At 66.5% G+C, this 57,671-nt stretch carries 49 protein-coding genes (1 of these 49 running past the window's edge); 14 read left to right on the forward strand and 35 right to left on the reverse strand.

Features of this window, described 5'->3' with window-relative positions:
• Positions 1–208: 208 nt before the first annotated feature.
• The 18 genes from tyrS to infC all read right to left on the reverse strand — a co-directional run bounded on the left by tyrS (position 209) and on the right by infC (position 22,135).
• The gene (tyrS, locus tag MKW15_RS01865) at positions 209–1,510 is read right to left on the reverse strand and encodes a tyrosine--tRNA ligase (protein ID WP_240855591.1); all 1,302 of its coding nucleotides are present in this window, start codon (positions 1,508–1,510) and stop codon (positions 209–211) included.
• Between the two features lie 61 nt (positions 1,511–1,571).
• Positions 1,572–1,787: a Trm112 family protein gene (locus tag MKW15_RS01870; protein WP_240855593.1), complete on the reverse strand. Its 216-nt coding sequence runs from the start codon at positions 1,785–1,787 to the stop codon at positions 1,572–1,574.
• A gap of 169 nt (positions 1,788–1,956) precedes the next feature.
• Positions 1,957–4,959, reverse strand: a complete 3,003-nt coding sequence (locus MKW15_RS01875) for an AMP-binding protein (RefSeq protein WP_240855595.1) — start codon at positions 4,957–4,959, stop codon at positions 1,957–1,959.
• 87 nt (positions 4,960–5,046) lie between these two features.
• On the reverse strand, positions 5,047–6,480 hold the full coding sequence (gene argH / locus MKW15_RS01880) for an argininosuccinate lyase (protein ID WP_240855597.1): 1,434 nt from the start codon (positions 6,478–6,480) through the stop codon (positions 5,047–5,049).
• On the reverse strand, positions 6,477–7,676 hold the full coding sequence (locus MKW15_RS01885) for an argininosuccinate synthase (RefSeq protein WP_240855599.1): 1,200 nt from the start codon (positions 7,674–7,676) through the stop codon (positions 6,477–6,479). Before MKW15_RS01885 ends, argH begins: the two co-directional genes overlap by 4 nt.
• 88 nt (positions 7,677–7,764) lie before the next feature.
• Positions 7,765–8,283, reverse strand: a complete 519-nt coding sequence (locus MKW15_RS01890; RefSeq protein WP_240855601.1) for an arginine repressor — start codon at positions 8,281–8,283, stop codon at positions 7,765–7,767.
• Positions 8,280–9,203: an ornithine carbamoyltransferase gene (gene argF, locus MKW15_RS01895; protein ID WP_240855603.1), complete on the reverse strand. Its 924-nt coding sequence runs from the start codon at positions 9,201–9,203 to the stop codon at positions 8,280–8,282. Before argF ends, MKW15_RS01890 begins: the two co-directional genes overlap by 4 nt.
• A complete protein-coding gene (locus tag MKW15_RS01900; RefSeq protein WP_240855605.1) occupies positions 9,200–10,381 on the reverse strand; it encodes an acetylornithine transaminase in 1,182 nt (393 codons plus the stop codon). Before MKW15_RS01900 ends, argF begins: the two co-directional genes overlap by 4 nt.
• Positions 10,378–11,274, reverse strand: a complete 897-nt coding sequence (gene argB / locus MKW15_RS01905) for an acetylglutamate kinase (RefSeq protein WP_240855606.1) — start codon at positions 11,272–11,274, stop codon at positions 10,378–10,380. The genes MKW15_RS01900 and argB overlap by 4 nt, the downstream gene beginning before the upstream one ends.
• Positions 11,271–12,536: a bifunctional glutamate N-acetyltransferase/amino-acid acetyltransferase ArgJ gene (argJ, locus tag MKW15_RS01910; RefSeq protein ID WP_240855609.1), complete on the reverse strand. Its 1,266-nt coding sequence runs from the start codon at positions 12,534–12,536 to the stop codon at positions 11,271–11,273. Before argJ ends, argB begins: the two co-directional genes overlap by 4 nt.
• Positions 12,533–13,570 carry an N-acetyl-gamma-glutamyl-phosphate reductase gene (gene argC, locus MKW15_RS01915; RefSeq protein ID WP_240855611.1) on the reverse strand — a complete coding sequence of 346 codons (1,038 nt, stop codon included), beginning with the start codon at positions 13,568–13,570 and terminating at the stop codon, positions 12,533–12,535. The genes argJ and argC overlap by 4 nt, the downstream gene beginning before the upstream one ends.
• 87 nt (positions 13,571–13,657) lie before the next feature.
• Positions 13,658–16,132 carry a phenylalanine--tRNA ligase subunit beta gene (gene pheT, locus MKW15_RS01920; RefSeq protein ID WP_240855614.1) on the reverse strand — a complete coding sequence of 825 codons (2,475 nt, stop codon included), beginning with the start codon at positions 16,130–16,132 and terminating at the stop codon, positions 13,658–13,660.
• Positions 16,133–16,160: 28 nt separating this feature from the next.
• Positions 16,161–17,213 (reverse strand): phenylalanine--tRNA ligase subunit alpha, encoded by a 1,053-nt coding sequence (gene pheS / locus MKW15_RS01925; protein WP_240855622.1) that lies wholly within the window; start codon positions 17,211–17,213, stop codon positions 16,161–16,163.
• A 119-nt stretch (positions 17,214–17,332) separates the two neighbouring features.
• Positions 17,333–19,822 carry a Tex family protein gene (locus MKW15_RS01930; protein ID WP_240856019.1) on the reverse strand — a complete coding sequence of 830 codons (2,490 nt, stop codon included), beginning with the start codon at positions 19,820–19,822 and terminating at the stop codon, positions 17,333–17,335.
• A 107-nt stretch (positions 19,823–19,929) separates the two neighbouring features.
• Complete coding sequence (locus tag MKW15_RS01935; RefSeq protein ID WP_240855625.1) at positions 19,930–20,730, reverse strand: TrmH family RNA methyltransferase; 801 nt, start codon at positions 20,728–20,730, stop codon at positions 19,930–19,932.
• Positions 20,731–20,782: 52 nt separating this feature from the next.
• Positions 20,783–21,163: a 50S ribosomal protein L20 gene (gene rplT, locus MKW15_RS01940; RefSeq protein WP_005178731.1), complete on the reverse strand. Its 381-nt coding sequence runs from the start codon at positions 21,161–21,163 to the stop codon at positions 20,783–20,785.
• Between the two features lie 67 nt (positions 21,164–21,230).
• A complete protein-coding gene (rpmI, locus tag MKW15_RS01945) occupies positions 21,231–21,425 on the reverse strand; it encodes a 50S ribosomal protein L35 (protein WP_240855627.1) in 195 nt (64 codons plus the stop codon).
• 122 nt (positions 21,426–21,547) lie between these two features.
• Entirely contained in the window at positions 21,548–22,135 is a 588-nt protein-coding gene (gene infC, locus MKW15_RS01950) for a translation initiation factor IF-3 (RefSeq protein ID WP_240856024.1), read from the reverse strand.
• A 306-nt stretch (positions 22,136–22,441) separates the two neighbouring features.
• Here infC and MKW15_RS01955 point away from each other — a divergent pair, with 306 nt between their 5' ends.
• The gene (locus MKW15_RS01955) at positions 22,442–22,882 is read left to right on the forward strand and encodes a DUF1844 domain-containing protein (protein ID WP_240855629.1); all 441 of its coding nucleotides are present in this window, start codon (positions 22,442–22,444) and stop codon (positions 22,880–22,882) included.
• Positions 22,883–22,911: 29 nt separating this feature from the next.
• The gene (locus tag MKW15_RS01960) at positions 22,912–23,232 is read left to right on the forward strand and encodes a PspA domain-containing protein (protein WP_240855631.1); all 321 of its coding nucleotides are present in this window, start codon (positions 22,912–22,914) and stop codon (positions 23,230–23,232) included.
• A gap of 71 nt (positions 23,233–23,303) precedes the next feature.
• Here MKW15_RS01960 and uvrA read toward each other — a convergent pair whose 3' ends face one another.
• Complete coding sequence (gene uvrA / locus MKW15_RS01965) at positions 23,304–26,186, reverse strand: excinuclease ABC subunit UvrA (protein ID WP_240855636.1); 2,883 nt, start codon at positions 26,184–26,186, stop codon at positions 23,304–23,306.
• A 281-nt stretch (positions 26,187–26,467) separates the two neighbouring features.
• Here uvrA and MKW15_RS01970 point away from each other — a divergent pair, with 281 nt between their 5' ends.
• The 5 genes from MKW15_RS01970 to MKW15_RS01990 all read left to right on the forward strand — a co-directional run bounded on the left by MKW15_RS01970 (position 26,468) and on the right by MKW15_RS01990 (position 32,359).
• Positions 26,468–27,148, forward strand: a complete 681-nt coding sequence (locus MKW15_RS01970; protein ID WP_240855637.1) for an MBL fold metallo-hydrolase — start codon at positions 26,468–26,470, stop codon at positions 27,146–27,148.
• Between the two features lie 532 nt (positions 27,149–27,680).
• On the forward strand, positions 27,681–28,016 hold the full coding sequence (locus tag MKW15_RS01975) for a hypothetical protein (RefSeq protein WP_240855638.1): 336 nt from the start codon (positions 27,681–27,683) through the stop codon (positions 28,014–28,016).
• Positions 28,017–28,171: 155 nt separating this feature from the next.
• Positions 28,172–29,323, forward strand: coding sequence for a DoxX family protein (locus MKW15_RS01980; RefSeq protein ID WP_240855639.1), 1,152 nt, complete (start codon positions 28,172–28,174; stop codon positions 29,321–29,323).
• Positions 29,324–29,489: 166 nt separating this feature from the next.
• A complete protein-coding gene (locus tag MKW15_RS01985; RefSeq protein ID WP_240855640.1) occupies positions 29,490–30,008 on the forward strand; it encodes a hypothetical protein in 519 nt (172 codons plus the stop codon).
• Positions 30,005–32,359: a HelD family protein gene (locus MKW15_RS01990; protein WP_240855641.1), complete on the forward strand. Its 2,355-nt coding sequence runs from the start codon at positions 30,005–30,007 to the stop codon at positions 32,357–32,359. The genes MKW15_RS01985 and MKW15_RS01990 overlap by 4 nt, the downstream gene beginning before the upstream one ends.
• 142 nt (positions 32,360–32,501) lie before the next feature.
• Here the strand turns inward: MKW15_RS01990 and MKW15_RS01995 are convergent, their stop codons facing one another.
• From MKW15_RS01995 to MKW15_RS02015, 5 genes are all read right to left on the reverse strand, one after another.
• Positions 32,502–33,131 (reverse strand): isochorismatase family protein, encoded by a 630-nt coding sequence (locus tag MKW15_RS01995; RefSeq protein WP_240855643.1) that lies wholly within the window; start codon positions 33,129–33,131, stop codon positions 32,502–32,504.
• A complete protein-coding gene (locus MKW15_RS02000; protein ID WP_240856025.1) occupies positions 33,128–34,285 on the reverse strand; it encodes a hydantoinase B/oxoprolinase family protein in 1,158 nt (385 codons plus the stop codon). The genes MKW15_RS01995 and MKW15_RS02000 overlap by 4 nt, the downstream gene beginning before the upstream one ends.
• A complete protein-coding gene (locus MKW15_RS02005; protein ID WP_240855645.1) occupies positions 34,216–34,950 on the reverse strand; it encodes a hydantoinase/oxoprolinase N-terminal domain-containing protein in 735 nt (244 codons plus the stop codon). Before MKW15_RS02005 ends, MKW15_RS02000 begins: the two co-directional genes overlap by 70 nt.
• 63 nt (positions 34,951–35,013) lie before the next feature.
• Positions 35,014–36,252: a CaiB/BaiF CoA transferase family protein gene (locus MKW15_RS02010; RefSeq protein WP_240855646.1), complete on the reverse strand. Its 1,239-nt coding sequence runs from the start codon at positions 36,250–36,252 to the stop codon at positions 35,014–35,016.
• Between the two features lie 36 nt (positions 36,253–36,288).
• A complete protein-coding gene (locus tag MKW15_RS02015; RefSeq protein WP_240855648.1) occupies positions 36,289–36,975 on the reverse strand; it encodes a GntR family transcriptional regulator in 687 nt (228 codons plus the stop codon).
• Between the two features lie 140 nt (positions 36,976–37,115).
• Here MKW15_RS02015 and MKW15_RS02020 point away from each other — a divergent pair, with 140 nt between their 5' ends.
• The gene (locus tag MKW15_RS02020; RefSeq protein ID WP_240855650.1) at positions 37,116–38,021 is read left to right on the forward strand and encodes a hydroxymethylglutaryl-CoA lyase; all 906 of its coding nucleotides are present in this window, start codon (positions 37,116–37,118) and stop codon (positions 38,019–38,021) included.
• 12 nt (positions 38,022–38,033) lie between these two features.
• On the opposite strand, the gene MKW15_RS02025 is transcribed toward MKW15_RS02020, so the two are convergent.
• Positions 38,034–38,480, reverse strand: coding sequence for a universal stress protein (locus MKW15_RS02025; protein ID WP_240855651.1), 447 nt, complete (start codon positions 38,478–38,480; stop codon positions 38,034–38,036).
• A gap of 171 nt (positions 38,481–38,651) precedes the next feature.
• Positions 38,652–40,802: an excinuclease ABC subunit UvrB gene (gene uvrB, locus MKW15_RS02030; protein WP_240855653.1), complete on the reverse strand. Its 2,151-nt coding sequence runs from the start codon at positions 40,800–40,802 to the stop codon at positions 38,652–38,654.
• A gap of 74 nt (positions 40,803–40,876) precedes the next feature.
• On the opposite strand from uvrB, the gene MKW15_RS02035 reads away from it, so the two are divergent.
• Both MKW15_RS02035 and MKW15_RS02040 read left to right on the forward strand, forming a co-directional pair.
• The gene (locus tag MKW15_RS02035) at positions 40,877–41,404 is read left to right on the forward strand and encodes a ribonuclease FAU-1 family protein (protein WP_240855655.1); all 528 of its coding nucleotides are present in this window, start codon (positions 40,877–40,879) and stop codon (positions 41,402–41,404) included.
• Entirely contained in the window at positions 41,401–41,877 is a 477-nt protein-coding gene (locus MKW15_RS02040) for a hypothetical protein (RefSeq protein WP_240855656.1), read from the forward strand. Before MKW15_RS02035 ends, MKW15_RS02040 begins: the two co-directional genes overlap by 4 nt.
• A 14-nt stretch (positions 41,878–41,891) precedes the next feature.
• Here MKW15_RS02040 and MKW15_RS02045 read toward each other — a convergent pair whose 3' ends face one another.
• The 3 genes from MKW15_RS02045 to rpsA form a co-directional block, all read right to left on the reverse strand.
• Complete coding sequence (locus tag MKW15_RS02045; protein ID WP_240855658.1) at positions 41,892–42,341, reverse strand: hypothetical protein; 450 nt, start codon at positions 42,339–42,341, stop codon at positions 41,892–41,894.
• 142 nt (positions 42,342–42,483) lie between these two features.
• Positions 42,484–43,386 (reverse strand): dephospho-CoA kinase, encoded by a 903-nt coding sequence (gene coaE / locus MKW15_RS02050; protein WP_240855663.1) that lies wholly within the window; start codon positions 43,384–43,386, stop codon positions 42,484–42,486.
• An 88-nt stretch (positions 43,387–43,474) separates the two neighbouring features.
• On the reverse strand, positions 43,475–44,935 hold the full coding sequence (gene rpsA, locus MKW15_RS02055) for a 30S ribosomal protein S1 (protein WP_240855666.1): 1,461 nt from the start codon (positions 44,933–44,935) through the stop codon (positions 43,475–43,477).
• Between the two features lie 267 nt (positions 44,936–45,202).
• Between rpsA and MKW15_RS02060 the strand changes: the two genes are divergently transcribed.
• The 3 genes from MKW15_RS02060 to MKW15_RS02070 all read left to right on the forward strand — a co-directional run bounded on the left by MKW15_RS02060 (position 45,203) and on the right by MKW15_RS02070 (position 48,227).
• Entirely contained in the window at positions 45,203–46,102 is a 900-nt protein-coding gene (locus MKW15_RS02060) for a DUF4189 domain-containing protein (protein ID WP_240855667.1), read from the forward strand.
• A 51-nt stretch (positions 46,103–46,153) separates the two neighbouring features.
• Positions 46,154–46,690, forward strand: a complete 537-nt coding sequence (locus MKW15_RS02065) for a 2'-5' RNA ligase family protein (RefSeq protein WP_240855669.1) — start codon at positions 46,154–46,156, stop codon at positions 46,688–46,690.
• 439 nt (positions 46,691–47,129) lie between these two features.
• Positions 47,130–48,227, forward strand: coding sequence for an SAM-dependent methyltransferase (locus tag MKW15_RS02070; RefSeq protein ID WP_240855670.1), 1,098 nt, complete (start codon positions 47,130–47,132; stop codon positions 48,225–48,227).
• Here MKW15_RS02070 and MKW15_RS02075 read toward each other — a convergent pair.
• Positions 48,171–51,089 carry a BTAD domain-containing putative transcriptional regulator gene (locus MKW15_RS02075; RefSeq protein WP_240855672.1) on the reverse strand — a complete coding sequence of 973 codons (2,919 nt, stop codon included), beginning with the start codon at positions 51,087–51,089 and terminating at the stop codon, positions 48,171–48,173. The genes MKW15_RS02070 and MKW15_RS02075 overlap by 57 nt on opposite strands.
• 88 nt (positions 51,090–51,177) lie before the next feature.
• Here MKW15_RS02075 and MKW15_RS02080 point away from each other — a divergent pair, with 88 nt between their 5' ends.
• Positions 51,178–52,002, forward strand: a complete 825-nt coding sequence (locus tag MKW15_RS02080) for a class I SAM-dependent methyltransferase (RefSeq protein ID WP_240856026.1) — start codon at positions 51,178–51,180, stop codon at positions 52,000–52,002.
• Positions 52,003–52,008: 6 nt separating this feature from the next.
• On the opposite strand, the gene MKW15_RS02085 is transcribed toward MKW15_RS02080, so the two are convergent.
• The 5 genes from MKW15_RS02085 to polA form a co-directional block, all read right to left on the reverse strand.
• Positions 52,009–52,791, reverse strand: a complete 783-nt coding sequence (locus tag MKW15_RS02085; protein ID WP_276614517.1) for an amino acid ABC transporter ATP-binding protein — start codon at positions 52,789–52,791, stop codon at positions 52,009–52,011.
• Positions 52,778–53,743, reverse strand: coding sequence for an amino acid ABC transporter permease (locus tag MKW15_RS02090; RefSeq protein ID WP_240855674.1), 966 nt, complete (start codon positions 53,741–53,743; stop codon positions 52,778–52,780). The genes MKW15_RS02085 and MKW15_RS02090 overlap by 14 nt, the downstream gene beginning before the upstream one ends.
• A gap of 4 nt (positions 53,744–53,747) precedes the next feature.
• A complete protein-coding gene (locus MKW15_RS02095) occupies positions 53,748–54,683 on the reverse strand; it encodes an ABC transporter substrate-binding protein (protein ID WP_240855676.1) in 936 nt (311 codons plus the stop codon).
• Between the two features lie 183 nt (positions 54,684–54,866).
• Positions 54,867–57,182 (reverse strand): bifunctional serine/threonine-protein kinase/ABC transporter substrate-binding protein, encoded by a 2,316-nt coding sequence (locus MKW15_RS02100; RefSeq protein WP_240855677.1) that lies wholly within the window; start codon positions 57,180–57,182, stop codon positions 54,867–54,869.
• 429 nt (positions 57,183–57,611) lie between these two features.
• A protein-coding gene (gene polA, locus MKW15_RS02105; RefSeq protein WP_240855680.1) for a DNA polymerase I crosses the window boundary here: on the reverse strand, positions 57,612–57,671 show its end. The gene runs 2,712 nt beyond the window's last position; the window shows 60 of its 2,772 coding nt (coding positions 2,713–2,772); its start codon lies off the right edge, out of view — the gene reads right to left on this strand; it ends in the stop codon at positions 57,612–57,614.

The raw sequence follows: 57,671 nt of genomic DNA on the forward strand, positions 1-57,671 counted from the left end.
ATCGTGACCCAGCTGGGCCCGGTTCCGATGAGCTCTCCCCCGAGCGTGACGAATCCCGCTCGTGTTCTTGGGAGTGGCGCCGCATGGGCGGTCCGGACCTTGGCCCGGACACTCTTACTTCCCCGGTCCTTCCTGGCCCCGGGGGAGTTGCTCTCTGCGGTGCATCGATTAAGTTACACAGGCGAGAACAACGCGTCAAATCGCCTGGTCAGAGGGCTAAACGTGCTCCCGCAAAGCTCTTCTTCCCGCGACGCACCACCAACCAGCGGCCGTGGAGCAGGTCAGCGTCGGCCGGCTGCCACTCCGCGTCGGTGATCTTGGTGTTGTTCACGTAGGCGCCGCCCTCACCGATCGCTCGGCGTGCCGCCTTGTTGCTCTCGGACAAACCGGTGTCAACGAGAAGCGAGACGATCGTCGGCCGCTCGGTGTAGTCGACGACCGTCGTTTCGCCGACCGCCGCCGCGAGGGTTGCCTCGTCGAGTTCGCCCAGATCAGCTCGTCCGAACAACGCCTGGCTGGCCAGCTCGACGGCTTTCGTGTGGTCCGCACCATGGATCAGGGTCGTCATCTCGGCAGCGAGTACCCGCTGCGCGCGCCGCAGGTGCGGGGTCTCGGCTGTCGCACGTTCGAGCTCGTCGATCTCAGCTCGACCGAGGAAGGTGAACCATTTCAGGTAGCGCACGACGTCGGCGTCGGCCGTGTTCACGAAGTACTGGTACCAGACGTAAGGACTGGTCAGAGCGGGATCTAGCCACAGGCTCCCGCCGCCGGTGGACTTGCCGAACTTCTTTCCGTCGGCGGTGGTGACGAGTGGAACGGTGAACGCGTGCACCGACGCACCTTCGACGCGTCGCGTCAGATCGACACCGCTGACGATGTTCCCCCACTGATCGGAACCACCGACCTGCAGGACGCATCCGTACCGGCGGAACAACTGTAGGTAATCGTTGGACTGCAGCAGCACATAACTGAACTCGGTGTAGCTGATGCCGTCCGACTCCAGTCGGCGACGCACCAGGTCACGTCCGAGCAGCACATTCATCGAGAAGTGTTTGCCCAGGTCACGCAGGAACTCGATGACGCTCAGGTCGTGGGTCCACTCCATGTTGTTGACCACCACGGCACCCGTCGGCGAGTCGTCGATCGTCACGAACCGCCGCAATTGGGCGTCGATGCGGCCGGCCCAATCCGCGACGGTGTCGGCGGAGTTCATGTTGCGCTCCCCCACGTCGCGGGGATCGCCGATCAGCCCGGTCGCACCGCCGGCCAGGACGACCGGTCGATGTCCGGCGAGTTGGAATCGCCGCAAGGTCAGCAGCGGTACGAGGTGTCCGGCGTGCAGGCTGGCGGCGGTCGGGTCGAAGCCTGCATAGAGGGTCGTCGGCCCACCTGCGAGCTGCGCCCGTAAGGCGTCCAAGTCGGTCGACTGTGCGATCAGTCCTCGCCACTCGAGGTCGTCGATGACATCTGAGGCGGTCGCGATATCGGTGTTGGCATGCTCGGCGGTCACGTCTTCGATCTTGTCATCGACCGGCGACGTCGCCACAGCCGGGCGCGTTCCCAGGTGGGCGTCAGCTCTGCGCCGTCAGCCGTTCGTGTTCGGCGTCATCGACCGCACGCGCCTCGTCGGCGAGCATCACCGGGATTCCGTCGGCGTCGATGCGGTACGCGACGTGCAGACGCGGGTTGTACAGTTCGTCGCCCGCGTCGAGCAGTGGTCCATGATCCTGGGGACAAACCAGCCGCTCCCGCAGGATCGGGTTGATGGCTTCGGTCCGTGCGCTCACTGTTGCTCCCGAGGTGTCGATGATGTCGGCCCGTCAACGTGCTGTACCGCAACCCTAATCGCATGGTCACACACTCCAGGTGCTCGCCCGCCGGTTGAGCCGCGGGCCCATCCGCGCCGGCTGGGTGAGAGCCTGCGAGCACCTCAGGGAGCGGTTGAAAGATCGGAGATCACGCCTGCCCGCCGGCTGCGACCTGCACATCGGTCGACCAGTCGGCCTTCGACGCCGCGCTGCGGGTGTACCGCCGATAGCGACCGTCGGAGTCGCGGTACCAGATCCGAGCACCGGGCCGCGGCAGTCCCTCACGGGCGAAGGTCGCGCTGATCGGGCGATAGGCGTCGGTCAGCGGGATCTCGTCGACGACGCGGATCAGATGTGGCCGCTGATGAGCGGGCAGCTCACCTAGCGCGATCCGCAACGACGAAACGGTCAACGCATCCGCGTTGACGTTGCTCCGCAACGACACCGCCGCCACTGCAACCTGCCGCCCTGGGTCGCCGACCGGGTACACGGCACACAGGTCGACTCCCTTGACGCGGGACAACATCTGCTCCACCGGGGCAACCCAGATGGGACCGTCGGCACTGCGGATCACGCTGTCGACCGATCCGAGGAACCAGAGGTCGTCGTCGACGTCACGCACGAACAGGTGCCCGGAGACCTCCCAGCGGTCGCGCGAGCCGAAAACGTCCCGGAGCACTGTCGACGAGGAGTCGAATCGGTGTCGGGCTCTCGACAGCAGCAAACCCGGCTCCCCGACCTCGGCCTTCCGTACAAATCCTGCATCGTCGATGATCAACCGCTCGGTATCGATGTCGACCGCGGCGATCTCCACCGGATTGGTCTCCGGCAGCGGTCGTCCCATCGAGCCGGCCTTGTCGGCGGACACATTGGCCAGGATGGCCGAACCGTCCGCCGTCGCGAAGAATTCGAGGACACGCGCGCGGGGGAAGCTGGCCACCACGTCGTCCCACAGGCCCACCGGCATGCCGGAACCCATGAACAGGCGAATCGGGTTGTGCGGGTTGATCCGGAAGTCTTCCGACCGAACGACGTCACGCATCATCGTCCACGTGTAGGACACGACAGTGATCCCGTACCGCGGGACCTCAGTCGCGAAGGTGTCGGCGTCGACTCCGTGTGAGAGCGCGATCCGCGACCGGCCGACCACGGTTGCGCCGAGCGTGGTGAGGAGGCCGGAGGCGTGGTGCAGGGGCGGTAGACAGTAGACGGTGTCACGGTCGGTGAGACCCGCGGCCGACGCCGCACCGAATGCCGACATCGCAAACCGGTGGTTGGTCACCGGCCACGTCGCCAGACGTCCCCGCGAGCGGGTGAACAGGACAAATGCCAGATCACCCGCAACTCCCGGGTCGGGGCGATACCAGGTCGGCATCACGACCGCGTCGGGGTCGATCTGCTCCATGTCGATCACCGTCGATCCGTTCGCACCCTCGATGGCACGCGCATCGCCGCTGCCGCCACCGAGCACGAGCACCCGGTCGCAAAACTCGGAGGCCTGTTCGAGGTGGACCGGATCGGTGACGATCACCGAACTGTCGGCCAGTCGCAGCATCTCCGCGACATCACCATCGGCGGCCAGCATCACGGCGACGGCGCCGAGCCGAGACAGCGCCGCCACCACGACGAGGGCACTCGGGCGCGTGTCCATCAGGACCCCGATGTGCTGCCCGGGCCGTACTCCGCAGTCGACCAGGCCGGCGACCACGTTGTCGATACGGGTATTCACCTGCGCATGGGTCAACACGCGGTTCTCGAAGAGGAACAGTTCCTTGTCGCCGCTGTGTTTGGTGTTCTCCGACATCAACTTGCCCAGCGAGATCTGCGTCCCGGTCTGAATCTGCCCGAGTCGGAACAGGCGTGGCACCGTGCGGATCGATTCCTGCGCAACCGCACGCGAAGTCCGTTGGAAGGAATCGGCCAGCAGCAGCAGTTCGCGCGATGCCGCCGCCCCCGCGTCGGCAACCGAACCGACACCATGGGTGATGCGCGACGACAGGCTGACACCGCCGCCGTGTCCGGGTTCGACCGCCTCCATGGTCGAGATCAGGGCCGGCTTGTCTCCGTCGCGTGACTGCCAGTTGACCCATTCGGAGGTGGTGGGCCAGGTATGACTGCCTGCCGCACTGCCGACGACGAGCCCGAAATGGCCCACCGGAACCCGTGATTCGTAGATCTCGGCGTGGGGGGCGGCGCGAACGATGCCCCGTACAGCTGCGGGCTGTCCGATGTCGTCGGCGGTCCCGACGAAGGCCAGCACCGGGCAGGTGATCTCGGCCAACGACACCAGATCACCGTTGATGACAAATCCACCGGACACCATCCGGTTGTGGGCGACGAACTGCCGCAGCAACTCGGCGATGGCAGGCCCCGACCAGGCGACCCAGCCGTCGGCCTCCAGGAAACGCCGCTGGTCCTCTCGCGGCAGCAGAGCGTCGCGGTCGTGCAGCCGACGGAGGAAATCGATGCGGCTACGGACCGTCTTCACCGGGTCGAGGAGCTGAAAGCCGGTGCGCGCCATCCAGTCCCGAATCCACAAGTTGCGGCTGAACACCTTGTCGGCAAGGAATTCGGCGCCCGGCGCCACCAGACCTGCAGGCAACCCCAGCGGCAACGCGGCCAGCACGTCGACCGGACTTCCGAAGGTGATGACACTCGCGAGTCCCTTCGACCGGCGATACGCGGCCGTCTGATAGGCGAACATGCCACCCTGCGAGTACCCGGCCAGGTGGACGTCGCGACCAGTCGCCTCGATCACCACGTCGATCGCCCGGCTCACCGCCACCACGTGATCGGCGAGCGTGCGTTCCATGCCGCCCTCTTCGGTGTCGGGTGATCCGAAATCGACCACCCACGGCGCAATCCCGCTGCGATGCAGCACCGACACCGCGCCGTTGAGTTCGGTGACGTCGTAGACATTCGCCGACACCATCATCGGCGGGACGAGGATGATGTCGGGATCATCGGCGTGCTCGTCGGGAAAGTACCGGCGCAGGCGGTACATCTGCTCGGTCTCGACCACAGCGAACGGCGCCGGCTCGGTTTCGGTCTGGAAACCACCGAAACGCAGCACCTCGAGCCCGTTCTGCGCGGTGGCGACCACTCTGCCGACCACTCCACCGACGTCGGGCACTCCTACGATTCCGGCCATCGCCTGCAATCCCTCCCTGTCCCGACCCTGCCCTGCATCACAATGCTCGTGACGTCCGTCACTTTACCCAGGAGCTGGGCATTTGACTCACATGCGTCCGCCGAACCCCTGCTCCCAGCGTTCGCGCAGCTGGGCGACCTGCGTCGACACCACGCGGATCTGACGCTGCACCTGCTGTGGCGCGGTGCCGCCATGGGCGTTGCGGGACTCCACCGAGCCGCGGACCGACAGCACGTCGCGCACATCCGGCGTCAGAGCCGGATTGATGCGCGCGAACGTGGCGTCATCGAGGTCGGCAAGCCCGACCCCTTGCGCCTCGGCCTCCCGGACGCATGCCCCGGCGACCTCGTGCGCGACGCGGAACGGTACACCTTGTCGAACCAACCATTCGGCGATGTCGGTGGCAAGGGTGAACCCCGCTGGCGCGAGTTCGGCCATGCGCTCGGTGTGGAATTCGAGGGTGGCGACCAGCCCGGTCACCGCCGGCAGCAACAACTCGAGTTGCGCCACCGCGTCGAAGACCGGTTCCTTGTCTTCTTGCAGGTCACGGTTGTAGGCCAGCGGCTGGGCCTTCAGTGTCGCCATCAGCCCGGTGAGATCACCGATCAGGCGCCCCGCCTTGCCGCGCATCAATTCGGCGACGTCCGGGTTCTTCTTCTGCGGCATGATCGAGCTGCCGGTCGACCAGGCGTCGGCGAGCGTGACGTACCCGAACTCCGGTGTGCTCCAGATGATGACCTCCTCCGACAGCCGCGAGAGGTCGACGGCGATCATCGCGAAGACGAATGACGCCTCCGCGGCAAAATCGCGCGACGACGTCGCATCGATGGAGTTCTCTGCGGGCGCGTCGAATCCGAGGTCGGCGGCGATCGCGGCCGGGTCGAGTCCCAGCGACGAGCCGGCCAGCGCGCCGGAACCGTACGGGGACACCGCGGTCCGACGGTCGGCGTCGGAGAGACGATCGATGTCGCGCAACAACGGCTGCGCGTGCGCGAGCAGGTGATGACCGAGCAGAACCGGCTGGGCGGCCTGCAGGTGGGTCTTGCCCGGCATGATCGCGTCGGGATGGCTGGCGGCCTGAGTGGTGAGCGCCTCCACCACGTCGAGCACGCCCAGGGCAACCTGTCGCATCGCGGCACGCAGCCACATCCGGAAGAGCGTCGCCACCTGGTCGTTCCGCGATCGCCCGGCCCGCAGGCGCCCGCCCAGTTCCGGACCGACGCGCTCGATCAATCCGCGTTCGAGCGCACCGTGCACGTCCTCGTCGGACTCCGCGGGAACGAAGGCGCCGGAGGCGACGTCGTCGGCGAGACGGTCGAGGCCGGCGAGCATGCCCGCGAGATCGTCGTCGGTGAGCAGTCCGGCCCGGTTGAGTACCCGGGCGTGTGCCTTGGACGCCTCGATGTCGTACGGCGCGAGAACCCAGTCGAAGTGGGTGGACTGGCTCAGGGCGGCCATCGCGTCGGCCGGGCCGCCCGCGAACCGGCCGCCCCAGAGCGAACCCTCGTTTGTCGCGCTCACAGATTCAAGTCGCGCTTGGCGGCGATCTTCGACGACAGACCGTGCAGTTCGACGAAGCCGCGCGCCGCCGACTGGTCGAAGCTGTCGCCCTCGTCGTAGGTTGCGAGGTTGAAGTCGTAGAGCGACTCGCCGCTGCGACGACCGTTGACGATGATCCCGCCCGCGTGCAGCACCAGCCGGATCTCACCGGAGACGTGCTCCTGGGTGCTGGCGACGAAGGTGTCCAGCGACCGCTTGAGCGGAGAGAACCAGAGACCGTCGTAGACGAGCTCGGCCCACTTCTGGTCGGTGCGGCGCTTGAAGCGCCCGAGTTCACGCTCGAGGGTCACATGCTCGAGCTCCTCGTGGGCGCGGATGAGGACCATTGCACCGGGGGCCTCGTAGACCTCGCGGCTCTTGATGCCCACCAGCCGGTCCTCGACGACGTCGAGGCGTCCGACACCTTGTGCGCCGGCGCGTCGGTTGAGTTCCTCGATGGCACCGAGCACGCTGACCGGCTTGCCGTCGATGGCGATGGGGCGTCCCTTGTCGAAGGTGATGACCAGTTCGTCGGGGGCGTTGAAGTTGACCGTCGGGTCCTCGGTGTAGTCGTAGACGTCCTTGGTGGGGGCGTTCCACAGATCCTCGAGGAAGCCGGTCTCCACCGCGCGGCCCCACACGTTCTGGTCGATCGAGAACGGCGAACGCTTGGTCACCGTGATCGGGATGGCGTTCTCCTCGGCGAAGGCAATGGCCTTCTCGCGGGTCCACGCGTAGTCGCGGACCGGGGCGAGCACCTCGAGGTCGGGTGCGAGCGAGGCGAATCCGACCTCGAACCGCACCTGGTCGTTGCCCTTGCCGGTGCAGCCGTGCGCGACGACCGTGCCGCCGTGATCGCGGGCCGCGGTCACCAGGTGCTTGGCGATGAGCGGCCGCGACAATGCCGACACCAGCGGGTACCGGTCCATGTAGAGCGCGTTCGACGTGATCGCGCCCAGGCAGTATTCGTCGGCGAACTCGTCGCGGGCGTCGACGACGACCGCTTCGGCGGCGCCGCAGTCGATCGCACGCTGACGCACGACCTCCATGTCCTCGCCGCCCTGGCCGAGGTCGAGCGCCACCGCGACGACCTCCTTGCCTGTCTCTTTCTGGATCCAGCTGATCGCTACCGAGGTGTCCAAGCCGCCCGAGTATGCGAGTACGACGCGTTCCGCCATGGTGGTGAGTGCTCCTGTTGTCTTGCCGTCTGGAAATTGTGTCTGAAAGTCTGTGGGTTCTTCGATTGGGATCGACGGGCCTCGATGGCTACACGAGGCCCTCGATTCGTCGGGCCACGTCCGCGCCGGACACCGGGTCGCGCGCCACTACGAAGATGGTGTCATCCCCGGCGATGGTGCCGAGCACGTCGGGTAGGTTCGCGCGGTCGATTGCGCTCGCCAGGTAGTGCGCGGCGCCGGGTGGCGTGCGCAGCACGGCCATGTTTCCGCTCGCATCGGTCGAGACCAGCAGCTCCGCCAGCAGTCGGGACAGACGGTCGGTGCCGCCGAACACGCCCCGAACCGGCGAACCGTCCTCGGGCACCACGTACACGCCGACGCCACCGTCGGCGGCCCGGAGCTTCACCGCACCGAGCTCGTCCAGATCACGCGACAACGTGGCCTGGGTTGCGTCGATGCCCTCGTCGGCGAGCAGATGCTGCAACTCGGACTGGCTGCGCACCTGGTGCGCGGCCAGGATGTCGACGATCCGGGCGAGCCGACCGGCGCGGGTGGCTGCCAGCCGAGCTTCGGGATGCTCCCGGGAGTCCTTGCCCGCGGCGGTCACTGATGCTCCAACAGCCAGATGAGCAACGCCTTCTGCGCATGCAGGCGATTCTCCGCCTCATCGATGACGACGCTGGCCGGTCCGTCGATCACCTCGTCGGTGATCTCGTCACCGCGATGTGCGGGCAGACAGTGCAGCACGATCGCGTCGTCGGCGGCCTTGGCGAGCAGACCATCGTTGATCTGATAGGTGCGGAACGGTGCCTTGCGGTCCTTGCCGTCGTCTTCCTGCCCCATCGACACCCAGGTGTCGGTGACAAGCACGTCAGCACCGGTCGCCGCCTCGATCGGGTCGGTCACCAGGCGCACCGACCCGCCGGTCTGCGCGGCCCGGCGCTCGGTCGCCGCGATGACATCGGCGTCCGGTTCGAAACCGGCCGGCGCACTGATCGTCACGTGCATACCCGCGGTGACCCCGCCGAGCGCCAGTGAGTGCGCCATGTTGTTGGCACCGTCACCCAGATAGGTCATCGACAGGCCCGAGGCCGTGCCCTTGCGTTCGATGATCGTCTGCAGGTCGGCGAGCACCTGGCACGGGTGGAAGGTGTCGGAGAGCGCGTTGATGACCGGTACCGACGCAGTCGACGCCATGGCTTCGAGGCGTTCCTGACCGAAGGTCCGCCAGACGATCGCCTCGACGAAGCGCGACAGCACCCGACCCGTGTCCTCGAGGGTCTCGTCGCGCCCGAGTTGGGTGTTGCGACCGTCGACGACGACCGCGTGGCCACCCATCTGCGCCACGCCCATCTCGAAGGAGAAGCGGGTGCGGGTCGAGTTCTTGTCGAAGATCACGCCGACCCCGCGCGGACCTTCCAGCGGACGACGCGAGAACGGGTCGGCCTTCACCTCGGCGGCCAGCGCCAGCACCTCGGCCTGTTCGGCCGGTGTCAGGTCGTCGTCCCGCAGGAAATGCCGCGTCATGCCTTCTCCTTGGTGGCCGCGTCGAGGATCGCCGGCAGCGCGCCGACGAACTCGTGGCCCTGGTCTTCGGTCAGAATCAGCGGTGGTGCCAGCCGCACGACGTCGGGCGCCGGCGCGTTGACCAGGAAGCCCGACTCGCGGGCCGCGGTCTCCACCGCGGCCGACACCGGTGCGGTGAGTACGATGCCGAGCAGCAGCCCGGCGCCGCGGACGTGATCGATCAGCGGGTGATCCAGTGCCTCGATCCCGCTCGCAATCGACTTGCCCACGGCCGCAACCTGTTCGGTGAGTCCGAGGTCGTCGACGGTCGCGATCACCGCGAGTGCTGCGGAGGCCGCAACCGGGTTGCCGCCAAATGTGGTGCCGTGCTGCCCGGGCGTGAACAACTCGGCCGCCGGACCGGTCGCGATGGTGGCACCGATCGGCATGCCACCGCCGAGGCCCTTGGCCAGCGTCATCACGTCGGGAACCACACCGGCGGCCTGATGGGCGAAAAAGGTGCCGGTGCGCGCGACGCCGGTCTGTACCTCGTCGAGGATCAGCAGCGCGCCCCGCTCGGTGGTGATCTTGCGGGCGGTCGCCAGGTAGTCGGCAGGTGGTACCACGACACCCGATTCACCGAGGATCGGCTCGAGGATCACTGCTGCCGTGTTCTCTGTCACGGCGGCGTTGAGGGCTGCTGCGTCTCCGTAAGGAACGAATCGCACACCCGGCGGCATCGGCTCGAAGGGTTCGCGCTTCGCCGGCTGGCCGGTCATCGCCAAAGCACCCATGGTGCGGCCGTGGAAGGCGGCGTCGGCGGCCACGATCTCCGGTCGGCCGGTACGCCGGGCAAGTTTGAAGGCCGCCTCGTTCGCCTCGGTTCCCGAGTTGCAGAAGAAGACTCGGCCGGGCTGCCCGAACTTGTCGAGCAGCGCCTCGGCGAGCTCCACGACCCGCGGATTGATGTACAGGTTCGACACATGGCCCAGGGTCTGGATCTGCTCGGTCACCGCCGACACGACCGCCGGGTGGGCGTGGCCCAGGGCGTTGACCGCGATCCCGCCGAGCAGGTCGAGGTAGCGGTTGCCGTCGGCGTCGTAGACGTGCGCACCTTCACCGTGGGTGAGCGCGAGCTTGGGTGTGCCGTAGTTGTTCATCAGCGATGTCGACCACCGCTGCTGAAGGGGTGCGGTCATGACGTCTCCTCGATCGGTGATTCGTCTTCGGCCACGACGGTGGTTCCGGTGGATGCGGTGGTCAGCAGTTGCGCGAGGACCGAGTGCGCGACCCGACCGTCGATGACGTCGGCGCGCTGCACACCGCCGGTGACCGCGCGCAGGCACGCCTCCATCTTGGGCACCATCCCCGAATCCAGTCGCGGCAACAGTGTTTCGAGGTCGTCAGTGGTGATGCGGGCGACCAGAGACGAGCGGTCGGGCCAGTCGGTGTACAGACCTTCGACGTCGGTGAGCATCACCAGTCGCGACGCGCCGAGGGCCTGCGCCAAGGCTCCTGCCGCGGTGTCGGCGTTGATGTTGTGCACGACGCCGTCGCGATCGGGCGCGATGGTCGAGACCACCGGGATGCGGCCGGCCCCGAGCAAATCGAGGACCGCAGAGGTGTTGACGGACGTGATGTCGCCGACCAGGCCGATGTCGGTGGCGGCACCGTCGACGAGCACGGTGCGGCGCGTTGCGGTGAACAGATGCGCGTCCTCGCCGGTGATGCCAACCGCGTACGGGCCGTGTGCGTTGATCAGCCCGACCAGCTCGCGGCCCACCTGACCGAACAGCACCATCCGGGCGACGTCCATCACCTCGGGCGTGGTCACCCGGAATCCGCCCTTGAATTCACCCTGCAGCCCAAGGCGTTTGAGCATCGCCGAAATCTGCGGGCCGCCACCGTGCACCACCACCGGATGCATCCCGCAGGCACGCAGGAACACCATGTCGGCGGCGAAGGCGCGCTTGAGATCGTCGTCGACCATGGCGTTGCCGCCGTACTTGACCACGACGGTGGCGCCGGCCAGCTTCTGCAGGGCGGGCAGTGCCTCGGCGAGGATCTCGGCCCGCTGCTCTCCGCTGATCATGACGAATACGCCGAGTTCTCTTCGACGTAGCCGTGCGACAGGTCGGTGGTCCGGATCGCGGCGGTCTCGGTGCCCAGTGCAAGGTCGACGAGGACCTCGATGTCGGCACCCGACAGGTCGACGTCACGGGCACCTTCGACGCCGACACCATTGGCGCACACCAGGTTTCCGTTGAACGACACCGTGATGCGGTCGGGATCGATCTGCACCGGGGCGATGCCGACGGCCGCCAGCACCCGGCCCCAGTTGGGATCCGAGCCGAAGAGGGCGGTCTTGACCAACGAGTCGCGCCCCACCGTGCGGGCCACGGTGACCGCGTCCTCCTCGGTGCGTGCCCCGGTCACGGTGATGACGACTCGCTTGGTGACGCCTTCGGCGTCGGCCATCAGCTGGGCGGCGAGGTCGTCGCACACCGCGAACACTGCGGCGTCGAGATCGGCCTGCTCGACGGGAATCTGACTGGCCCCCGAACTGAGCAGCAGCACAGTGTCGTTGGTGGAGGTCGAGCCGTCCACGTCGAGCCGATCCAGCGTGCGGGCCGTGGCTTTGCGCAGCGCGGTGTCGAGTTGTTCGGCGGTGGCGTGGGCGTCGGTGGTCAGCACACACAGCATGGTCGCCAGCGACGGCGCCAGCATGCCGGCACCTTTGGCCATGCCACCCACGTTCCAGCCCTGTGGATGATGTAGCGCAACCTGTTTGGGCACCGTGTCGGTCGTCATGATCGCGTACGCGGCGTCGGTTCCGCCCGAGAGCCCACCGCCCATCTCCTGCACGATCTCGGTGACCCCGGCGAGCACCTTGTCCATCGGGAGTCGATCGCCGATCAGTCCGGTCGAGCAGACCGCGACCTCGACCGCGCCGGTGCTGGTCCCCCAGTTGCTCAATGCGGTTGCGACCGCCTCCGCGGTGGCATGGGTGTCCTGGAATCCACCTGGACCGGTACATGCGTTCGCGCCGCCCGAGTTCAGGATCACCGCGCGCAGCCGGCCGGTCGTGAGTACCTGCTGCGACCACAACACCGGCGCGGCCTTCACCTGATTGCGGGTGAAAACGCCCGCAGCCGTGTAGTCGGGGCCCTCGTTGAAGACGAGCGCGAGGTCTTCTTTGCCCGATGCCTTGATTCCGGCAGCGATTCCCGCGGCACGAAATCCCAGCGGAGCGGTGACGCCCTGTTCGCGCACCAGTCGCGAGTGGTCGCCGGGCGCACCACCCTCGATCCGGTCGTCGGAGCTGTTGCTTGTGTCCGTACCACCTGCGCTCACGGCGCCACCCCCACGGTGCTCAGTCCCTCGGTCTCGTCCCAGCCCAGTGCCAGGTTCATCGATTGCACGGCGGCACCGCCGGTGCCCTTGGTGAGGTTGTCCACGGCACCGACCGCGACCAACGTCCCGGCCCGTTCGTCGACCGTCACCGCGAGTTGCACGGCATTGGAACCGATCACCGATCCGGTCGCGGGAAGACGCCCCTCCGGCAGCACATGGATGAATTCCTCGTCGCCGTACGCCTTGTCGTAGACCGCGCGTACCTCCTCGGCGGACGCATTCGATCGTGCGGTGCAGGTCGCCAGGATGCCCCGGGCCATCGGCGCCAGGACCGGCGTGAACGACACCGTGACCGGCTGATCGGCTGCAGCGGCGAGGGCCTGCGCGATCTCCGGGGTGTGCCGGTGTGCGCCACCGACCCCGTAGGCCCGTGCCGAGCCGATGACCTCGGACGCCAGCAGATCGACCTTCGGCGACCGGCCCGCGCCGGACGTGCCGCTGACCGCGACGATCGTCACGTGCGGCTCCACCAGACCCGCGGCGACCGCGGGCAGCAGAGACAGGATCGACACCGTGGGATAACAGCCTGGAACCGCGATCCGGCTTGCGCCGCTGAGGATTTCACGGTTCCCGGGCAACTCGGGCAGTCCATATGGCCAGGTTCCGGCATGCTCACCGCCGTAATAGTCCGCCCAGTCCTGGGAGTCACCGAGCCGGAAGTCGGCACCGCAGTCGATGATGAGGGTCGTCGGCGGCAGGGCGTCGGCGATCACGGCCGACGTGCCGTGGGGCAGCCCGAGGAAGACGACGTCGTGCCCGGCCAGGATCTCGGGGCTGGTCTCCTCGAGCACGCGATCGGCGAGCGGGAGCAGATGTGGATGGTGGACGCCGAGGGCCGTCCCGGCGTTTCCGCCCGCGGTCAGCGCACCGATCTCGAGATCACCCGATCTCAGACGCGGGTGACCACAGAGCAACCGAAGGATCTCACCGCCCGCGTAGCCGCTCGCACCGGCCACCGCCACCCGAATAGTCATGCGATCATTATGCACGGTGATGCAAATACATTCACATCCCGGGTGGTTCGAACCGAGCCACCTCAGGCAGCGACCGAATCCTTCGGATCACCGCAGCCGCGCGCCCACCTTGTCGGTCGCCTCGGCGACGGCGGCAAGTTTGGCCGCGTTCGCCTCGTCCTCGGTCAGCGTTCGATCCTCGGCGCGGAAACGCAGCGCGAAGGTGAGCGACTTGTGCCCGACGCCGACCTGGTCACCGGTGAAGACGTCGAACAGTTCGATCGACTCGAGCAGTTCGCCTGCACCTGCGCGCAACGCGTCCTGAACCTGTGCGGCGGGCACCGTGTCGGCGACGACGACGGCCACATCCTGCAGGACCGCGGGGAACACGGACACGATCGGGGCCGGAAGCGCCGTGGTGATCGGGAGTGCGTCGACCTCGACCTCCACCGCACAGACCCGCGGCGGCAATCCGAGTCGTTCGAGTACGGCCGGATGCAGTTCTCCGGCGTGCCCGACGGTGACACCGTCGACCGTGATGCGGGCACACCGCCCCGGATGCCACGGGCGATGGTCGTCGGCAACGAGTTCGACGTGCACGTTCGCCGCCCGGCCGATCGTGCGCGCAGCCTCGAACGCGTCGAGGTAGTCGGCCTGCCGACCCGGCCCCCACGGCCCCGCAGGATCCCGCAGTCCGGTGAGCACCACGGCGACATGGAGCGGCTGGCGCGGCAGCGAGGCGTCGAGGGCCGCGATCTCGTCGTCGGTCGGTCGTCGCGTGACGTCCAGCGCGCCAACCACGGGCCCCTCTCCGCCGGCCAACATCACCTGTCCGACGGTGTAGAGGCCGAGATCGCGCTGGCCGCGGGCGATATTGCGCGATGCCATCTCCAGCAGGCCGGGCAGCAGCGTGGTGTTGAGCTCCGGGCGATCGGCCTCGAGCGGGTTGAGAACCTTGACGGTGCGACGACGCTGGTCGTCGGCGGGCAGATCCCAGGCGTCGAAGACACCCGCCGGCATGAAGGGATACGGCAGCACCTCGACATAGCCGTCGAGCGCCAGGGTGCGCCCGATGCTGCGGCGGCGGCGCTGCGCCGCGGTGAGCCCGGTGCCCGCCGGGGCGTTGGGCACCACGGCCGGAATCTGTTCGAGACCTTCGAGACGCAGCACCTCCTCGACCAGGTCGGCTCGCTGCCGCAGGTCCGGACGCCACGACGGGGGTTGAACATGCAGAGGGTCGGTGCCGGTGACCACACAGCCGACCTCGGTGAGCCGCGCCGCGGTGGTTCCCACCGGGTAAACGATGCCCGCGGTGCGGTCGGGTTCGTCTGCGGCGATGGTGATCGCCGGCGCAACCGCCACCTCGACGCGAGCTTCCGACAGCGGCGACGCGATCTGACCGCCGGCGATCTCGACGATCAAGGCGGCGGCCCGATCGGAGGCGGCGGCCGTGATCGAGGGGTCGACCGTGCGCTCGAACCGTTTGCTGGCCTCCGAGGTCAGCTTGTGGCGCTTACCGGTTCGGAAGACCCGCACCGGATCGAAGGTCGCCGACTCGAGCAGCACCGTCGTCGTGGCGTCCCCCACCTCGCTGGTGGCGCCGCCCATCACGCCGGCCAGCGCGATCGGACCGGTGTCGTCGGCGATCACCACGTCCTCGGGGTCGAGTACCCGGTCGACGCCGTCGAGGGTGGTCAGCTTCTCCCCCGGTCGCGCACCGCGCACGGTCACCGTGCCCGAGACACGGTCGGCGTCGAACGCATGCAGGGGCTGACCCAACTCGAGCATCACGTAGTTGGTGACGTCGACGATCGCGGAGATCGGACGCACACCTCCCACCAGCAGGCGCTTCTGCATCCACCACGGCGACACCGCATTCGCGTCGACACCGGTGATCACACGTGCGGTGTAGCGGGTGGCCTGGGAATCATCGTCGATCGCGACCGGCCACGGGGCGCCCTCACCCGTCACCACCGCGTCGTTGCCCTGTGCGGGGTCGACGAACGGCACACCGAAACTCCCGGCCAACTCACGGCCGAGGCCCCGGACCGAGAACGCATAGCCGCGGTCGGGGGTGACGTTGACGTCGATCGCCACATCGGACAGACCGAGCACCTCGTGCGCGTCGGCACCGGGTTCCGCGGTTCCGGGTGCGAGGACGAGGATTCCACTGTGGTCGTTGCCGATGCCCAACTCGGACACCGAACAGATCATGCCGTCCGACACCCGCCCGTAGGTCTTGCGCGCGGCGATCTCGAAACCGCCGGGCAGCACTGTCCCCGGCAGCGCCGCGACGATCAGATCGCCTTCAGCGAAGTTCCTTGCACCGCAGACGATCTCGCGCGGCTCGGCCTCACCCACGGCGACCGTGCAGAAGCGGATGGGCTTCTTGAACTCGGTCAGCTCTTCGATGGTCTCGACCCGCCCGACCACCAGCGGACCGGTGATCTCGGGGAAGGATTCGATGTCCTCGATCTCGAAGCCGACGCGAACGAAAGCGGCGTCGACCTCGGCGGCCGTGGCCGACCACTGCGGATCGCCCTGCCGGAGGACCTCGGTGTACCAGGACTGTGGTGCACGCACTGTTGTCTGCTTCTTTCTGGGTTGTTGCTCAGGCAGCTGGGCCGAACGGCAGCGTGAAGCGGATGTCGCCCTCGACCATGTTGCGCATGTCGTTGATGTCGTTGCGGAACTGCAGGGTTCGTTCCAGGCCCATCCCGAAGGCAAAGCCGGAATACACGTCGGGGTCGATACCGCTGGCGCGCAACACATTCGGGTTGACCATGCCGCAGCCGCCCCATTCCACCCAGCCCGGGCCGCCCTTCTTGGCCGGGAACCAGACGTCGACCTCGGCCGACGGTTCGGTGAACGGGAAGTAGCTCGCCCGCATGCGGGTGGTGGTCTCGGGGCCGAACAATGCCCGCGCGAACACCTCGAGGGTGCCGCGCAGGTTCGCCAGCGTCAGCCCCTTGTCGACGGCGAGACCCTCGATCTGGTGGAACACCGGCGTGTGTGTCGCATCGAGTTCGTCGGTGCGGAACGTGCGGCCCGGGCACGCGACGTAGATCGGCACCTCGCGACTCAGCATGGTGCGCACCTGGACGGGCGAGGTATGTGTGCGCAGCACCTGCCGCGACCCCTCAGGTCCTACGTAGAAGGTGTCCTGCATCGACCGCGCCGGATGATCCGGCAGGAAGTTGAGGGCGTCGAAGTTGTGGTGTTCGGTCTCGACCTCGGGTCCCTCGGCGATCTCCCAGCCCATCCCGACGAACACGTCGGCCACCTGTTCGGCGATCACCGTGATCGGGTGCCGTGCACCGGTTCGGCGGCGGTTGCTGGGCAGCGTGACATCGACCGTCTCTTCGACCAGGACCGCCGCGTCCCGCTCGGCGTGCAGCGCGGCCGTGCGGTCGTCGAGTGCGGCCGACACCCGTCCCCGCACCTCGTTGACGAGCTTCCCGCCGGCCGAACGTTCCTCTTTGGGGAGCGACCCGAGAGCGCGTCGGGCGAGCGCGATCGGCGACCGGTCACCCAGGTGTGCGGTCTTGGCCTCGGCCAGCGCATCCAGGTCGGCGGCCGCGGTGAACGCCGAAATAGCCGCGGTTGCGGCGTTCTCGAGTTCCTGCTGGTCCGGAAACACCGGTTGGTCGGCGGATGAAGCCACGGTCTGCTGCACTCCTCGTGTACGCGTATCGGTCGGTCACCTGGTGCGATGACCCCAGTCGAGAGTAGTCGACGGGTCCGAACGCACGGTCAACGGACCGGGGGCGCACGGTCGACGGATCACTTCCCGTAGCCGGCTCGCTTCAACGCGTCGGCCATGGCGCCCGACGGGGCAGGACGGGTCTCACGCCTGCGGTCACCGCCGGACTTGCCCGCTCCCACCTTCTTCGCCCCGGGATCGTTTCTGGACTTGGGGTCGTTCTTGCCAGTCGTTCTCCCAGTCGTATTGCCACTGCCCGAAGGTCGACGGTCCCGTCCGCCCCCGCCACCTCCACGGCCGCCTCCACCGCCACGACGGTTGTCGGCACCGCGGTTCTCGTCACGACCACCACGTCCGCCGTGCCCGCCCTGTCCGGCCGCCTCGTGATCGTCGTCGAGACGAAGTGAGAGACCGATGCGCTGGCGCGCCACGTCGACCTCCATCACCTTCACCTTGACGACGTCGCCCGACTTGACCACCTCTCGCGGATCGGAGACGAATCGATGCGCCATGGCAGAGACGTGCACCAGACCGTCCTGGTGCACACCGACATCCACGAACGCGCCGAAGGCCGCCACGTTGGTGACCTGACCTTCGAGAATCATGCCCGGACGCAGATCCGACACCTTCTCGATGCCGGCGGCGAACGTCGCGGTGGTGAATTCCGGTCGGGGGTCGCGGCCGGGTTTGTCGAGTTCGGCGATGATGTCGATCACGGTCGGTCGGCCGACGGTGTCGTCGACGAAGTCGTCCGGACGCAGCCGCGTGAGGGTCGCGGTGTCGCCGATGAGAGTCGACACATCGGTTCCCACCCGTTCGACGATCCGCGCGACCACCGGATACGACTCGGGATGCACGCTCGACGCGTCGAGCGGATCGTCGCCACCGGGGATACGCAGGAACCCGGCGCACTGCTCGAACGCCTTGGGGCCGAGCCGTGGAACCTTGCTGAGTTCGGTACGACGCCGGAACGCGCCGTGAGCATCACGGTGCGCGACAAGGGATTCCGCCAGACCGGTGGTGATCCCCGACACCCGTGCGAGCAGCGGCACCGACGCCGTGTTCACGTCGACACCGACGGCGTTCACCGCATCCTCGACCACCGCTCCCAGCGAGCGGGCCAGCAGGGCCTCGGAGATGTCGTGCTGGTACTGCCCGACGCCGATCGACTTCGGGTCGATCTTGACGAGTTCGGCCAGTGGATCCTGCAGCCGACGCGCAATCGACACTGCACCACGCAGCGAGACGTCGAGGTCGGGCAGTTCTTTCGACGCGTAGGCCGACGCCGAGTACACCGAGGCGCCCGCCTCGGACACGACGACACTGATCGGCGGCGCGCTGCCCGCCGCCTTGATCGCGGCGAGCAGTTCGCCGGCGAGTGCGTCGGTCTCCCGGGACGCGGTTCCGTTGCCGATCGCGATCAGCTCGACCCCGTGCCGGGCGACCAGCGCACCGAGAACCGCGAGCGCACCGGACCGATCGCGGCGAGGCTCGTGCGGGTAGATGGTGGCGGTCTCGACCACCTTGCCGGTGGCGTTGACCACCGCCACTTTCACGCCGGTGCGCAGCCCGGGGTCAAGCCCCATAGTCGTGCGGGCACCCGCCGGTGCCGCGAGAAGCAGATCGCGCAGGTTGGTCGCGAACACGCCCACCGCGTCGGCCTCGGCGGCCTGCCGCATCCGCATCCTGATGTCGAGGGAGAGCCCGACGAACAGTTTGGTCCGCCAGGCCCAGCGGACGGTGTCGAGCAGCCAGCGGTCGGCGGCGCGTCCGTGATCGGCGATGTCGAAACGTGCCGCGATCAGCCGTTCGTAGTGCGTCGGACCGGTGGGGCGGCCGGCGGCGTCGGTCTCGGCGTCCGGATCGGGATCGAGCGTCACCGACAGCACGTCCTCGCGTTCACCACGCAGCACGGCGAGCACTCGGTGCGACGGCAGTGACGTGAACGGCTCGGAGAAATCGAAGTAGTCGGAGAACTTGGCGCCCGCCGATTCCTTGCCGTCGCGGACCGCGGTGCGCAGCACTCCGCGCTGCCACATCGCCTCGCGCAGTTCGCCGACCAGATCGGCATCCTCGGCGAAGGTCTCCACGATGATGGCGCGCGCCCCGTCGAGTTGTTCGGTGGTGTAACCGGCCGGGTCGGTGGCGGCGTCGGCGAGCAGGGCATCGGCCACCGGCTGATGACCGGCCTCCCGCGCGATCTGTGCCTTGGTGCGCCGCTTCGGCTTGTACGGGAGGTAGATGTCCTCGAGTCGCGCCTTGGTGTCCGCGGCGGCAATCCGCGCGTCGAGTTCGGCGTCGAGCTTCCCCTGCCCTGCAATGGATTCCCGCACCGCGGCGCGTCGCTGCTCGAGCTCACGCAGATACTCCAACCGCTCGTCGAGCGTACGGAGGGCCACGTCGTCGAGCCCGCCGGTCGCCTCCTTGCGATAGCGCGCGACGAACGGCACGGTGGCGCCACCGTCGAGCAGGTCCACAGCCGAACGCACCTGGCCCACGCCGACACCGAGTTCGGTGGCGATGGCCGAGGTGATGCGCGCGTTCACCGCCTCGGGCGACGGTTGGGTGATCGGGCTGGGTTCGGTGGTCGCGGCCGATGCGGAGGCTTGTGGTTCAGACACGAGAGGCGACCCTACCGGGTGATCCCGACAGTGTTGCGCAGCGTTGTCCCGACGCGTCAGCCACGGGCGTGTGCGCGGGCACTCTCGTACAGGCAGATCGCCGCTGTCGCAGCGATGTTCAGACTCTCGGCCCGACCCCGGATCGGAATGGAAACACGATGGTCGGCGGCGTCCTGGACCTGCACGGGAAGTCCGTGAGCCTCGTTTCCGAACAGCCAGGCAGTCGGCTGGGCCAGCAGCGCATCCGCGTCGTCGAGGACGACCTCACCGTCGGCCGCGGTGGCGAGAATGGTGATGCCGGCCGCGCGAATGGTCTCGAGAGCGTCGAGTGTCGCGCGCTCACGCACGATCGGCAGGTGAAAGACGCTGCCGGCGCTCGATCGCACACACTTGCCGTTGTGCGGGTCGACCGCGTCGCCGAGCAGCACGACGGCGTCGGCACCCATCGCGTCGGCACAGCGGATCAGCGTTCCCGCATTACCCGGCTCTCTGGGTTCGACGGCGATCGCCAGCAGTCGCGGCTCCCGCGAGAGGACCTCGGCCAGGGAGGTGTCGAGCAACGTGCACACGGCGAAGAGGCCGGGCGGCGTCTCGGTGTCGGAGAGTTTCGCGGCCGCTCGTGCGGTGACGGCGACCACCGGGATGTGGTGACCACGCGCCGCGGCGATGATCTCCTGGAATCGGTGCTCGTCATCTTCGGCGACCAGCACCACTTCGGCGCGGTGCGTGCGCAGTGCGGCGTCGACGGAGTTGGCGCCCTCGACGAGGAAGCGTCCTTCGGCGCGACGCACCGACGCGCGCAGGAGCTTCGCATACGACACGACCCGCGACGAGCGGTCGGACAACACTTCCGTCATGGAATCCATTGTCCCCGCTGCGTCACGGGTCGGTTGTCGCTCGGAACCTGAATCAGGCAGCCGGAGCGTTCACGTCGGCGGGGAGCGCCTTGCGGGCAACCTCGACCAGACCGGTGAAGGCCTCCGGGTCGGTGACCGCGATGTCGGCGAGAACCTTGCGGTCCACCTCGACACCGGCGGCCTTCAGGCCCTGGATGAAGCGGTTGTAGGTGATGTCGTTGGCGCGGGCCGCGGCGTTGATACGCGCGATCCACAGCTTGCGGAACTCACCCTTGCGGGCGCGACGGTCCCGGTAGGCGTAGGTCATCGAGTGGAGCTGCTGCTCCTTGGCCTTGCGGTACAGACGCGAACGCTGTCCGCGGTAGCCCTTGGATGCCTCGAGCGTCGAACGACGCTTCTTCTGGGCGTTGACGGCCCTTTTCACGCGTGCCATGTGTCAGATCCTTCAGTCGTCAGTGGGTGACCCGGGTGCGGTCGGCGTACGGCGCCCGGGAGGGCAATCAGCGGTTGAGCAGCCGCTTGATGCGCGGGGTGTCGTTCTCGCTCACCACGGCGACACCGTCGAGACGACGGGTGCGGCGAGAGGACTTGTGCTCCAGCAGGTGGCGACGGTTGGCCTTCTGGCGCACGATCTTTCCGCTACCGGTGACCTTGAATCGCTTCGCGGTTCCCTTGTGGGTTTTGCTCTTGGGCATGTTCTTCCTTCATTCGGGCGAATCGCACCGCCGGACCGGTGCGGGTCCGGTGCTGCGATTCGCGTGTCGTTCGGTCGGTGCCCGCGGTCATCCGCGGGTGGCCGACCCAGCTCTTTCTCGGCTCAGGCCTGGTCGCTCGCGGCGGCCTCGCGGCCACCCGATCGTTCCTTGGTCTGCTGTGCCTTCGCGCGGGTCTTCGCTCCCTTGTGCGGGGCGAGAACCATGGTCATGTTGCGGCCGTCCTGCTTCGCTGAGGTCTCGACGAACCCGTAGTCGGCGACGTCGTTGCCGAGTCGCTGCAACAGTCGGTAGCCGAGTTCGGGACGGGACTGCTCGCGACCGCGGAACATGATGGTCACCTTCACCTTGGAACCCGCCTCGAGGAACCGGATGACGTGACCCTTCTTGGTCTCGTAATCGTGGTCGTCGATCTTGGGCCGGAGCTTCTGCTCCTTGATGACGGTCATCTGCTGATTGCGGCGCGATTCGCGTTGCTTCTGGGCAGCTTCGTACTTGAACTTGCCGTAGTCCATGATCTTGCACACCGGCGGGCGCGCGTCGGGCGCTACCTCCACCAGGTCCAGATCGGCTTCTTCGGCCAGGCGGAGCGCATTTTCAACACGCACGATGCCCACCTGCTCACCGTTGGGTCCGACAAGACGGACCTCGGGTACGCGGATGCGCTCGTTGATGCGGGTCTCAGTGCTGATGGGGCCTCCTTGATCAGGTTTATATGTCGGTGGCCGCCGCGATCATCACTGGGCGCAACTGGCGCGCCGCTCTCAGCAGAAGAGCCCCGCGGTGAGTGATCACCGGCAGGGCTCCGTTACCGACCGATTCACCGACTTACGTCGATCGCCGAACCGCAGGCAGCACCACATGGGTGACACGTGCGACCTGTCGGCGTGAACCGGGACCGTGCAACTGCGAGGATTCGCGTCGCGACGGTGGGAGCGGAACTCCACTTGCGACCCCGGGCAATACCGGGGCGGTCGTGCTATGGGAGTCTATCAGCCATGACCGGAAACACCTATTCGCCGTCGGACTCCCCCGCTGGTGAGGGGGCTCCCGGCGGCGAAATGACGGATTTCGATCCAGCCGAATCGAGCATCCCGACAGCGGAATCAGGGAACGTGCGCGACCTCGCCGATATTCCCGCGATCGAGGTCATCACCAAGGCGATCGTGATGCTGATGAGCTCGTCGGCCGAGAAGCTCGGTCTCGCCGAAGGCGCCGGCGACGAGGACGTCGACCTCGATGAGGCGCGACGCCTGATCACCGCGCTGGCCGGATTGGTCGACGCGTCGAAGGCTGATCTCGGCATCCACGCCGCACCGATTCGCGACGGCCTCAAACAGCTCCAGCTCGCCTTCCGGGAGGCCAGCGCCTACCCGGACGAGCCCGGCGAGGGGCCTGGCGAGAAATTCACCGGACCAGTGCGCGACAGACGCCGCTGACCCGGTTCGAATCGCCGTACGCTGGGTGCATGAGCACTCCGGGCGCACCCGATCAGGATCCGATCGTCGTCGACGGCGAAGTCGTCGGCGAACCGTCGCCGGGCAGGTCCCCGGCGACGACGGGTGACGTATTCATCCCGCCGCTCCCCGACCCCGACTACACCGACGCCGGGGTCCCGACCTTCGACTTTGTCCGCGACAAGATCGAGAAGCGGATCGGCACCGCGATCGGGTCACAGGAGCTCGCCGAGGAGACACCGGAAGGCCAACAGGCCGACGAGATGATGCGCAAACGCGACGAGGCGGCCAAGAAGCGGCTCGACGAGATCCGCAAGTCGATGGGTTCCTGAATCCGCTCGCGATTCTCCCGTTTGCGCAAAGCATCGCGAGCCGATGGGAGACACGCGAGCGTCTGCGTCGCCTACCCGGCCGACGCCACCGTCGCGTCGACGTCGAGGATCTCGCCGAGGAACTTGCCGGTGTAGCTCTCGGGCACCGTGACCACATCTTCCGGTGTGCCCTCGGCGATCACGGTCCCGCCGCCGCTGCCGCCCTCGGGACCCATGTCGATGATCCAGTCGGCGGTCTTGATGACGTCGAGGTTGTGTTCGATGACGATCACCGTGTTGCCCTTGTCGACCAGCCCGTTGATCACCCCGAGGAGCTTCTTGATGTCTTCGAAGTGCAGGCCGGTGGTCGGTTCGTCGAGGATATAGACGGTGCGGCCGGTCGAGCGCTTCTGCAGTTCCGCAGCGAGCTTCACACGTTGGGCCTCGCCGCCGGAGAGCGTCGGCGCCGGCTGTCCGAGACGGACGTAACCCAGGCCGACGTCGACCAGCGTCTTGAGGTACCGGTGGATCGACGTCACCGGCTCGAAGAACTCGGAAGCCTCCTCGATGGGCATGTCGAGAACCTCGGAGATCGTCTTGCCCTTGTAGTGCACCTCCAGGGTTTCCCGGTTGTAACGGGCGCCGTGGCAGACCTCGCACGGCACGTACACGTCGGGCAGGAAGTTCATCTCGATCTTGATGGTGCCCTCGCCCGCGCACGCCTCGCAGCGGCCGCCCTTGACGTTGAACGAGAACCGGCCCGGCTGGTAGCCACGCACCTTGGCCTCGGTGGTCGCCGCGAACAAGGTGCGGATCTTGTCGAAGACGCCGGTGTAGGTCGCGGGATTCGACCGCGGAGTACGACCGATGGGCGACTGGTCGACCTGCACAAGTTTGTCCAGCTGTTCGAGACCCTTGACCCGGGTGTGCCGTCCGGGCACCTGCCGGGCACCGTTGAGCTTGTTGGCCAGCACCGTCGCCAAAATGTCGTTGACCAGCGTCGACTTCCCCGAGCCCGACACTCCGGTGACCGCGGTCAGCACGCCGAGCGGGAACTCGACGTCGATGCCGCGCAGGTTGTGTTCGCGCGCCCCGACGACGGTCAGCTGCTTCTTGCGTGAGATCGGTCGGCGGATCGCCGGCACCGGCAGTTCGTCGCGCCCGGAGAGGTAGGCACCGGTCAGCGAGCGGCGGTTCTTCAGCAAGTCCTTGTAACTGCCGCTGTGCACGACCTCGCCGCCGTGTTCACCGGCGCGTGGCCCGATGTCGACGATCCAGTCGGCCGCCCTGATGGTGTCTTCGTCGTGCTCGACGACGATCAGCGTGTTGCCGAGGTCGCGGAGGCGGGTGAGGGTGTCGATCAGCCGGCGGTTGTCGCGCTGATGCAGACCGATGGAGGGTTCGTCGAGGACGTACAGCACGCCCGCGAGTCCCGAGCCGATCTGCGTCGCGAGCCGGATGCGCTGCGCCTCGCCGCCGGACAGCGACCCCGCCGCACGGGACAACGACAGGTACTCCAGCCCGACGTCGAGCAGGAAGGTGATCCGCGCCTGCACCTCCTTGAGGACGCGGCCGGCGATCGCGGCCTGACGTTCGTCGAGTTCGAGGCCGTTGAGGTAGTCGGCGCATTCGGCGACCGAGAGCGCGCACACCTCGGCGATCGAGCGCGGTCCGTACGTCGGGTGATCCAGCGTGACCGCAAGAATTTCGGGGCGCAGACGCGCGCCGTGACAGGCCGGACACGGTACATCCCGCATGTAGCCCTCGTACCGATCCTTCATCTGCTCGGAATCGGTCTGCTCCATCCGCCGGCTCAGGAACGCCATCACACCTTCGAATTCGGTGTAATACGAACGGGTCCGGCCGTAGCGGTTGCGGAATTTGACGTGCACCTGGTGGTCACTGCCATTGAGGATCGCGCGACGGGCCTTGATCGGAAGTTTGCGCCACGGGGTGTCGACGTCGAAGCCCATCTGGTCTGCGAGCCCGGAGATCAGACGCAGGAAGTAGTCGGCATTGTGCCCGCCCGACCACGGTGCGATTGCACCGTCGGCCGGCGACAGGTCCGGGTCGGGGACCACGAGGTCCTCGTCGACCTCCTTGCGCACACCGAGTCCGTCGCACTCTGGGCACGCGCCGTACGGCGAGTTGAACGAGAACGACCGCGGCTCGAGGTCGTCGATGGCGATCGGGTGCCCGTTGGGGCAGGCCATCCGCTCGGAGAAGCGACGCTCACGGTGCGGGTCGGCCTCGTCGAGATCGACGAAGTCCAGCACCACGATACCGTCGGCCAGACGCAATCCGGTCTCGACCGAATCGGTCATACGCTGCTTGGCGGAGGCTTTCACCACGAGGCGGTCGACGACGACCTCGATGTCGTGCTTCTCCTGTTTCTTGAGCTTCGGTGGATCGCTGAGCTGATAGATGATCCCGTCGATGCGGGCGCGGGCGAATCCCTGCGTCTGCAACTCGGCGAACAGGTCCACGAACTCGCCCTTGCGGGTACGCACCACCGGCGCGAGAACCTGGAACTTTGTGCCCTGCTCCATGTCGAGGATCTGGTCGACGATCTGCTGCGGTGTCTGTTTGGCGATGAGTTCCCCGCACACCGGGCAGTGCGCACGACCGGCGCGTGCGTAGAGCAGTCGCAGGTAGTCGTACACCTCGGTGATGGTGCCGACCGTCGACCGCGGATTGCGGTTGGTCGACTTCTGATCGATGGACACCGCGGGCGACAGACCCTCGATGAAGTCGACGTCCGGCTTGTCCATCTGCCCCAGGAACTGACGCGCGTACGCCGACAACGACTCGACGTAGCGGCGCTGCCCCTCGGCAAAGATCGTGTCGAAGGCCAACGACGACTTACCCGAGCCGGACAGTCCGGTGAAGACGATGAGACTGTCCCGCGGGAGGTCCACATCGATGCCGCGCAAGTTGTGTTCGCGCGCACCACGGACGATCAGACGATCAACCACTGCTGTCCTAACGTTCATTCTCGATGTCGGTCCCACCCGGCGAGGGCTGCCACAACGGGCGTGACCGGCAGGTTCGTGCGCGCACGACGCACGCGCTCGCACAGTATCGGCAGCCACCGACAAGTTCGGGCGCAGCAGTTCCCACGGACGCTTTCCGCCGGGTGCGCACAGGTATCGGGGCCAGTCATCCACGATACTCGCGACCTGCGCGGGCGCCGATCTCCCGAGCGCGCAGGCCGGAGTTGCCGCCACAATCGGCACCCACTCCTAGAGTGGTCTGCATGACAGCAGCAGCCCCCATCTCCGACACCTATACCGGCGACCTGTCCGAGTCGAAGACCCCACAACGCCGGACGCTGAACTCGGCGACCATCGTCAAACTCTCTGTCGGCCCGATGGACAACAACGTCTACGTGGTGACCTCGCGCGCGACCGGTGACCAGCTGATCATCGACGCTGCCAACGACGGCGACACCATCGCCGCCCTACTCGAGCAGCTACCCGGCACTCCCGCGCTCATCTTCACGACACACCAGCATTTCGACCATTGGCAGGCGCTCGAGCAGGTCGCCGAAGCCACCGGTGTACCCACCGCGGCCGGACGCCTCGACGCAGCCGAACTACCTGTGACGCCGGACCGCCTCATCGACGACGGCGACGTAGTCACCGTCGGCGATCTCTCGTTCGACGCGATCCATCTCGTCGGTCACACCCCCGGATCGATCGCGCTCGCCCTCACCGACGGCGACACCGTGCACTTGTTCACGGGAGACTCACTTTTTCCCGGCGGCGTCGGAAAAACATGGCAACCCGGTGACTTCGACACCCTCATCGACGACGTCAGCACCAAGATCTTCGACCGCTACCCCGACTCCACCGTCGTCTATCCCGGACATGGCAAAGACACGACGCTGGGCGCCGAACGCGGCTCACTGCCGGAGTGGCGCGAGCGGGGCTGGTGAATCGGCCGGCACTCGCGACAGCTGGAGTCGATTGGGAGAAGGCGAGTGCTGCAGCACTCGCTTTCTCCACTTCGACTCCAGTTCTGGCCGAACCAACAACTCGCAAAGTCCGACTACAGAAAGGGGAGGCGCGCCCACGCGTGGCCTGCTTGTCTGTAGTGACCCGGTGGCCGCAAAGAGCGACCCGCGTTAGACCCCGACACGACAGGCCAGCCATGAAGCGCATCAGCACAATAGTTCTCGCCACCGTCACGGTTGGCGCCGCCATCGTCACCGGCACTGCCCACGCGGCCCCAGCGTCAGTGCAGCGCGAAGACGGACCGTGCTATCCCTACGAGACGGAGTCTGCGGACGGCAAGCTGTACTGCTCGCATGAGAACGGGGTGTGGACCAGCAAGGCGCTATCCACCGCACCAAAGGTGTCGGTCGGCTCCCCTTGCCCCAAGCTGGGAGCTCGAGCCAGGGCACGCGAGAACCACGGCATCGTCGAATGTCAGCAGACCGAGCAAGGGCTCCGGTGGAGGAATATTCGATGAAGAAGGCAGTCACGGGGCTCGCTCTTACAGCAGCCGCCATCGGACTACTCGGAGCGGCCGGAGAAGCGGGCGCGAAACCATCGTCGGTGCAGCGTGAGGGCGGTCCTTGTTACGACCACGAGCGCGGCATGGACTCCGCCGACGGCAAGCTCTATTGCTCTGCCGTCGGAATGGGTAACCACTGGACGACCAAGAAGACTCACTGGCCGACGATCACGACATCGCAACTGAACACACCGTGCCCCAAGCTCGGCGCGCGTGCGCGCGTCTACGCAACCGACGGCGTCGCGATATGCCTCCAGACACCCCAGGGCCTGCGCTGGCGATGGTAGGAGTTCCACGCCTGCGACGACCGTCCTCCTCGCACGCCACTCACCAGCGATCCGGACGGCCCGCTGCGACGAACAGGTAGCGTGGACAAAGCCAAGAAGTGCGCACCAGCAGGAATTCGAACAACACAACCCCGACACCAGAAGGTCGTGACCGAATGATCCTCCGCCGTATCGCCCGCCCGATGCTCGCCTCCGTCTTCGTCTACGCCGGGGTCGATTCGATTCGCAATCCGGAACGCCGCGCCAAGGTTGCGCAGGGCTTTGTCGAACAGGCCGTCGACAAGCTGCCCAACGAGACGACGGAGAAGGTCCCGACCGATCCCGAGACCCTGGTGCGGATCAACGGGGCGGTTCAGGTGGGCAGTGGCCTGTTGCTCGCCACCGGGAAGTTCCCGCGTGTCGCGTCGACCGTGCTCGCGGGCAGTCTGGTCCCGACCACCGTCGCCGGCCACGCATTCTGGGCGGAGACCGACCCTGCCGTGCGCGCGCAGCAGCGCACCCAGTTCCTCAAGAACGTCAGCCTGCTGGGCGGACTCCTGATCGCTGCCGCCGACACCGAGGGCAAGCCGTCGCTCGCATGGCGCGGCAAGCGCAAGGCCAGTGCCGCAGGTGACGCGATCACCGCGGCGCTGCCCATCGGCGCCGCGGCAGGCGCCACCACCTGGGAGTCGTTGCGCGAACGCACGCAGGACGGTGCTGAGGTTCTCGGTGAGCGTTCGTCGGAAGCGGGCGAATACCTCAAAGAAGGGGCGCATCTGCTGTCGGAGCGGTCAGCGGAGGCCGCGGCGAAGTTCCGCGAACACGCACCCGAACTCGCCGAGACTGCGCGCGAACGGTCCGCAGAGTTCGCCGAGAAGGCATCGGGAGCCGCAGCTGAGGTGGCCGAGCTGATCCGTGACCGGGCACCCGAGGTCGCCGACGCCGCACGCGAGAAGTCGACCGGGTTCGCACGCTTCGCCCGCAAGCGCGGCCCCGAGATCGCCGACGCAGCACGTGGGCGTTCCGCGGAACTGGCCGAGGTGGCCAAGGGCCGGTCGGCCGAACTCGCCGACACCGCACGCGACAAGGCCCCGCAGATCGCCGAGACCGTCAAGTCGCGCAGTGCCGACCTGGCCGAGACCGCCCGCGACAAGGCGCCGCAACTCGCCGAGACTGCCAAGGCGCGTAGCGCGGACCTCGCCGACGCCGCACGCGAGCTCTCGACCGAGCTCGCCGAGTCGGCACGGGCATTTGCCGAGGCGGCGGGCGACACCGCAAGCCACACCGCCGACGAGGGCCGCCGCCGCTGGCGCAAGGCCCGCAGCTGAAGGCAGCGCACACCTGACGACGCCACCAAACAACCCGGACGCGGTGCACCCACCCCACCAATACCCGTGGGTGCCCGCGTCCGCTGTCGCTACCCCGCTGCACCGACCGTCTCGCGTCGGCGGAGTACTCGTGGTCGCCATCGGCTCCAACGCATCGTCGAGTGTGATGAGGGTCAAACTCGGACACAGCGTCGAGCTATTCGCTCTCGAGGTGGGTAACCTCGCGGTCGGCCATTCGGCACATGTGTCGAGGCGCGGCTACGTTCCGGCCACCCCGATCACATCGCCCGGCGCGTCGCTGACCACGATGGCCGCGTGGCTGCACGCCGACGAACTGGCCACCCTGGACGAGACCGAACCCAACTACGATCGATTGACAGTGACCACGCACGACCACCCTTTGAACCCACCCGTCGCTGAGTCCTTCGCGCTCTACGTGTCCCGGCATGGCGCGCTCGGCGACCCGGCCGGCCGACCTCTGTCCTTCGGCACACAGCAGGACGTCTTCGACTGGCTTCACGGACGTCTGCACAGTCCCGTGCTGCGTGGCCGCGCGGAGCAGGTCTGCTGTCGGCTCGCCGAGCCCACGGTCGCCGCCCGCGTCGCCGACGACATTCGGACCCACGGACTGGCTTTCCCCGCCTGGCCAACGACCGCCGCTGTCCCGCACGGAGGTGAAGCATGACGGCCGTGCCCCCGGACGCCGACCCCCGACTCGACGAGGAACAAGAACACCTCGACCGCGTCTACGGCCGATTGGACCGCATGCGGACCACCACGCGCAATCGCCTGTCGACCACGCTGAGCGAATCCGGCGGGACGCCGCAAGCCCGGTCCGAACGCGAGTCCTACGAACGCATGTACACCGAGGATCTCGCCAAATTCGATGCGGCCGAACATAATCTGTACTTCGGTCGGCTCGATCTCGACGATGGCGAGATTAGGCGCATCGGACGTATCGGGGTCCTCGACGACGGCGTCCGCGACAATGGCGACCGCGACGAGGAGGCAGCCGACTCCACTCTGCTGCTCGACTGGCGCGCGCCGCTCTCGCGACCCTTCTATCTCGCCACGCCTGCCGCTCCGGAGGACGTCGCGCGCCGCAGGCATGTCCGTACCCGGAGCCGAAAGGTACGCGGCGTCAGCGACGAATACCTCACCGGCGACCAGGCGAACTTCGACGATGTGGGCAACGGTGACGTGGTCAACGAGTCGGCGCTGGTCGCAGCGCTCAACGTGGCCCGCACCGGCGAGATGACCGACATCGTCGAGACGATCCAGCGCGAACAGGACCTCATCATCCGGTCCACGCACCGTGGCGTCACCGTCATCCAGGGCGGACCGGGCACGGGCAAGACTGCAGTGGCGCTGCATCGCGCGGCGTACCTGCTGTACACGCACCGAGAACTGTTGGCGCGCAGCGGAATCCTGATCGTCGGACCCAACGACGACTTCCTCACCTATATCGGGCAGGTCCTTCCGTCGCTGGGTGAATCGGGAGTGTTGCTCTCGACCGTCGGGAACCTCTTCCCCGGCGTTCATGCCGCAGCCACCGACACTCGAGAAACCGCTGTGGTCAAGGGAAATCTGAGCATGGTGGACGTGCTCAAACGCGCGGTCCGCGCCCAGCAATCGCTGCCCGGCCGACCCATCGATGTCGATTTCGACGGCTATCAAGTGCAAATCGACTCGGCTCTGATCAAGAGCGCACGCGGCAAGGCGCGCAGCACCCGTCGTCCGCACAACCTCGCGCAGCGTGCGTTCCTCCGCGCGGCATTCGACGAACTCGCCGTCCGACATGCCAACACCATCGGTTCCAGCCTGCTCGACGGCTCACAACTGCTGAGCTCCACCGACATTGCCGACATCCGCGACGATATGAGCCGTGACCCGGACATCCGCGCCGAGCTTGCACGATTCTGGCCGGCCTTGACGCCGCAGGATCTACTGCGCGAGTTCCTCACCGACCCGGCAGCCATCCGCAAGGCGACCCCCGGCTGGTCGGCCGAGGACCGCTCAGCACTGGAGCGGCCAGTCGGCACACAGTCGTCCGACGGCGCCGACTTCTCCCCGGCCGACGTCCCGCTCCTCGATGAGCTCGCCGAACTGGTCGGCTACGGAACCGACGACGCAGAACGCGCCGAACGCCAACGCTGGCGTCGACAACTGGCCGAGGCGCAGGACGCCCTGGACATTCTGACCGGCTCCGCCCCACAGGACATCGAAGACGAACTCGACCCCGAGATCCTGATGGCCTACGACCTGATCGACGCCGAACAGCTGGCGGCCCGACAGACCGAGATACGACGCGCCACCACGGCTGAACGCGCCTACGAGGATCGCACCTGGACCTTCGGGCACGTCATCATCGACGAAGCGCAGGAGCTGTCGGCGATGGCGTGGCGAATGATCATGCGCCGCATACCGAATCGCTGGATGACGATCATCGGTGACACCGCGCAGACCAGCGACGAAGCGGGCACCCGATCCTGGCGGGAGGTCCTCCAACCGTATGTTGCCAATCGCTGGCAGCTCCGCGAGCTGACGGTCAACTACCGCACCCCCGACGAGATCATGCGCTACGCCATTCGCGTGCTCGATCGCATCGGCGGTTCGGAAACTGCGCCGACATCGCTGCGCAGCAACGGAATTGCACCCGTCGCTGTGCCAACCGACGACATCGGGGCGGCCGTCGTCGAAGTGTCGAAGGAACAGTACAGCGGGCTCACCGCCGTTCTCGTACCCGAATCCCTGGAAGCCACAGTCTCGTCGGCCCTCGCCAACGCCGGTCTCGACGACCCGCCGCGCGTGTTCACGGTCCGCACCGCCAAGGGACTCGAGTTCGACACCACCATCGTCGTCGAACCAGCCGCGATCATCGCCGAATCCGGGAACGACGTCCGGTACGGATACAGCGACCTCTACGTCGCCCTGACCCGCGCCACCCAGCGATTGATCGTCGTACACACCGAACCGCTCCCCGACGAACTCGCCGAGCTGCCGGTCGCGGACACGACAACCCCGAGCAACCGCTGACTACGTCCCCACCGCTCCCTGAGGTGCGAGGAGCCCTGGCGACGAGCCTCGAAGGGCCTGGCGAGGTTTCGTCACCAGGCCTTCGAGGCTCGTCGCTTGCGCTCCTCACACCTCAGGCAGCGGGGTGCATGCCCGGGTCTCGCTACGCATCAACCGCCCGCAACTGGGCCAACGCCTCCTCGAGTTCGACGACGTCTGCGTACTTCGCCCGTAGGTCAAGGAGATTCGCCTGATGGATGGCCGGTTCCCGGTCACCACACGCATCGGCGACGACAAGCGGGCGGAACCCGTGCTGCATCGCGTCGGTGGCACTGGCCCGCACGCACCCGCTGGTGCTCAGCCCGCAAATGTAGAGCGTGTCGATACCCGACGCAGTCAGCGACGCGGCCAACGATGTTCCGAAGAACGCACTCGCGTACTGCTTGGTGACGACAATCTCACCGGATTCGGGCCGCGGATCGTCGACGAAGTCGGCCAGCGGCGACCCCTCCTCGAAAACCTTGAGCGACGGAATCTTTCGCATGAACAATCCGCCGTCGGCACCGCCACGCTGATAGACGACCCGGGTGAACACCACCGGCACCGCGCACGCCCGGGCCGTCGCCACCAGCTCCGCACACGCCGCGATCGCATCCTCGGCCGGAGCCCGAAGCGGCGATGAGTCGTCGAGGTACGCACGTGCGACGTCGATGACGAGAACCGCAGCGCTGCGCCCGGGGCCGAGATCGCCCGCGAATCCCGACTCCCGGTACGACGCGAGGATGTCGTTCACGCCCCGACGGCTTTGCGGACGTTCACGGGTGGGCGGGGTGGCTGCAAACCGGTCTCGGCCTCGCAGTTGGCCAAGATCTCCGCGATCTCCGGACCCTTGTCGAAGACCGCCAGTTCCCCTCGGCCCGAGCGGATCTCGTCACGCAGCGCGGTCGTGGCCACCGCGTCGAAAACACCGTCGTCACTGCACACGACCCCGTATCCCGCGCGCGCCCCGGCCGCGCTCACCAGTTTCCGGCTGACCTCCAGCGCGACGAGTTCGGCGTCACGCTCGAGCGGGTCGCCCCAGCCGCCGCCGCCCCAGGTGACGAAGTGCAGGACGTCGCCCCGACCGACCGGGACGTCGTGGATCTTGCTCGGCAGGACCTCGACCTCACCGGAGGCCCGCTGAATCCACTTCCGCCCGCGCGCACCGGGTTTGCCACCGTTGACACCCCACGGGTAGGTGAGCCAGCGGTCGTCGTGGATGGCGATGGTGCCGGGTTCCTCGAAGTGATACGCCACGTCGACACCGTTGCCGCCACGATGCAGACCCGCGCCGCCGGTGTCGCTGATGGTCTCCCAACGCTCAACTCGCAGTGGGTAGTACGACTCCAAGTACTCACACGAGATGTTGACGAAGGACGGCCACAACGAGTGCCCGTCCGGCCCGTCGCCCATCGGACGGCCCGGAATCCCACCAAATCCGATGGAGTACAACTGGAACCACTCGCCGTCGCGTGGCCCGCCGTCGTAGTGACCGGAGTACATGAAGTGCGGCGAGGATGAAAAGCCGGCCGCGTTGAGGATCTCCGGGTTGTTCTTGCCGAGCAATCCGCCGAAGAGGTCGAAGACACGACCGATGCCATGGTTGCGACCGTTGAGCGCGGCCGGGAACCGCGGTTTCCAGAACGAGTCCTCCGGTATCGTCACGTCGATCAGCGGATAGAAGCCGTCGTTCCAGAGGATCTGCGGATCGGCGACCGTGATCACGTAGATCCCGAAGAACATCCGGACCAGGTTCTCGTTGATGAAGTAGTTCACCGGCCCCACCGCCTGCGGCGCGGCCTCCGAGAAATCGAGTTGGATCTTCTCCCCGTTGCGAGTCAGCTTGATGGTGAGTTCGTAGGGGCCGTAACCACATCCGTCGTCGCAGATGAAGTCGCTGAACTCGATGGTCTCGAAACCTCCGGTTGCACATAGCTGTTGGCCACCGTTGTCAAGGTGCGCTCGTACTCCCGCATCTCCGGCAGGACGTGGCTGGAGATCGACACCGGAATTCCCGGCAGTTCCTCGGCCGCCCAGGCCGCGACCTGACGCTCGTGCGCGTCGTTGGCGTACGAGTTGATCAGTGAGATGGTCACGGCCTCGATGTCGGCTTCGGCGAGACCACGGAGGGCCGACCGTGCCTGCTCTTCGTCGAGCGGCGTCACCTCGCTGCCGTCGGCCGCAATCCGACCGACAACCTCGATGGTGTGCTCGAGCTTCGCCAACGGCTCGGGCTTGGGCCAGATGATCCAACCTGCGAGACCCCCTGGCACAAAGGATCTCGCGATCTGCAGCACCTGCCGGAAGCCGTCGGTGGTCACCAATCCGACGCGCGCGCCACGACCCTGCAGGATGGCGTTGGTGGCCACGGTGGTCCCGTGCAGGACCTGGCCCACCGCAGCGAGCTCGATCCCCGCCTCCTCGCACACCTTGGTCACTCCGTTGAGTACTCCGACCGATTGGTCCGCCGGTGTCGACGGGGTTTTTGCGCGATAGGTGGTCCCGGTGGTCTCCTCGAGAAGCAAGACGTCGGTGAAGGTACCGCCGACGTCGACGCCGAGTCGGTAGCTCATGGTGATCTCCAAGCTGTTGGGGGGTTGTGTGTGACAGATGCTGTGCGGCAAGCATATTGGGGGTTAGATGATGCCGCGTTCGGTGAGGTCGGCGAGCGCCTGATCGTCGACGCCGAGTAGGTCGTGATAGATGTCTGCGTTGTGCTCACCCAGTTGGGGTCCGGCATGCCGAACCGATCCGGGTGTCTCGCTCAGTTTCGGGAAAACGCCGTGCATGGGGATCTCCCCAAAATCGGGGTGCGCCAACCGCACAATCGCGTCCCGTGCCGCAAAATGCGGATCGGCGAACATGTCCCGTGCCGTGTAGATGCGGCCGGCCGGCACACCTGCCTCGTGCAGGATCGCCAGGAGTTCCTCGGTTCCGTGATCGCGGGTCCAGTCGGCGATCACGTCGTCGAGTTCGACCATGTTCTCACCGCGCGACGCATGATCGCGGTAGCGCGGATTGGTGATCAGATCGTCGCGTCCCATCGCTGTCGCAAGTCGCGCGAAGACCGTGTCCTGATTCGCGGCGACCAGGATCATCTCGTCACCCTTCGTCGGGTACACGTTGCTCGGCGCGATGTTCGGCAGTACGGATCCGGTCCGTTCACGCTGGTAGCCGCCGATCTCCCATTCCGGCAAGAGCGACTCCATCATGCCCAGGACCGCCTCGTAGATCGCCGAATACACGAGTTGTCCACGCCCGGACCGCTCGCGCTGATGGATGGCGGCCAGCACGCCGACGGTGGCGAAGACCGCCGCGAGTGAGTCGCCGATCGAGATCCCGCTGCGCGATGGCGGCATGCCGGCATCGCCTGTCACATAACGGATTCCGCCCATCGCCTCACCGATCGACCCGAAGCCTGCACGCGACGAGTAGGGGCCCGACTGTCCGTAGCCACTGACGCGCGCCATGATCAGGCCGGGGTTGTCCTTGCGGAGTTCATCGAAGCCGAGGCCCCAACGCTCGAGCGTGCCCGGCCGGAAGTTCTCGACAACGATGTCGGCCTCGGCGATGATGCGGCGGGCCAACTGCTGCCCCTCGGGGTCACGCAGATTGCAGGTGACCGACTTCTTGTTGCGCGCCACGACCGGCCACCACAGCGACCTTCCGTGCGGCTTCTCCCGTCCCCACTGACGCATCGGGTCCCCCGAACCCGGCGGTTCGAGCTTGATCACCTCGGCACCGAAGTCGCCGAGCAGCTGACCACAGAACGGGCCGGCAAGTAGCTGACCCATCTCGACCACCCGCAGATCCGACAGCGGACCCGACGTCGATCCGGCCGTCGCATCGACTGCGGTCGCAGCAGCAGCGTTCATCTGGCATTCCTCATTCCTGTTGTCCACCAACGCAGATCAGACAGCGGTGTCCGATCGGGCATCGGCGTGGTCGGCTGCCGCCTGGTCGGCGGCGTGCGCTTGCAATAGGACGTTCTCGGCCGCGCGCACATGCGCGCGCATGACCGCGTCGGCCCAGACGTCGTCGCGGGCCCGAAGTGCCGCCACGAGATCACGATGGTGGGCGTGACTGCGCGTGAGATCGGCCGGGGCGTAGCGGTGGAAGGTACGCATCACGAGCGGGAGGGAGATGACCGAAGCCAGCATCGACACCAGCCGCGGGCTCGCAGCGGCGGACCGGACGACGGCATGGAAATCGTCGTTGAGTTGTGCGAGCAGATCCAGATCGGCCTCGGGGAGGGTCGCCGCTTCCATCCGCGAGCACAAGGCATCCAGGCGATCGAGTTCATCGGGGCCGATGCGCCGCGCCGCCCGCGCGGCGGCCAACGCCTCGAGCGACATCCGCAGTTCGTAGATCTCCTCGAGGTCGGCCGCGGTCCACGTGCACACCCGGGCGCCCCGGTGCGGCAGCACCTCGACCAGCCCTTCCATCTCGAGCTGACGAAGCGCCTCCCGGACGGGGGTGCGGCTCGTGCTGGTCAATTCGGCGATCTCCACCTCGCCCAACCGCGAGCCCGGCGCATACGTGCCGTCGACGATGGCGTCCCGGATGTGGCCGTACACGCGGTCAACTGCCCTTGTCATCGGACTCCATTCGCCCCACTCCCTCACCATTGATTGTTCACAATCTAGCGGGCCCTGACCGATATGTCCGCCGAATCGCGTCAAATTTCGATCAACCATTGGCTCATTGCATACAATCTCGGATAGTGCGAGGATGAGGCATGGCATCGGTACAGCTCGTCGAGGTCGGTCCGCGTGACGGACTGCAGAACGAACAGAAACTGCTCACGGTCGACGAGAAGGTCGAGTTGATCAACCGCGCGGTCGAGGCCGGCGTACGCCGCATCGAGGCCGTCAGCTTCGTCAATCCCAAGCGTGTACCGCAGATGGCCGGCGCCGAAGATGTGATGGCTGCCGTGCCCCGAGACCGGGCCGACGTTTCCTATATCGGACTTGTTCTCAATCGTCGCGGTCTGGACCGCGCGGTCGAGGCCGGGGTCGACGAGGTCAACGCGGTTGTGGTGTCCACCGAGGAGTTCAGCAGGCGAAATCAGGGATGCAGCGTCGCCGAAGGTATTTCAGCGGCAGCCGATGTGGTGCGCGATGCGCGCGCCGCGGGTCTGGCCACCACCGTGACCATCGCGACCGCGTTCGGATGCCCGTTCTCCGGGGAGGTCGATCCCACGTGGATCGGACAAATCGTGTCCGAACTGGTGGACGCCGGCGCCCCCGACGAGATCGCGCAGGCGGACACGATCGGAGTGGGCGTGCCCGCACAGGTTCGCGCACTTGCCAGGATCACCGCCGAACGGGCTCCTGGGATTCCACAGCGGTGGCACTTCCACAACACACGAAATACCGGCTACGCCAACGCCCTCACCGCATTGGAAACAGGTGCAACGGCCCTTGACGCCAGCATCGGCGGCTTCGGCGGCTGTCCGTTCGCTCCCGCGGCCACGGGCAACATCGCGTCCGAGGATCTGCTGTACGCCCTCGATCGGACGGATGTGTCCACGGGCGTCGACATGACGGGACTCGTCACGGCAGCCGAATGGCTCGGCAAGACGTTGGACAAGGCGGTCCCGGCGCTACTCGGTCGCGCCGGAGGATTTCCGACGCGACCGTGACGTGCAAATAGGTCAGTTCGTGGTGTGCACGATGAGGACGTCGCAAGCCGACTTGCGTGCCACATCGGCGGGCACCGAGCCCAACAGACGACCGGCGATGGAATTCAACCCGCGGTTTCCGACGACGAGAAGGTCCGCCTTCACATCGGTCACCAGCTGCAGCAGAGCATCCACGGGCGCGCCCTTGATCGGACGCTGAACGATGTTCCCCGCACCGGCACCGGAGGCCCGTTCCTTGGCGGTCCGCAGGATCTCTTCGGTGGGTGCCGACCCGGTCACCTGGTACGCCTCGTCCTTGAGCACGTCGGCCGCCCCACCGGCGCTGCGATCATTGGGGAAATATGCGCATGCGATCACAAGCTGCGCCGCCTCACCGGCGATGGCGCCTGCACGTTCTACTGCTTTCATCGACGATTCGGAACCGTCCGTTCCAACGACGACGGTCTGGTATGCGCTCATTGCCAACCTCTCAGAAGAGATTCCCACCCCGCTGCCCTCCAGCGGGGCTCATGCCATCCCCATACTGTAGGGCCCCTGATCCGGCAGGGTAGTTTGCCCGCGCCGTGTTTGTCCCCGGTTCGTGGTGATCCGCACAAATAGCCGCCGCGGTGGCTTGCCCCCGACTCTCGGCTACTTGATTCCTGCGGCGTCCATTCCGCGGAGCTCCTTCTTGAGGTCGGCGATCTCGTCACGCAGGCGGCCGGCCAGCTCGAACTGCAGGTCGCGGGCCGCGTTCATCATCTGATCGGTGAGCTGCGACACCAGATCGGCGAGTTCGGCCCGCGGCATCGACGACACGTCCCGCTTCTCCAGCACGCCCGCGCTGCCGGCCTTGGACACCTCGCCCTGCGCGCGCCGGCCCCGGCTGGCGTTGCGCCCGGAACCGCCCACCGCAACGTCGTCGGCCTCGCGATACACCTGGTCGAGGATGTCGGCGATCTTCTTGCGCAACGGCTTCGGGTCGATTCCGTGTTCGGTGTTGTACGCGACCTGCTTCTCGCGCCGCCGTTCGGTCTCGTCGATCGCGTTGCGCATCGAGTCGGTGATCTTGTCGGCATACATGTGCACCTCGCCCGAGACGTTGCGCGCCGCGCGTCCGATCGTCTGGATCAGCGAGGTGGTGCTGCGCAGAAATCCTTCCTTGTCGGCATCGAGGATCGCGACCAGCGATACCTCGGGCAGGTCGAGTCCCTCGCGGAGCAGGTTGATGCCGACCAGCACGTCGTAATCGCCGGATCGCAGCTGCCTCAGCAACTCCACGCGTCGCAGGGTGTCGACCTCGGAATGCAGGTATCGCACCCGGATGCCGAGTTCCAGCAGGTAGTCGGTGAGATCCTCGGCCATTTTCTTTGTCAGCGTCGTGACCAGGACCCGCTCGTCGCGCTCGGTCCGCTCCCGGATCTCGTGCACGAGATCATCGATCTGCCCCTTGGTCGGTTTGACCACGACCTCCGGGTCGACGAGTCCGGTCGGCCGGATCACCTGCTCGACGAACTCACCGTTCGCCTGTCCCAATTCGTAGGGACCGGGGGTTGCCGAGAGGTAGACGGTCTGCCCGATCCGGTCGACGAACTCGTCCCAGGTCAGCGGACGATTGTCCACCGCCGACGGCAATCGGAATCCGTACTCCACCAGGTTGCGTTTGCGGGACATGTCGCCCTCGTACATGCCGCCGATCTGCGGAACGGTGACGTGGGACTCGTCGATGACGAGCAGGAAGTCGTCAGGGAAATAGTCGATGAGGGTCGCCGGGGCACTGCCCGCCGCGCGGCCGTCGATGTGGCGCGAATAGTTCTCGATACCCGAACAGAATCCGACCTGCCGCATCATCTCCAGGTCGTAAGTGGTGCGCATCCGGAGTCGTTGGGCCTCCAGCAGCTTGCCCTTGCCCTCCAGGTCGGCCAGCCGTTGCTCGAGTTCCTCCTCGATACCCTTCATCGCGCGTTCCATCCGCTCCGGACCGGCCACGTAGTGTGTCGCCGGGAAGATTCGGAGCGAATCGACTTGTCGAACAACATCTCCGGTCAGCGGGTGAAGGTAGTACAGCGCCTCCACCTCGTCGCCGAAGAACTCGATGCGCACCGCGAGCTCCTCGTAGGACGGGATGATCTCGACCGTATCGCCCCGAACCCGGAAGCCACCGCGAGTGAACGACTGGTCGTTGCGGGTGTACTGCACGTCTACGAGGAGGCGCAGCAGTGCGTCACGGTCGATCTCCTGCCCGACCTCGACCTCCACGGAGCGGTCCAAGTAGGACTGCGGGGTGCCGAGGCCGTAGATGCACGACACCGACGCCACAACCACCACGTCACGCCGCGACAGCAGACTCGACGTCGCAGAGTGCCGCAGCCGCTCGACGTCGTCGTTGATCGACGAGTCCTTCTCGATGTAGGTGTCGGTCTGGGCGATGTACGCCTCGGGTTGGTAGTAGTCGTAGTACGAGACGAAGTACTCGACCGCATTGTTGGGCAGCATCTCGCGCAGCTCGTTGGCGAGCTGAGCGGCGAGCGTCTTGTTCGGCGCCATCACCAGCGTCGGTCGTTGGACGCGCTCGATGAGCCAGGCGGTGGTCGCGGACTTGCCTGTGCCGGTGGCGCCGAGCAGCACGATGTCCTTCTCACCCGCGGCGATCCGCTTCTCGAGATCATCGATCGCCTCTGGCTGGTCGCCGGCTGGTTCGTACTCGCTGACCACCTCGAAGTCTCCACCGGCGCGCACGACCTCGCCGACCGGGCGGAACTCGGAGTGGGCAAGAACAGGGTGTTCAGCAGCAAAAGCCATAGTGCCAGGGTAAACGCGGCCTATGACAGGAATGTTCCGGCGCAGGTGCGCCGAGGCGCCATTAGGCTGACGACATGGCCGAGTCCCCGCACCCGCCCAAGCGTGAGGTGTTCGACGTGCCCGCGATGACCAACACCGACAACAAGGGATTCGTCCGGCCTGTGCTGGACTATCGGATCACCGGCTTCGGGCTGTACATGTCGCGGACCGCCGACCATCCCCGGTTCGAGCATCTCGAGACCTGGTTACTCCCCACACTTGGCCTGCGCGCCAACATTTTCCACTTCCGGGACGGGTACCGCGACGGCCAGCGCCTGTACCTGGACGTCGGGCAGTTCTCGGGGCCCGACGCGGACGGGCGCTGGCACGCCGTCGACTGGTACCTCGACCTCGTCGACGTTCCGGGAACTCCACTGCAGTTGCTCGACGTCGACGAGCTGTTCGAAGCACACGCCGCCGGCCTGCTCGAACTCGCCGACTGCGACCACGCCGTCGCCATCGCGGCCCGAACCCTGGTGGGCGCCGCCGAGAACGCACATGACGTGCAACTGTGGCTCGACGAGTCCGTCTGCGACCGTCTGACGTGGCTGGACCGGCCATGACTGAAACCGCACTGAGCCGTGTCGGCCAGACCTCGGTCCTGAACGTACCGTCCGAGACCGCGTGGGAACGCGTCGCGAGCATGGACGGGATCAACGCCGAACTGATGCCATACATGAAGATGGTGTTGCCTCGACGGCACCGCGGAAAGACGATCGCCGACATCGAGATCGGTGAACCTGTCGGCAAGGTGTGGCTACTCTACGGCGGCGTCCTCCCGCTCGACTACGACGATCTGAGGATCGTCGAGCTGACCCCGGGCGTCGGGTTCCGCGAAGAGTCGTCGATGGTGACGATGAAGACATGGACCCACACTCGCCGGTTGACGGCCCTCGATGACAGCCGCACCGAGGTCAGCGACGTGCTCGAGTTCCGGCCACGGCTACTTCTGCGTCCGCTGACACCATTTCTCGTCTGGTTCGTCGGCCACCTCTTCCGTCACCGACATCGACGCCTCGCCGCGCATTTCGCGTGAACGCCATAGTTACGTCAAGGAATCAGGACCGCGCACTGCCCTCGGCCGAAGAACGGCGGGAACTGCACCCCGATGCCGGCCTGTGCGGTCAGCGACCTCGTCGAGTTCCCCTGCGTTGCCTTGATGACGTAGACACCGGGCGCCGATGGCATCCACGACGCGGCAACCACAGGCCGGGTCGGCTTCTTGCTCACCAGCGTGACCGTCGGGCCACCGCCGAGCCGTCGGCTCGTGATGGTCACCCGCTCCGCGTTGGGCGAGTAGTCGCTGACCATCGCCGCCACCTTGTAAGTGCATCCCGCCCCGTAGCGGCTGGCGACCGAACCGTAGCCCGCATGCGTTCCGATCGCGACTCCCTCGACCGCGGCCCCGGCCTCCGGGGCAGGCGCCAGGCCCGCCACACTTGCCGCCGACATCGCCAGCCCAACCCCGACAACCGCTGCACCAACACGAAACTTGTTCACCGACATAGCTTTTCCCGACTCTCCCCGACTAATCACCAGGTCATATATGAAACATTTCGGGCTCAGGGTAGCAATCTACGACGGCTCCGGACGCAAGAATCGAGGAACCTATTGGACGGGGGAAGAAGTCACGAGCTTCGGATCAGGTCGGCGCAACCACCGCGACCGTCGCAGGCTTGCCGGGATCGCAGGATCGATGGCGACCAGGCGCCACCGGAGCAAACCCGCCATCGGCGAGCGCATCGCCCAGTTCGGCGGCCGCATCGTCGCTCCGTGCGGTCACCATCAGCTCGATCGACGGTTCGCTCGCGGTGACCTCGACCGCGGTCGCGTTCGCGCCGACGATCGCCCAGAGTCGGTTGGTGAGACGGCCGGGCAACGCACCCGGGTCCGGGTCGGCCGCCACGAGAGCCTCGATCGGCTCCGCAGGCCGACGCGCACGCACATTCGCCTCGAACGGCAGCAGCCGTTCGTCCCACAGCGCCGCAGCAGCTGCGGCCAGGTCCTCGGGCGTACCGGAATTGTCCAGCCAGGCGTCGGCCACCGCGCGCCGCTGCTCATCGGTGGCCTGAGCAGCGATCCGAGCCCGGGCATCGGCCTCATCCACACCGCGCATGGTGGTCAGACGATGCAGACGAAGCTGTTCATCGGCGTGCACGATGACGACGAGATGGAAGAACGGTGCCGTGTGGTTCTCCACGAGCAGCGGAATATCCTGCACCACAATCGCATCCGGCGGCGCCGCGTCGAGCAGCGCCTGAGTCCGTGCGCCGATCAACGGATGGGTGATGCCGTTGAGTTTGGCACGCTGCTCGTCGTCGACGAAGGCTTTGGCGGCCAGCGCCGGCCGATCGAGGCTGCCGTCGGCGGTGAGGATGTCGTCGCCGAAGGCCGTCACGAGCGAGGCGAGCCCCTCCGATCCGGGTGCCACCACCTCACGGGCGATCTTGTCGGCGTCGATGATGTACGCGCCCCGGTCGACGAAGGTCTTGGCCACTGTCGATTTGCCGGCTCCGATGCCGCCGGTCAGCCCCAGCCTGATCACCCCATCAGTTTCGCAAACCGACACAGACGACAACGAGGCCCCCTCCCGAATCGGGAGGGGGCCTCGTCAGTCAGTGACTACGGAGCGATCAGGCGTTGCCCGACAGCTTCTCGCGCAGTGCTGCGAGCTGCTCGTCGCTGGCCAGCGAACCGCCGGTCGACGCGGGAGCGCTGCTCGCGGTGCGGCTCTCGGATGCCGACGAGTAGTCCGACGGTGCGTTGGCAGCCTCCGCTGCGGCCGCGGCGAACTTCTCCATCTGAGCGGTGTGCATCTTGTGGCGACGCTCGGCCTCGGCGTACCGGGCCTCCCATGCCTCACGCTGCTTCTCGAAGCCTTCGAGCCATTCGTTGGTGTCGGCGTCGAAGCCCTCGGGGAAGATGTAGTTGCCCTGCTCGTCGTAGCTGTCGGCCATGCCGTACTTCGACGGGTCGAACTCCTCGGTGTAATCCTCGTTGGCCTGCTTGAGGCTCAGCGAGATCCGACGACGCTCCAGGTCGATGTCGATGACCTTGACCATCGCGTCGTCACCGACGGCGACAACCTGATCCGGCACCTCGACGTGGCGCTCGGCCAGCTCGGAGATGTGCACCAGGCCCTCGATGCCCTCGTCGACGCGGACGAACGCACCGAACGGCACCAGCTTGGTGACCTTGCCCGGCACGATCTGACCGATCGCATGGGTGCGGGCGAACTGACGCCACGGATCTTCCTGAGTTGCCTTGAGCGACAGCGAAACACGCTCGCGGTCCAGATCGACGTCGAGAACCTCGACGGTGACCTCGTCACCAACGGTGACAACCTCGGACGGATGATCGATGTGCTTCCAGGACAGCTCGGAGACGTGCACCAGACCGTCGACGCCGCCGAGATCGACGAACGCGCCGAAGTTGACGATCGAGGACACGACGCCCTTGCGGACCTGGCCCTTCTGCAGCTGGTGCAGGAATTCGCTGCGGACCTCGGACTGGGTCTGCTCCAGCCAGGCACGACGCGACAGCACCACGTTGTTGCGGTTCTTGTCGAGCTCGATGATCTTGGCCTCGATCTCCTTGCCGATGTACGGCTGCAGATCGCGAACGCGACGCATCTCCACCAGCGACGCCGGGAGGAAGCCACGCAGGCCGATGTCGAGGATCAGGCCGCCCTTGACGACCTCGATGACGGTGCCCTTGACGGCCTCGTCCTTCTCCTTGAGCTCCTCGATGGTGCCCCACGCACGCTCGTACTGAGCGCGCTTCTTGGACAGGATCAGGCGGCCTTCCTTGTCCTCCTTGGTGAGGACCAGGGCCTCGACCTCGTCACCGACGTTGACGACCTCATTGGGGTCGACGTCGTGCTTGATCGAGAGTTCACGGGAAGGGATGACGCCTTCGGTCTTGTAACCGATGTCGAGCAGAACCTCGTCCCGATCGACCTTGACGATGGTGCCTTCCACGATGTCGCCATCGTTGAAGTACTTGATCGTGGAGTCGATGGCGGCGAGAAAGTCCTCGGCCGAGCCGATATCGTTGACGGCTACTTGCGGCGAGGTGATCGTGGGGGACGACATATGTTGAGTTGCTCCGGACAGGTGTGTAGTAGGTACAGTTCCGCTTGTCGGGCCCGCTGACACTGAGTCGACTGACACTGGATCGGCGTTGGGCACAACGAGGGCACGCGACCATGCGCGCGTGCTCGTGCAAGACTACGCGAGACGGGTTGTCCTGGGCAAATACGACCTCAAGGGCAGGTTCCGGTCGAGCGTTCGGGGCGGGTGTCTGGCTCACGGTGGGACGTCGTGGCCGTGCACGCCAGTAGAAGGATCGGGGATATCGCGATGAACAATCCATACAACGGCGACCCATACGGCCGTGATCCACACGGCGGTGCTCAAAACGGCAGTGCTCAAAACGGCAGGGGCGGCGAGAGAGCCCCAGACCCGTACGGCACGCCGACCGGCCACAATCCGACGCCCCCATACGATCCCAACCAGTACGGGGCGACCCAGTACAACCCCGTCCAGAACGGCCCGGGCCAGTTCGGCGGGCCACCACCGAGCGGGACTCCCCCATACCCATCGTCACCGTACGGACCACCACCGTCGGGACCACCGCCCGTCGGCCCTCCGTTCGGCGGGCCGCCCTTCGGGGGTCCCCCGTTCGGCCCGCCACCTAACGGCGGTGGCGGGAACTCGGGCACCACCGTGCTCGCGATCGTCGGCGTCCTCGTCTTGATCGTCGGCGTCGTGGTCGCCGTCGCGGTGATCGCCATCGCAAAATCGGGCGACGACAAGGATTCCGAGAACAGTGCCCACGCGAGCACCTCGACCGAGAGCACATCCACCGAATCCACCGTGAGCCCGTCGTACACGCCGTATACGACGACCACCACGACTACACCCGAGACCATCTACTACGGGGCGATCGCGTTCTCCGGGTCGGGCGCGTACAAGGTCGCCACCAACTATCCGACCAGCACCGCCGCGAAGACGGCGGCCGTCAACGCCTGCAACCAGGCCATCTGGAGCAAGGGCTGGCCGTCGGACAGCTATTGCGGATGGGTACCGATGCAGACCGGGTGGTGCGCCTCGGTGGCCACGGCTCCGGCCGCCAGCGGCTGGGGGCCCACGGGTTGGGCGAACGGTCGAGTGCGCTCTTCGGTGATCACCGCGGCACGGGACAAGTGCACGTCGATCGGCCAGGGCACGTGCAGCGAGCTCATCACCACCTGTATGTGACCATTCCCAACCTGGTATCGGGCTCACAGACCGGCTGGTTGACTTGACGCGATGATGCATTCCATCGAGCTCCTGCTCGACGAGCGCAGCGATGCGACCGTGCGAACCCACTGGTCACAGCTCACCGACGCCGGCCTCCCGAGCGCGGGCCGGCATCTCACTCCGACCAATCGCCCGCACGTCACCGTGTTGGTGAGTTCGCGAATTCGGGCCGAGGCAGATGCAGCGTGCGCCCACCTGTCCATGCGATTCCCGATCCCGATGACCATCGGTGCGCCGATTCTGTTCGGCCGGCCCGAACGGGTGATCCTCGCACGGCTCGTGGTTCCGACCGCCGAATTGCTCGATCTGCACGCAGAGGTTGTCGACTTGTCCGCCGACCACATCGCCGATGCCCCGCCGCCGCTCCACACCGCACCGGGAAGCTGGACTCCACACGTCACGATCGCTCGGCGTCTCGACCCCGAGCAACTCACCCGCGCACTCGACGTGGCCGACCTCCAAACTCCGATCGATGGCCGGTTCGTGGCTCTCCGACGATGGGACAGCGACGCGCGCACCGAAACTCGGATTGCTGGGGTTCGCTGACTCCAAGTCCGGTGATCATGACGCTGACCTGCACCAACGCGTCACGTCCCTCTGCTCCCCGTTACGAAGGTTTGGCGGCCAGCGCTCTGACCTGGGAAAACACGATGGTTTGGCGCCCGCAAAATGAGGGTTAGCGACGCTGTGAACCGGCCGCGGTTCCTGCCGTGGAAGCGATCCTTACACTCCGGGTACTTGTGGAGAACTTGGGTTTTGCACCACACAGATTCAACGATTCGGCACAGGGTGTGGCCTGAGGCCACCCACGGCACATAGACAACCAGGTCGGGCACGGCCTGGGCTTCCTCCTGGCCACATTCCACCTCGAGCTGCGAGGACTCGAGTTGAGTTGGAGAGCGCGAGTGCTGCAGCACTCGCGTTCTCCAACTCGGCACTCAGGCGGTGAGAGTGATCTGAGAGGTCGCCGGGCAAGACTTCCGGCATGACACTCACACAGATTCACACCGACCATGCACCGTCCGCCGACGAGTTCGCCGAGCGGCTGTTCACCTCGACTCTGGCCACGGCCGAGACGATGAGCATCTACCTCGGCGAACGTCTCGGCTGGTATGCCGACCTCGCCGATCACGGACCCTCGACTGCCGACGACGTCGCCGCACGCACCGGAACCCATCGCCGATACGTCCGCGAATGGCTGGAGATGCAAGCCGCCTTCGGGATACTGGACGCCGACACCACCTCGACAACCCCGAAGTTCGCCATCGCACCAGGGGTCGCCGAGGTGCTGCTCGACGAACACAGTCTTGCCTACCTCGGCGCCCTCCCACGGATGTTCGCGGCCGCCTTCACGCACCTTCCCGAACTGATGTCGGCCTACCGACGCGGCGGCGGCGTCAGCTGGGAAGCCCTGGGCGCCGATGCCCGCGAATGTCAAGCGGCCCTGAACCGGCCGTGGTTTGCTCAACGCCTCGGACCCGCGATCGCCGGCGTCGACCACATCCACCGGACCCTGTCGAGGCCGGGAGCGCGCATTCTCGACGTGGGATTCGGCGGCGGATGGTCGACCATCGCTCTGGCACAGGCCTACCCCGAGGCACTCTTCACCGGACTCGACGTCGATGCGGAGTCGGTGGCGATGGCTCGGCGCAACGCAGCAGACCATGGGGTGGCCGATCGTGTCGACTTCCGTCTCGCCGACGGCAACACCGCCGGCGAAGCAGGCACTTTCGACATTGCCTTCGCCTTCGAGTGCATTCACGACATGCCACGCCCGGTAGAGGTTCTCCGATCGGTGCGTGCCGCGCTCGTGCCGGGCGGTTCGATGGTGGTCATGGACGAGGCGGTGTCCGGGGAGTTCGCCGGGTCCGCCGACGAGGTCGACCGGCTCATGTACGGATTCTCGATCTTCGTCTGTCTGCCCGACGGAATGTGTTCGGAACCGTCGTCCGCCACCGGTACGGTGATGCGACCGAGCGTCTTGGACGGCTACGCGAAGGACGCCGGATTCGCCGGCGCCGCGACGCTACCCATCGACGACTTCAGCTTCTTCCGTTTCTACGAGCTCACCACCCGGACCTGACCGCGACAGTATGTCCAGGGCGGCGGCACTCGACGCGACCACCGCAGCCGGGTGCAGGGCGGCACCCAGTTCCATCAGGACCGCCACAGTGTCGTCGCCGAGAGTCTCGGTCAGTTCATGCTCAATCCCGGCCAGGCGCTCCTCGTCCTCGCCGTACACCCCGGCACCGCTGAGTTCACCGGAGTGCCGGATGGCTCCGAGCAACCGCGCCGCAGCCGCCTTATCGCCCTGGTGTGCAAGCAGTTCGACGACGGTTCGCATTGCCACCCACTGGTGAGTCCAGTTGCCCGATCTGCGCCAGTGCTCGACCACGTCGCGGAACATGCCGGCCGCGATCGACGGGTCACCGGCCCGCAACTCCACCGACGCCCGCGACACCATGGCCACCCCTTGCAGATAGCGGTCGCAGGTTCGGGCCGAACCCTCGATCGCGTTGTCGAACAACCCAATCGACCGATGCGGGTCGCACTCGCGCAACACCTCGCCGGCGATGTAGTTGCACCACGACGCAACGACGTCGTCGCCCGCGTCCGCCGCAGCGCCGGCGACCGCAATCACGTGCGCCGAACCCGCCTCTGGTTCGTCGGCGTCATCGCGATACGAGTCGACCAGAACCGAACAGGCACGAGCCATGTACGTTACCGACGGCATACCCGCATCGGCGGCGGCGACGCGATAGCGGTGAGTGTGCTCCTGCGCGAGATCGAGATCCCCTTGGAACATGGCCACATCGAGCAGGATCATGTGCAGATACACGAGGACCGGTCCGTGCGGATCGCAGTCGAGCCCGTCCCGCGCCCGTTGCCCCGCAGCGAACAGGTCGCCGTCGAAACGGGCACCGCTTGCCGCAACCGCGAGGACGACCGCTCGTTCACGACGATGCTCATCTCCGCTCTTGCGCAGCAAGTCTCGCGCCCATCCGGTCACCTCGGTACTCATCGACAGTTCGAGATAGGGCAGCAACCCGAGGAGGATGCGGATCGCGAGCCGTCGGTCGTGGGTGACCGCCCAATCCATGGCACGGCGAACGTCGTCCAGCATGGCCGCGGCCATCTGTGCCGCCGCGGCGTGACCCGGTCCCCACAGATCGCGTTCTCGCCCGGCAAGCCGATCGGCGACGTAGCCCGCATGCGCACGGCGGAGGGTCTCGTCACGACCCTGGGTGCACTGTTGCACGCCGAAGCTGCGCAGCGTCTCGAGCAGGCGATATCTGCCGCCGCGCAGGGCCACCATCGACGCCTCCACGAGTTCGGACATCCGCAGTTCGACGTCGTCGCGGGTAGCGGGTCCCTCGACCTCGGCAACGACAATCTCCACCGCAGCAAGATCGAAGTCGCCGGCGAACACCCACAGCATGTCGAAGAGTTCCCGTTCGCGTTCGCCCAGCAACGAATACGACCAGTCGACGAGGGCGTGCAGGCTTCGATGCCGCGGGTGCGTTGCACGAACCCCGCCGCGGAGCACCCGGAATCGCCACTCGAGGCGCCCCGCCAGTACTTCCGGCCCGAGAGCCCGCATCTTGGTGGCAGCCAGTTCGAGACTCAGTGGGATACCGTCGAGCCGTCGGCAGATCTCCGCAACAGCAGCCTCGTTCGCCTCGGTCAGGCGGAAGTCCGGGTCGCGGGACGACGCACGCGCACAAAGGAGTTGGACCGACGGCGACGACCCGACATCATCGAGTTGGCTGGGCGCAGCGAGCGGCTCGAGATGCCAGATTCGTTCTCCGTCCACCCCCAGCGGCATGCGCGAGGTCGCGAGCACCGTGATACCCGGACACCGCGACCGCAACGTCGACGCGACCACCGCCGCCGCATCGATGACGTGTTCGCAGTTATCCAGCACCACAACGCCTTCCGCGGTTGAGAGTGCGTCGGCCAGCCCATCGACCGGATTCAGGTCCCCGCGCAGCCGCACGCCCGTGGCCGCTGCCACCAATGGCGCCACGGCAGGGCCGTCGGTCACCGACGCCAGTTCTGACCACCACCATGACGTCGGACCGAAGTGCGTCGCGAGTTCCCGGGCCAACGCCGTCTTGCCCACCCCACCCACCCCGACGACGGTGACGACCCGATCGGCCGCCAACGCGTCCGTCACCGCGGCGAGATCGTGCCGGCGGCCGAAGAGTTCGGCGTGCTCACGTCGGGGGGCGGCCGCGGTGGCTTCGGGACCGGCCAGGATCGTTGCGTGCAACCGCCCAAGCGCGGCATCGGGTTCGGTGCCAAGGTCTTCTGCCAGCCTGTCCCGCAGGCTGCGGTAGACGGCGAGCGCGTCGGTCGGCCGATGCGCGCTCGAGAGCGCCTGCATCAGACGCAGGTGCAGACTCTCACGGTAGGGATGCTCCACCGTCGTCGACGAAAGTCGCTGTACTGCATCGGGTGCGCGACCCAGCGACAAGAGCGCGTCCGCACCGATCTCCACGCCACGAAGACGCAGTTCGACCAGATCACCGACCGCCTCGCGCACCCAGTGGGCGTCGGTGAACTCACCGAATGGGTCTCCGCGCCACAGAGCTTCGGCGTCGTCGACCAGGTCGAGGGCCGCCTGCGGATCCGGTCCGAGGAGCGTGGCCGCCGACCGGATCGCGTCCGCGTAGACCGCGACGTCGAGGTCGGTCGGCTTGGCGGTCAATCCGTATCCCGGAGCCATCGTGCGGACCGTCACCGATTCCAGCCCCGCGCGCCGCAATTCGGAGCGCAGACGAAATGCCAGGTTGTGCAGCGAGGCTTCGGGTCGGGTCGGTTGCTCGTCGCCCCAGAGGATGTCGGCCAGCTGGTCGACGCTCACGATCTCACCGGCGTGGACCGCGAGCGCAGCGAGCAGGCAGCGCAGACGTGGACTGCCGAATTGCGCGGTGGTTCGCACCGACGTAACTGTCGGTGCAACGTCGATCGGACCCAGCAGAAGCACGCTGACCACGCGAAATTCTATCATCGGAGGCGTGCACGACGACATGCCGCAGGTTCCGCGTCCGCCCCAGCTACTTCCCGATGCCACCTCGGAGGTCACCGAACGAGCAAACCGGTCGTGGTGGGACTCCGACGCCGAGAACTACCACCGCGAACACGGAGAATTCCTCGGCGTCGGTCGCGACGGCGGCGATTTCGTCTGGTGTCCCGAGCGGGTTCGGGAAGCCGACGTCCACCTTCTCGGTGAGGTAGCCGGTCGCGACATCCTGGAGGTCGGCTGCGGCTCGGCTCCGTGTGCCCGCTGGCTCGCCGCACAGGGCGCCCGCGTGGTGGGCATGGATCTGTCGCGGCGCATGCTCGGCATCGGTGTCGCCGCCATGGCCCGCGACGAGCAGCGGGTGCCACTTGTGCAAGCGACCGCCGAGGCACTCCCGTTCGCCGACGATTCCTTCGACGCCGCATGCTCGGCCTTCGGCGCTGTGCCGTTCGTGGCCGATTCGGCCGGCGTCATGGCCGAGGTGGCCCGAGTGCTCCGCCCCGGCGGGCGATGGGTGTTCGCCGTGAATCATCCGATGCGCTGGATGTTTCCCGACGACCCGGGTCCCGACGGACTGACCGTGACCATCCCGTACTTCAACCGCACTCCCTACACCGAGATCGACGACGCCGGGCAGGTGACCTACGCCGAACACCACCGCACCATCGGCGATCGGGTCCGCGAGATCCGCTCCGCCGGACTGATTCTGGACGACATCATCGAACCGGAATGGCCCGACGACTTCGATCGCGTGTGGGGCCAGTGGAGTCCGTTGCGCGGCAGCTACTTTCCGGGGACGGCGATCTTCTCCTGCACGAAGCCGGTCCGCTGAGGACCATCAGAGCAGCTTCGACAGGAAGATCTTCGTCCGTTCCTGCTGCGGGTTGGCCAGAACCTCGCGCGGATCGCCTCTTTCGACGACCACCCCGCCGTCCATGAAGACCAGTTGATCGGCCACTTCACGGGCGAAGCCCATCTCGTGGGTGACCACCACCATCGTCATCCCCGACGCTGCGAGCTCACGCATCACGCCGAGGACCTCGCCGACCAGTTCGGGATCGAGCGCCGATGTCGGTTCGTCGAACAACATCAGTTTCGGATCCATGGCGAGGGCCCGCGCGATGGCCACGCGTTGCTGTTGGCCGCCGGACAGTTGCGCCGGATAGGTGTCGGCCTTGTCCGCGAGCCCCACCCGATCGAGGAGTTCCCGGGCCCGGGCGAGCGCCTCGGTCTTCGACTGCTTCTTCACCTGCGTGGGCGCCTCGATCACGTTCTCCAGCGCAGTGCGGTGCGGGAACAGATTGAAGTGCTGGAACACCATCCCGATATCCCGGCGCTGCTTGGCCGCATCCTTCGGGCTCATCTCGTAGAGCTTGTCGCCGCGCTCCCGGTAGCCGATGAGGTCACCGTCCACGTATAGCCGACCGGCGTTGACCACCTCGAGGTGATTGACGCAGCGCAAGAAGGTGGACTTGCCCGACCCGGAGGGACCGATCAGGCAGAGCACCTCACCCCGGCCGACCTCCAGCGTGATGCCCTTGAGGACCTGCAAGGTCCCGAAGCTCTTGCACACGCGGTCGGCCAGCACCATGGGCTGCGGCTTCGTGTCACCGGCGCTCATCGCTCTCCTCATCCACGACGACCTCGTTGCGCACTGCGGCCATCGCCTTCAACTGCCGGGCGGTGAGCTGCCGCGAGGCACCTCGGGCGTAGTAACGCTCGAGGTAGAACTGGCCGACCATCAACACGCTGGTGATCGCGAGGTACCAGGTCGACGCGACGAGCAACAGCGGGATCGGCTGGAAATTGACACCCGAGATGTCATGGGCCACACCGTAGAGCTCGAGACTGAACGGCACCGCCGTCACGAGGCTCGTGGTCTTCAGCATGCTGATGACCTCGTTGCCGGTCGGCGGGATGATGACGCGCATCGCCTGCGGCAGCACTGTGCGACGCATCGTCTGCGTCCACGACATCCCCAGTGCCACCGATGCCTCGGTCTGACCCTCACCGACCGAGGAGATGCCGGCGCGGACGATTTCGGCCATGTACGCCGATTCGTTGAGCGCCAGGCCGATCATCGCGAAGGTGAATGCCGCATTGAGCGACTGGATGTCGAAGTGAACGAATTGATAGGTGAACGGGATTCCGAGATCGATCTGCTTGTACAGCGACGGGAACAGTCCCCAGAAGACCAACTGCACGTACACGGGTGTGCCACGGAAGATCCAGAGGTACACCCACGACACCGACCGCAACACGACATTGGGTGACAGTCGCATGATCGCCAACAGCACACCGAGAACGATGGCGATCACCATCGACAGCACCGTCAGCGCGATGGTGTACCCGACACCCTCGAGGATGCGGGTGTCGAAGAGATACTTCGCGTAGGTACTCCACCCGTAAGCGTCGTTGGTGGCTGCGCCCCAGATGAACAGGAAGACCAGGATCGCGACGATCGCTGCCGCTACCCATTGACCAGGATGTCGCAGTGGTACGGCCTTGATCGGTGTGGGTTCTGACTCCGCGTCAGAACCCACACCGGTCGGGCCGGTGGTCGGTGAACTCACCCGATCAGCTGGTCGCGCCGTTGATGACCGCGGTGGGGATGGCACCTGCCTGGACGCCCCAGTTCTCGGTGATCGCCTTGTACTGGCCGTTGTCGATCAGGAACTGCACTGCCTTCTGGATGGCCTGCGCAAGTTGCGAGCCCTTGGCGATCGGGTATCCGTACGGCGCCGAGTCGAACACTTCGCCGGCCGCCTCGATCTTGCCGCCGGCCTGCTTGATCGCGTAGGCGGTGACCGGCGAATCCGCCGACATCGCGTCCACCCGACCGAGCACGAGCGCGTTGGTCGCCTCGGACTGATCGGTGAACTTCACCTTCTCGATGGCCGGCTTACCGGCATCGGTGCACGCCTTGCTCTTCGCGGGGATCTCGTCGGTGTCCTGCACGGTCGTGGCCTGCACGGCAACCTTCTTGCCGCAGGCGTTGTTCGGATCGATGTTCCCACCGGCCTGCTGCGCCCACTGCGTGCCCGCATTGAAGTAGGTGACGAAGTCGACCTGCTGCTGCCGCTCCAGGTTGTCGGTGAACGACGACATGCCGATGTTGAACGTCCCTGCCTGGATCGCGGGAATGATCTTGTCGAAGTCGGCTTCCTTGTAGACCGGTGTCACGCCGAGCACCTTGCCGATGGCGTTCATGAGATCGACGTCGAAGCCGATGATCTCGCCGCTGCTGTTCTTGAACTCGTTGGGTGCGTAGGGAACGTTCACGCCGACGATCAATTGCCCGGACTGCGCGATCTCCGGCGGCAACAGTGCCGCGATATCGGCCTGCTTCTCGACATCCACGGAAATCGGTTGGATTGCGGAACTGCCACCATTGCCCTCTGTGGACTCGTCATTGGAGCAGCCCGCCACCACAAGGGCGATCACGGCCAAGAGCAGCGTGAGAATTGCCGGCAGCCTCATCGCTGCCGGACGGATCGATCGCAGGTCGCGCATCACAAAACCCCTTCGTGCCCCGATACTCAGAGCAGGTAACCAACCGAAACTGTCGTGTCCCCCGGCGTCTGAACTTACTGCCTGCGGTCGCACTTCACCGGTCGGTTACGAAAGATTAACCGGCGGAGCCGATCCCGACAGCCAGATGAGCGATCGCTCGCTCGCCGTCGTGGGCTCGTTCGATCAAGCGACCTGGAAGACCCATGCCCGCGGGAACGTGAGGTTTCCGTTGGTGCCCCATTGGTATTCCCGCGCCATCCCCATGCCCGCGTAGCGCTGCAGATGGGCGACCATCGCCTCCCGCGTGTTCACACCCGAGGAGATGCCCGCCAGCATGATGGTCGTCAGATCGTAGGCTTCCGACGCGAACACCAGTGGCTCGGCCTTGAACTTGTCACGGTAGGCCGCAAGGAATTGCTCCGACGACGGACCGCAGTTGCACGCCACCAGAGTTCCCTTCGCGGCCGGGCCGGCTGCCTCCACGAACAGCGGGTTGAAGATTCCGTCGGACCCGCCGACGAACGTGGCCGAGACACCCGCGTCGCGCATCTGCCGCACCAGCGGCGCGGCCTCCGGGTAGTTGCCTCCGTAGAAGACGGCGTCGGGAGCGACCGCTTTGATGCGTGCCACCTGCTGGGCGTAATCCGTGGACCCGGCCTTCAGAGTGAGGTTGCAGTCCGCCGCAAGTGCCGATCCCAGGTTCGCCGCCACCGACGGCGACAGGGAACCGGACAGGTCCGTGTCGTCGCCGACCACACAGACTTTGGAGAATCGCCGGGTTTTGGCCAGGTAGTTCGCGATGGCGAACCCGAGTTCATCGTCGGAGATGGTGCCCCGGAAGAAGGTGCGCCATCCGTCGGTGCCCAGCTTCGGCGATGTCGTCGAACCGCTCGCAAAGGCCAGGCCGGCTGCGTTGAACGCCGGGCCCATGCCAAAGGCCTCGCCCGAGGTCCACGGACCGATGACACCGATGACCGAGGGATCACCGATGATGCCGGGAGTCAGCCTCGCCGCCTGTTCCGGATCTCCCTGGGTGTCGACCTCGCGCACCGTCACCGGACAATCGGGATTAGCGTCGTTGTGAGCCTGCACGGCGAGCGCCACCCCGTTACGCGTGCCGGCTGCACGAGTGGCGCGCTTGCCACTGAGCGGTCCGGCCCACGCAATCGTCGTCGGCGCACATTTCGCGTCTCCCGATCCACGTGGATCCAGCGCTTGACTCACGTCATGCGCGGCCGGGCTACCGTCGACGGCGACCTGCGTGATCGGCATGAACACACCGGGGCCAACCGCCCGTGATGCCTTGGCCTCGACCTCGGACTCGTCATCCGATCGGAATCCGTACACACCGGCGGCGACGACCAGCGCCGCCACGATCATTGCGGCAATGCCCCCTGCCCACAAAGCCTTTCGCCGCTTCTTGCGCGGTGGTGGCGGTGGTTGGGACGGCCACGAGGGATGTGGTCCGGGACCCGAGGGTGGTCCGAACGGGCCCAGTGGTTCGCCGGGCGTCGAGCCGGGTCCCGATGCTCCTCCGGGGCCGCACCCCATACCGGCCACCGAAGCGGCCCTACTCGCCCGCATCGACGTCGGGACGGCGGCCGGATTGCTGTCGTCCCCGCGACCGGACGGTGGCACCACCACCTGGGTCGCCGTGACCGATGCACTTGGATTCATGACCTGTAGACCGGCGGCGAAGTCACGTGCGAAGTCCGAGCACGACGCGTAACGCGCGGCGGGATTCCTGGCCAGGGCACGCTGGACGCACGGGTCGATCGGCGCCAGTTCTGGCGAGACCTCCGACGGCGACATCGGTGGCTTGCTCAATTGTGCCGCGATCAGACCCGCCGGGTGCTCGGCAGTGAAAGGCGCTCTGCCGGTGAGCAATTCGAACGTCGTGGAGGCCAGCGAGTACTGATCGGCACGGTCGGTCGCCGACGTCCCGTCGAGCACCTCGGGTGCCGCATAGCGGAATGTGCCGATGAAGGCGGACGTCGCCGTCAGACGTGCACCCGACATGAGTCGGGCGATTCCGAAATCGAGCAAGACCACCCGCTCGAGCGATCCCGTGGTGGCATCTCGGGTGACCATGATGTTTGCCGGTTTGACGTCGCGGTGGACGACTCCATGGCGATGCGCGTAATCCAGCGCGTCCGCGGAATGCGACACGACCACCCCGACCTCGTCACGAGTCAGTCGCTGGGTCGACGCCAAGTCGGTGCCATCGACGTAGTCCATCGTGAACCACGGCATGCCTTGCTCGACCCCGTAGTGGTAGATCGTCACGATGCCGGGATGTTTCAGGGCGGCCGCCGTCCTCGCCTCGCGAGTGAATCGTTCCTCGAACTGCGGGTCTCCGTGGTCGACGGCGATCAACTTCAGCGCCTCGAGCCGGCCAAGATGTGGGTGCTCGACCAGATAGACCTGACCCATCCCGCCCTGACCGATGGGCCGAACGACCCGATAACCTGCAAAGATACGTCCCGTTTCGAGTATCACGGGGCCTCCACTGGGCATGACGATGCGGATACTCGACACGTCACAGCCATCCGCCCTAACTGTGATGGCCATCACCTTAGGGTCGGGTCGCAGTTCACCACCCGATCAGTGGCGCGGATTCAACCATGTGGCCGACCCCCCTTGAAGTTTCTCGATTCACCTTCAACTGTTCGCCCCGGAAGCGGACACTGACGGGCCCGATCTCAGTCACCGGCTGTCGGTCGTCGCGTTCCGCCGAACGCGACGCCAGGAACACGCGCCCACAAAAGTAGGGGAAGAAGCTTCTTCCCCTACCCTTGGAGTCCTCCCCCAGAAAATCCTCGCGGACGACTCCGAACCCCGGGGAAGAAACTCTTCCCCTAGATTTCGCGGGCACGGCACTAACGTATTTGCCCAGTTCAGCGCCGCGCGGTCACCGAACTCTTCGAATCAGTGCGCCGCGTCGTCCCAGGACCGACCGAAGCCAACCGACACCTCCAAGGGCACCGA

Origin of the sequence: Gordonia gummivorans (assembly GCF_022513585.1) — a bacterium.
Classification (GTDB): domain Bacteria; phylum Actinomycetota; class Actinomycetes; order Mycobacteriales; family Mycobacteriaceae; genus Gordonia.

Excerpts from the sequence above, each read along its gene's own strand:
- MKW15_RS01875 (WP_240855595.1), bottom strand. The coding sequence starts at position 4,959 with ATGGCCGGAATCGTAGGAGTGCCCGACGTCGGTGGAGTGGTCGGCAGA.
- MKW15_RS01885 (WP_240855599.1), bottom strand. The coding sequence starts at position 7,676 with ATGGCGGAACGCGTCGTACTCGCATACTCGGGCGGCTTGGACACCTCG.
- argF (WP_240855603.1), bottom strand. The coding sequence starts at position 9,203 with ATGACGCGGCATTTCCTGCGGGACGACGACCTGACACCGGCCGAACAG.
- MKW15_RS01900 (WP_240855605.1), bottom strand. The coding sequence starts at position 10,381 with ATGACCGCACCCCTTCAGCAGCGGTGGTCGACATCGCTGATGAACAAC.
- argB (WP_240855606.1), bottom strand. The coding sequence starts at position 11,274 with ATGATCAGCGGAGAGCAGCGGGCCGAGATCCTCGCCGAGGCACTGCCC.
- argC (WP_240855611.1), bottom strand. The coding sequence starts at position 13,570 with ATGACTATTCGGGTGGCGGTGGCCGGTGCGAGCGGCTACGCGGGCGGT.
- MKW15_RS01935 (WP_240855625.1), bottom strand. The coding sequence starts at position 20,730 with ATGACGGAAGTGTTGTCCGACCGCTCGTCGCGGGTCGTGTCGTATGCG.
- rplT (WP_005178731.1), bottom strand. The coding sequence starts at position 21,163 with ATGGCACGCGTGAAAAGGGCCGTCAACGCCCAGAAGAAGCGTCGTTCG.
- rpmI (WP_240855627.1), bottom strand. The coding sequence starts at position 21,425 with ATGCCCAAGAGCAAAACCCACAAGGGAACCGCGAAGCGATTCAAGGTC.
- MKW15_RS01955 (WP_240855629.1), top strand. The coding sequence starts at position 22,442 with ATGACCGGAAACACCTATTCGCCGTCGGACTCCCCCGCTGGTGAGGGG.
- MKW15_RS01960 (WP_240855631.1), top strand. The coding sequence starts at position 22,912 with ATGAGCACTCCGGGCGCACCCGATCAGGATCCGATCGTCGTCGACGGC.
- MKW15_RS01970 (WP_240855637.1), top strand. The coding sequence starts at position 26,468 with ATGACAGCAGCAGCCCCCATCTCCGACACCTATACCGGCGACCTGTCC.
- MKW15_RS01975 (WP_240855638.1), top strand. The coding sequence starts at position 27,681 with ATGAAGAAGGCAGTCACGGGGCTCGCTCTTACAGCAGCCGCCATCGGA.
- MKW15_RS01980 (WP_240855639.1), top strand. The coding sequence starts at position 28,172 with ATGATCCTCCGCCGTATCGCCCGCCCGATGCTCGCCTCCGTCTTCGTC.
- MKW15_RS01985 (WP_240855640.1), top strand. The coding sequence starts at position 29,490 with ATGAGGGTCAAACTCGGACACAGCGTCGAGCTATTCGCTCTCGAGGTG.
- MKW15_RS01990 (WP_240855641.1), top strand. The coding sequence starts at position 30,005 with ATGACGGCCGTGCCCCCGGACGCCGACCCCCGACTCGACGAGGAACAA.
- MKW15_RS02005 (WP_240855645.1), bottom strand. The coding sequence starts at position 34,950 with ATGAGCTACCGACTCGGCGTCGACGTCGGCGGTACCTTCACCGACGTC.
- MKW15_RS02010 (WP_240855646.1), bottom strand. The coding sequence starts at position 36,252 with ATGAACGCTGCTGCTGCGACCGCAGTCGATGCGACGGCCGGATCGACG.
- MKW15_RS02015 (WP_240855648.1), bottom strand. The coding sequence starts at position 36,975 with ATGACAAGGGCAGTTGACCGCGTGTACGGCCACATCCGGGACGCCATC.
- MKW15_RS02020 (WP_240855650.1), top strand. The coding sequence starts at position 37,116 with ATGGCATCGGTACAGCTCGTCGAGGTCGGTCCGCGTGACGGACTGCAG.
- MKW15_RS02025 (WP_240855651.1), bottom strand. The coding sequence starts at position 38,480 with ATGAGCGCATACCAGACCGTCGTCGTTGGAACGGACGGTTCCGAATCG.
- uvrB (WP_240855653.1), bottom strand. The coding sequence starts at position 40,802 with ATGGCTTTTGCTGCTGAACACCCTGTTCTTGCCCACTCCGAGTTCCGC.
- MKW15_RS02035 (WP_240855655.1), top strand. The coding sequence starts at position 40,877 with ATGGCCGAGTCCCCGCACCCGCCCAAGCGTGAGGTGTTCGACGTGCCC.
- MKW15_RS02040 (WP_240855656.1), top strand. The coding sequence starts at position 41,401 with ATGACTGAAACCGCACTGAGCCGTGTCGGCCAGACCTCGGTCCTGAAC.
- rpsA (WP_240855666.1), bottom strand. The coding sequence starts at position 44,935 with ATGTCGTCCCCCACGATCACCTCGCCGCAAGTAGCCGTCAACGATATC.
- MKW15_RS02060 (WP_240855667.1), top strand. The coding sequence starts at position 45,203 with ATGAACAATCCATACAACGGCGACCCATACGGCCGTGATCCACACGGC.
- MKW15_RS02065 (WP_240855669.1), top strand. The coding sequence starts at position 46,154 with ATGATGCATTCCATCGAGCTCCTGCTCGACGAGCGCAGCGATGCGACC.
- MKW15_RS02070 (WP_240855670.1), top strand. The coding sequence starts at position 47,130 with ATGACACTCACACAGATTCACACCGACCATGCACCGTCCGCCGACGAG.
- MKW15_RS02080 (WP_240856026.1), top strand. The coding sequence starts at position 51,178 with ATGCCGCAGGTTCCGCGTCCGCCCCAGCTACTTCCCGATGCCACCTCG.
- MKW15_RS02085 (WP_276614517.1), bottom strand. The coding sequence starts at position 52,791 with ATGAGCGCCGGTGACACGAAGCCGCAGCCCATGGTGCTGGCCGACCGC.
- MKW15_RS02095 (WP_240855676.1), bottom strand. The coding sequence starts at position 54,683 with ATGCGCGACCTGCGATCGATCCGTCCGGCAGCGATGAGGCTGCCGGCA.